Consider the following 41230-nt stretch of genomic DNA (forward strand, 5'->3'; position numbering starts at 1 on the left):
AATTATTGGTTTAGATGACTAAACGACATAATTTCAGCCTTGATTAAAACGATTTTATCTCTCAGCTGAATTATTAAACAAAGATAAACAGACCCTAGTAAACAGTATTAAGCTATTTTTATTCTGACAATTTTCATCACTTCAATTTCAAAGCCAGCAACATTTTCAGTTTCTGGATAATAGGTAATATTAACGCGTTGACCATTTAGTGATTTATAGTGTTTTTTACGTTTATATTTAAAAGGCGTGTCAATACCGTCTAACATTATAGTGTTAATATACCAATCGTCTTGTTCTCGCTGTACATGAGAGATCACTTTGATATCTTCGGTATGAGTTAGGTTAGGGTGGTTTTCAAGCAATTTTTTTATTGGAGACTTCGCCATAATTAGTGTTCACCGGTTAAGTATTGTTGGTAACCGTCAATGGCAAAATAACGGATAGATTTTTTTTGTTTGATTCTTTTTGCTATTAGTTGCTCGTTAGCATAAATACGTACAACTTGTTTGTCGCCATTACTATCCGTGTCAAATTGATGGTTTTCATTTAAGCGCAAATCATCAAATTCAGTTTTCATTATCAGTTTCAAAATTATAAACCATTGATTTCTTTTTTAATGCTATAACCTTCATCGGTTACTATTTTTTCTAGTACTTGAATACGAGACTCTAGATTAGTGACCTGCTGTTTTAATTGCTCGTTATCAGCATCTGAAGCTTGATTGTGTTTAAGCATTTTTTCTTTAAAGGCTAAATGTTTTTTATACATATCGAAAAGCGTACCAAAAACAACCGTGATTAATACTATACAAACTACCATGGTTTGACCTGACATCACACTATCTCCTTATTTATCTTGTTATTGAGTATACCAAAAGAATGAAATTTTAATACAAAGCAACCTTGTCAAAATTAATGCGTTTTTAAAAAGCCATTAAAAAAGCAATCAAAGATTGACGTAAAATAAACTTTCACATGCCGGTAGAGATAATACCATAATCTACACTTGCTTTAGCCATAGCTGTAAAACAGCCTGTGGCAGCAGTACAAATAAATAAAAAAGCACGGGGCAGTGTTATTTTCATAACATTTCTTTTTAGCTTCACCTAAATATATAAAGTGTAACTTCAAGAATTGAATAATCAGTAAAGACGTTTGATTCGTATGATCTTGCAATTGTTTTAAAACCCACATAACTGTTATTACCATAACACATAAAAAACCATCTGGTGGTATTACCAATATCTGTTAATTGTTTTTATCGATAGAGAGTTTTTATTGAAAAACCTAGTCTGTCCGTCATTTTTTTATAAATATATTTTTTAACGGAACGATTAAAAAGTTTATTTATTTAATTTGTGGTAAATGTTTACATGTTTTTTTTATATCGTGTTTGTTTGTTTTTAATTGTATGATTTTTAATGTTTTTATTTTTGTTTTTATTTTTTGTTTAAGATTTGTTTGTTTTTGGTAATGATAAGTAGTGGTTTTAAAAATAAATGTTATTACCAATTAAGTGGTTTTTAATTGTGTTTTTTATCGACCAAAGGTTGACCAATTTGTTTTTTTATGGAATATTTTGTTGTGACAAAACAACAGAAGTTTTGCAAAGTTAATAATTATAAATAACTAAGGGAAAGAATATGAGTCATAAATTATCTAAAATATCTTTAGCAGTGCTCTCAGCAACTGCTTTGCATATGACCACATCAGTTCAAGCACAAGAAGCGCCTACTGCCGCGAAACAAGCTGTTGAAGTGATTGAAGTAACCGGTATCCGTAGCTCTCTTACCAGTGCACTAGCTGAAAAGCGTGATGCTAGCAGTTTAGTTGAGGTCATTATTGCTGATGATATTGGTAAGTTACCTGACCAAAACTTAGCGGAAGTGCTTGAAAACGTTACTGGTGTACAAATTACCCGTACAGCTGGTGTTGGTACTGGCGTGCAAATTCGTGGTACTAATGCAAACCGTACCGAAATTAATGGTGTATCTACCGTAGGTTCTGGCGGTGGTCGTAGCGGTATTGATTTTGAAGATGTTTCAGCTTCTATTATTGCTGCTGTTGAAGTAACAAAATCACCTGAAGCTAAAACGACTGAAGGCTCTGTAGGTGGTACTGTTAATTTACGTACAATTCGTCCTTTACAGTTATCAGAAACTTTAGGATCTGTTCGTGTACAAGGCGAAAACAGTAGCTTAAGTACAGAAAGTGTTATGCCAAGATTTTCAGGTACCTATGGTGATAACTGGGAGCTTGACTTTGGTAAAATAGGTTTTGTTATTAGTGGTAGTTACAGCGAGCAAGAAGCAGTTTCTTTCCGTCCTAGAACTGACCGTGATGCCCTTAATGAAGATGGCGTTCTTGGTATTAACTTCTTATTGCAAGAACAAGAAAATGATGATTATGAAACGGTTAATATTGCATCAACCGTTGAATTTGCACCTAACGATGATTTGAAGTTTTATTTTGATACTATCATTAACTCTCAAGAACAAAGTCGTGACCAATACAGACTTCAAGCTTCTGGTGTAGGTGGTATTTTAAACGGTAATAAACCAACAGCTACTGAAACTATTAATTTTGGTTCATTAGGTGGTGTTAATATTCCATCAATGGAAGCTTCATTAATTGGCGACATAAACCCAGACTATACAGGTTCTAAACCGAGTGAGCCAAACTTACGTATGTCTAGTGAAACAGGCTCACGTATTACAGACTCTGAAGTATTTGTATTCGGTGGTGAATATCAACATGAAGACTTTAAGTTAAGTGCTGAAATTTCATCATCATCTTCTGAAAGTACTAAGCCGAAGTTCGATACAACATTGAACTTTATGAACCCTAACTCTCCTGATGTAGCTAAAGTTTCTCTTCAAAGTGGTACGACAGAAGTTCCATTAATGGACGGAATTACCTCACTTCAAGAGGCTATTGATAGCGTAAATGGTACTGGTGGTTATTTACTTAATGATAATGGCGTGCCATTTTCTTATGACTTATCAGGAAAAACCTTATCATTTGGTTTAAACCAAGCTTCATCTGTAGTTCCGACACCAGAGCAACTATTTAACCCTGCTAACTATTATTTAGCGAAAATGGAAAAAAGTGGCGATACTCAAGAAAACTCTGAAACGGGTGTACGTTTTGATCTTGAGGTTTATGTTGATGACAGCATTATCACTTCAGTTGATTTAGGTTACCGTTTTAATGCTTCTTCGAGTGAATTCCACAAATATAAAGATACTTGGAGCACTAGCGACCAAGCAAAATCTATTAGCGGTACGCTAATTTCTGACCTTTTAGTTAAAGGTCCTAATAACTTTGGTGATGGTGATGACCGTGAATTGTTTATCAAAGATTTCTTACTTGTAGATCCTGATAAAGCGTTCTCTGACCCAGAAGGTACATTAGCCACAATTGATAAGGCTTACAATGTAACATTAGGTACTAGTGATTCTGCTACGATGGATGTTAGTGAAGATAGAGGTGCTTTTTACTTAGTTGAAGAAGAAACTCATGCGCTTTACGCACAAGCTAATTTCGAGTGGGAAATGATTCGCGGTAATGTTGGTGGTCGTTATATCAGTACTGAAGTTGATTCAATCAGTAATTATGATGTAGGTGTACAATCAATCCTTTCTGGTGACTATAGCTTCTTCTTACCTCGTTTAAACGTGGTTGCTGATGTTGCTGATGATATGGCTATTCGTTTCGGTGCAAGTAAAGATATCCGACGCCCTAACTTCGATCAGTTAAGTGCAGCGTTTGACTTTGGTACTAATGAAAATACGGCCGTGGCATTAGGTAACCCAGGCTTAGAACCTGAAGAAGTTGTATCGCTTGACCTTTCATGGGAATGGTATTTTGCTGAAGCGTCAATTGTAAGTGTTGGTTACTTTACTAAAGAGCGTACAAACATCTTTGGTATTAAAACATACGAAGCACCACAAACACCAAGTACAGAGACAACAAGTGGTTTCGTGCGTGAAACAGCCTTAGATTGTCCAGGCGGCGGTATATACAACCCTAATGTAGTAGCTAACACGTTAGGTGAGCTAGGCGCAGTAGGTATGTGTGTAGATTATTCTGAACCATCTAATGACTCAGAAACCACAACCGTTTCAGGTTGGGAATTCTCAGCTCAATACGATCTTGCTGGTTTTGAAGATGAATTAGGTTGGGCATCAGGTTTTGGTGTTGCAGCGAATTACACAATACAAGACTTTAAAGGTGGTTCAACAGAAGATTGTACTGGTGGACGTGGTAAAAATGTTCTTGGCGATATTTGTGCTGAGCGTGGTTTAGAAGACTTTTCTGAAAATGCCTATAACTTAACGGCATACTATGAAAGAAATGGTTTATCTGCACGTATGCGTTACACATGGCGTGATGCGTTCAAATCTACCGATTTCGCAGGTGGTTCTAGCACGAATAGTACTTTGAGTTTCCCTGTAGTAACAGCAGCAAGAGGTCAACTTAACGCGAGTGTCAGCTACGATGTTACTGATAAATTAAACATCGGACTTGAAGCAGTAAACCTTACTAATGAAGGTATAAAGCAATATTGTGTTAATGACGATGCACTTTTATGTTTCGTAGGTCTTCCAGACCGTCGTGTAACATTTGGTGCTAGCTACCGTTTCTAATATGTGAGAACAACAGTTCGATTATTTGGTACTTACCAAATAACACATTTAGTTGAATGTTAAATTAACCCCAGCATGTGCTGGGGTTAATATTTTAAGAAAGTAAATGTAAAACGGTTTGTACATATTAAATTGATGAGGTTAGTAAGATTTTGTATAAACAATTAATGCGGCAAGCTTATGAGGTGTCTCGTTAATTTAACAACTCAACAGATGAAAGTTTTCTAATCTAAAACTATAGTTAGAAGATAACCCATTGTAAATATTCTAAATTGGAGAAAGGCGTTGATAAAAATTAAAGTCACAGCCCTATTACTGATAGTAACTATATTGTCTATTCCCTTAAGTGCGCAGTCACGAGAACATCCAAATTTGATTATGACCAAATCTGGGGTAGAAAAAATTAGAAAGAATTTAGGTAAAGTGCCTTTGTTCGATGCCACACTTCAACGTGTGAAACAAGAAGTTGATGCGGAAATTGCGTTTGGTATTGACACCCCAATCCCAAAAGATTTTTCAGGTGGTTATACCCATCAGCGTCATAAAAAGAATTTTCAAGTGGCGCAAAAAGCAGGCGCATTATATCAAATACTTCAAGATGATAAATATGCCAAATACGTTCGGGATATGTTATTCCAGTATGAAGCTATGTATAAAGACTTACCTATTCACCCGCAAGAGCGCTCATATGCTCGTGGTAAATTATTTTGGCAATGCTTAAATGACAGTAACTGGTTGGTTTATATGAGCCAAGCCTATGATGCTATTTATGAAACGTTATCAGCCCAAGAGCACGATAAATTACAAAATAATTTATTTCGTCCATTCGCCGATTATATTTCTATAGTCAATCCACAGTTTTATAATCGTATTCATAACCACAGCACTTGGGGCAATGCGGCTGTTGGTATGATTGCATTGGTAATGGATGACGAAGAATTATTGCAACGTGCCTTATATGGCATTGAAGATGACGGTTTGGAATTAGGCCTTAAAGATAACGATGGCGGCTTTATTAAAGTAGCAGGGCAAAAAGCTGGCTTTTTAGCTAACCTAGAAGACCCATTTTCACCAGAAGGTTATTTTACCGAAGGTCCTTATTATCAACGTTATGCAATGTACCCATTTTTAATTTTTGGCTTAGCTATGCATAACGTTAAACCTGAAATGAAGGTATTTGAACATAAAGACAATGTTTTATTAAAAGGGGTTGATGCGCTGCTCAATTTATCTGATGCTGACGGTGATTTTTTCCCTCTTAATGATGGTCAAAAAGGCATGTCTTATTACACGCCGGCTTTAGTAACAGCGGTTGATATTGCTTATCATTATGGCAAGCAAGCGCCTAAATTACTTGGTATTGCAGAGAAACAAGGTTCGGTATTATTAGATCAATCAGGACTGTCAGTGGCTATTGGCGTTCGTGATGGTAAAGCTGAACCGTTTGTGAAAAAGTCGGTTAATTTTTCAGATGGTCATGATGGCAAGCAAGGTGGTGTTGGAATTCTAAGATACGGCAATGAAGAGTTAACGTTAGTGTTTAAATACGCTGCTCAAGGTTTAAGTCATGGTCATTATGACAAGCTTTCTTATTCACTTTATGCCAATGGTGATGAAGTATTACAAGATTACGGCTTAGCACGTTTTGTTAATATTGAACAAAAAGGTGGTGGTAACTACTTAAAAGAAAATAAAACCTGGGCAAAACAAACCATTGCACATAATACACTAACACAAAATCAAACCTCGCATTTTGGTGGTGATTATGAAACGGGGAGTAAACATCATTCTGAGCTTTATCTTTATGATGATTTAAATGAAAAGGTTCAAGTAGTTAGTGCTACTGAGTCAAATGCGTATCCGGGCACAAAAATGCATAGAACCATGGCGATGATCAAACTCGATGATTTTGAAAAACCGTTTGTTCTCGATATCATGAAAGTGACGTCAGCCGCTAAAAATCAATATGACTTTCCTTTTTATTTTATGGGACAAGTTATCGATATGAACTTTACCTACGACTCACCGGCTAGCTTAAGTCCTTTAGGGGCTAAAAATGGTTATCAGCACTTGTATTTAGAAGGTAAAGGAAAACCCGCTGCTAATAGTACCCAATTTTCATGGTTAGGTGATGGTAAATACTATACTTTGACCACGGCAACGGATGCTAAAGATGAGCTGTTATTTACTCGCATTGGCGCGAATGATCCTCAGTTTAACCTTCGCCGAGATGCCGCGTTAATGATCCGTAGAAATGATAGCAAGGATACTGTTTTTGCTTCTGTTATTGAACCACATGGCGCTTATAGTCCTATTTCTGAATTGTCTGAAAATTCTAAGAGTAGTATTGCAGCATTAAATGTGATCCATGATGATGAAAACTACACGGCGGTTTCAATTACTGATCTAAAAGGCAATAGCAGTGTCTTTATCTTAGCAAACAAACAAACAGCGACGGATAAAGCACATAAATTGAAAATAGCAGGTAAGCAATACCGCTGGACAGGCGCGTACTATTTTACTGGTAGTTAGCAAGTTATTGCATTATGAGTAACCTGAATTCAGGTTAAGTAGGAAGGGGGATTGCAGCGATGTTGCAATCCCTTTTTTTATTTATATCGAAAATAAGTGTTGATAAAAGTGGTAAGTTTAAACTGTTTTATTGGCGTTTTATTTTGTATTAAGCAGTTTTTTTACTGATTTATGATAAAATCCCGTTTACTGAATTAATCTCTATAAGCTATATCTTTGTGCCATACTCCGATTTATTAACCCCAATCACATCCTTTTTAAAATGTGAAACCCCCGATACTTGGATTGAAGAAGCGATAAAAGCTGAAAATTTATCAATGCTTTTATTAGATCATCTAATATGTGAATTAAAAGCGGCACAATCTGCCATGTTTCTTATCCGTAAGTATGCAGTAGACAAAGAAAGCGGTCAGGCATTATTAGAGTGGCTTAAGCCGTTTGAGCAGTTTGTTTATAAAAAAGAAGGGGATTGGCAATCGCTGAACGATAAAAACAGCCTGAAAAAGTCGATGTTACCTAAAGCCAATTCAAAATATGGCCAAGACTTGATTGATAAAATGGTGATGTTAATTAAAGAAGAATTACACCATTTTTACCAAGTTTTAGAAATTATGCATGAATATGGCATTAGCTATAAGCATATAACCCCAGGGCGTTATGCTAAAGGCATGTTAAGCCATGTAAAAACTCACGAGCCAGAAACCTTAGTAGATAAATTAATTTGTGGTGCTTATATCGAAGCCCGTTCATGTGAACGCTTTGCTAAATTAGCACCTCATGTTGATAAACGTCTTGGTGATTTTTATGTATCTTTGCTTCGCTCAGAAGCTCGGCATTATCAAGATTATTTAACATTAGCCGAAGAAATTTCAGGCACTAATATTGATGAAAAAATTGCTTTTTTTGGTGAAAAAGAAGCAGAGCTTATTTTAATGCCTGATACTGACTTTAAGTTTCATAGTGGTGTGCCCGCTTAACTTTATTTGTACGTTAGGCGGCAACCATTGAGCAGTTTCTACCGGCAGATTTTGCTTGATATAAAGCTTCATCAGCGCGTTTAAATAGCTCTAACCAGCATTTTTCTTTTTGCGTTTGTGCAATACCAACCGAAACCGAAATTTGTGGTAAATAACTATCGGAATTACGCTGTTTTAGCTTAAGATTTGAAATGGTTAAACGAATTTTTTCTGCAATCACTTTGGCTTCGCTTAAGGTTTTATTAACCATCACCACGACAAACTCTTCTCCGCCATATCTGACGGCGAGATCAAGATCAGAAATATTAGCTGTGATTGAATTAGCCACACGCTGTAATACTTTGTCGCCAATAAAGTGGCCAAAATTGTCATTAATTTTTTTGAAATGATCAATATCAATAGCTAAAGAGGTATGGGTTTCTTCAATATCAATATTTTGGAGTTTTTCATCACAGCCGCGGCGGTTAAGTAAGCCGGTGAGGGCGTCAGAAATCGCTTCTTTGCGAGCCACTTCAAGTTTTTTCTTTAATTCATTTACTTCGTTGTTAGTTTTATTTAACGCTTCAGATAACGTTTTGTGTTGGTTGGCTGAATTATTTACTGTTGTTAATAAATAGTTTACCACTTTATTGAGGGATTTAGATTGATTGGTTTTTTCTAGCACTTGGTCAATTTTTTGTAAATTACCAATGGCTTCTTCATCTAAACTTAGTTGGGTGTCAATTTTATCTAATAATGTGTTTATTGATTCATTGAGCGGACTCATAACGGCCTGTTGCACTTGTTCAGAATTTGACACAAATTCATTGAATAAGGCTTCTAAAAAAATGCAGTCGAGCGCTTTATTTTGTTTTATTTGTAAATTGATTTGTTGATTAAGCTGAGGATTACTGCCATTAGTATATAAAAATAATACTGAATAATTTACTGGGGTTGGCGGTATTGTGTATTTTGTTAGTAGTTCAAAGGTTAAATCCGCATAGCGTTTTGCAGATTGAAATTTGTTATTGTTGTTATCCATTTTTTCCCTTCAATATTTAGGGCTAATACAAACTTCAGCTTTATTATTATATTTATTTTTGAGTTTAATTTTTTATTAGCATTTGTGATTATGCAAATACAGTTTACCAACAAAAATGTTGAACATTCAATGTAAATTTTTTGTTAATATAGTTTTGTTTTATTGTGTTTTTGTACTAAAACAGTACGAGTTATTTGATGGTTAGTTAATAAGGAAAGGCCGTGACCTAAAGGTTTTTATTAATTTCCTTTTAAATCAGCTTGTTATGATGTTTTTTTTGATGTTGATGGTAAATAAAAAGTAAGTAATAACTATAGATAAGCAGATTATTTTGCTTGAAAAGGTAAGTTGAGTAATTCTTTGTTATTTTTATCAACTTTTAGCCATGCGCCTTGTTCGTACCAATCACCTAAAACAATACGAGTTGCTGGCTTATCATTAGCCGTTAATTGGTGAATAGCGGGTCTATGAGTATGACCATGGATCATCAACTGGCATTGATAGGTTTCTAAATCTTTTACCACTTCAGATAAAGTAACATCCATGATATCGAGCGATTTAGCCTGTTGTGCTTTTTTACTTTTTTCTCGGTAATTATGCGCGATTTTCTTACGAATAAAAAAGGGTAGGTTGGTCATAAAACCTAACCACCACCAAGAGCGCGATTTTTTGCGAAACTTCTGATATTCAACATCCATGGTGCATAAAGTATCGCCATGCATTAATAACGTTTTTTCACCGTATAAATCGATAACATACTTTTCAGGTAGCAATGTCATACCTGACATTTCGGCGTATTTTTTACCTAAAATAAAATCACGATTTCCGTGGATATAAAATACATCAGTACCGGAATGCACTAAATCTTTTAACGCTTTTGCAACACTGGTATTTAGTTCGGTGTTGTAATCATCACCAAACCATACTTCGAATAAGTCGCCTAAAATATAAAGCTGTTCAGCGTTGCTAGCATCATTTTTTAAAAACGATAAAAAACAGGCCGTAATATCGGGCCTGTTTTCTGCAAGATGTAAATCAGCAATAAAATAGGTAACTTGCTCTTTTACTTTTTTTATCATTAAAAAGTATTCAATTATTCAACGATAGTTTCAGTAATAATAATTTCTTCTTTTGGTACATCATCATGGAAACCAAAACGACCTGTTTCGGCTGTGGTCATTTTATCAACCACGTCCATACCTTCAACAACTTCACCAAATACACAATAACCCCAACCTTGAACAGTTTCGCTTTTAAAATCTAAGAAGTTGTTATCAACTAAATTGATGAAAAACTGCGCTGATGCTGAATGAGGATCTTGTGTACGTGCCATAGCTAATGTACCACGAGCATTACTTAAACCATTATTGGCTTCGTTTTTAATGCTAGCATTAGTGTCTTTTTCTTCCATGCCAGATGAAAAGCCACCACCTTGCGCCATAAAGCCTTTGATCACGCGATGAAAAATAGTGCCGTTATAAAATCCATCTTGTGCATATTTTTTAAAGTTTTCAGCGGTAATTGGTGCTTTATCGAAATCTAGGTTAATTTTGATATCGCCTAAAGTTGTTTTAAATGTGATCATTTTTTAGTTTCCATAATAAAATATGGGAGAATTGTAACCTAACGAGAATTTCTGTAAAGGGAAGTGATGACCCTTTGTCGATGATAATGTACAATCTGCGCTAATTTTTCAGGTAAATCTAGGAAGCAATTACGTAATGCTGCAAATATACAATACATTATCTCGCCAAAAAGAAACGTTCACACCAATAGAACAAGGTAAAGTTGGCCTATATGTTTGTGGTGTCACGGTTTATGACCTCTGTCATATTGGCCATGCGCGTACTTATATTGGTTTTGATAATATGGTGCGTTACTTACGTTTTTCTGGCTATGATGTCACCTATGTTAGAAATGTTACTGATGTTGATGACAAAATAATCAAGCGCGCCATTGAAAACAATGAAACCTGTGAAGCGTTAACTGCACGTACTATGGCAGATATGCATCAAGATTTTGACGCTTTAAATTTATTACGTCCTGATATTGAACCGCGTGTTACAACGCATATGCAAGAAATCATTACTATGGTTGAGCAATTAGTAACAAAAAATCATGCTTACGTTGCTAGCTCTGGCGATGTTTTATTTGATGTATCGAGCTTTGCTAAATATGGTGAATTAAGTGGTCAAAACCTAGAGCAGTTACAATCTGGCTCTCGAGTTGAGGTAGACGATAGCAAACGTAACCCGCTTGATTTTGTGCTATGGAAAATGGCTAAAGCAGGTGAGCCGAGTTGGTCATCACCTTGGGGGGAAGGTCGCCCAGGTTGGCACATTGAATGTTCGGCAATGAATGCTAAAGAATTAGGTCATCATTTTGACATTCACGGCGGCGGCTCTGATTTATCGTTCCCACATCATGAAAATGAAATCGCGCAAAGTTGTTGTGCGCTTGATACGCCTTATGTGAATTATTGGATCCACACAGGCATGGTGCAAGTCGACCAAACTAAAATGTCAAAATCATTAGGTAACTTTTTTACCATACGTGAAGTGTTGGCCAATTATGACGCCGAAACCACACGATATTTTTTAACATCAGGTCAATACCGTAGCCAACTAAACTACTCTACCGACAATTTAGATCAAGCAAGAGCATCAGTGGAACGTATTTATACGGCATTACGTGATGTTGAAACGTTAGCTAATTATCAATTAGATAAATCTCAGCCTTATGTTGAACGCTTTTGTAAAGCGATGGATGATGACTTTAACACACCAGAAGCGCTCTCAGTGTTATTTGAAGTAGCCAAAGAGCTGAATGTTGCTAAACAACAAGGAAGTGAAAATAGCAAAGCAGTAGAACTTGCTTCAATATTAAAAGGGTTAGGTAATTTATTAGGCCTGTTACAGCAAGATCCGGCTGATTTTTTACAAGGTCAGGGTGATGATGATGAGGTTGCCGCAATTGAAGCGTTAATTGCTCAGCGTAATCAGGCGCGAGCAGATAAAAACTGGGCATTAGCCGATGACGCCAGAGACAAATTAAATGCCATGAACATTATTTTGGAAGACAGTGCTGGTAAAACTACTTGGCGTAAAAAATAATCAGTTAATCAATTGATTCAGTTATAAGTAATTAAAGGGGAAGTTGTATTCCCCTTTTTCATGTCTTCATTTTAGTATTCTTAATTCTATTAATTATATAAGCTATTTTTTGCGCTAGCGGCATTAGAATTTCACTCATTTGGAATTCACGCATTTGGAATAAGCAAACAACCTCCATTCTACTTTGCTATTACTTAAAATAGCCTATTGCTGAAAATATAAACAAAGATCAACAGACTCTAGTGCCAAGATTATCCAATTATACTTTTGCAAGCTATAGTGAAAAAGCGGCTGTTTTTTGTTCATAAGGTAGCGTTAAATTATTATTGACCAATGAATAAGAAGCCATTAAGGTAAAAAATAAGCATAATAATTATTAAAAGGAAGGCGGTATGGCAGAAATGGTGGCGGAAAAAACACATCTTGATATCAAAGCTTCATATTTAGCAGCTGAAGATTTAAAAATTGCCGCGTCTTTATTGTATCAGTCTTATCATGATGATCCCGTTTTTCTTGATATCTTTGATGCTAAAAAAGCTGATTATGAACAGCGCTTAAGGGCCTCTATTCGAGAAGAATTAAATGCTTTTTGGCAGGCTCAACAACCAATGGTTGGTCTTTATTTAGGTGAGTCAATGGTTGGCGTTGCTTGCTTAAATGGTCCTGATGAGCGAGTAAATTCAAACCGCTTTTGGCACTGGCGTTTAAAAATGCTGTTAAGTGCCGGTTATTTCAGTACTAAGCAAATGATTGAAAAAGAAGAAGCGATTATCAATGCCGTACCGCTGACTACCTTTCATATGCTGTCTTTTATTGCAATTCATCCATTACATCAACATCACGGCTTTGGCCATTATTTAATGGCGGCAGTTAATACCGTATTAGAAGAACATCCTAATAGTGAAGGTGTTGCTGTGTTTGCAACCAATAAAAAGTATCAAGAATTTTTTAATGATGTTGATTACAAAAAAATAAAACAATTAACTGTTGGTAAGGTGTCTGGTAGTTTGATGATCCATTACCGACAAAATAACTAACACATTTTTCTTCACAATAATTATTTACTTTATAACTGCTGTATTGCTTAGCTCTATTGCTTAAATACAGCGTTAAATTAATTACCTGAAAACAGAACTAGTAGAATAAAAAATATGTTCATGATGTTATTTCTTATCTCTATGTCCTGTTAATCTTTATTTATAATATGAGTAATGAGTACAGAAAATATGATCCGTCATACCGTGGTTTTTAAATTAAAGCACGAGCCCAATTCAGCAGCAGAACATCAATTTTTAGAACAAGCTCGTAAACTTAAAAGTTTACCCACGGTACTAAATTTTGAGTGTTTACAACAAATTAGTAGAAAAAATCATTTTACTCATGGTTTATCAATGGAATTTGCAAACGACGAGGCTTATCAAGCTTACAACGAAAACCCATTGCATATTGCTTTTGTTAAAAATTATTGGCTATTGGAAGTAGAAGATTTTTTAGAAATTGATTATTTGATCAGCGATAAAAAAGGTGAAATTTAATTAACTTATGCATAAAGTTATTATCTAAATAATAATTGTTTAGGTTATCTTTATTAGCTACTACCTTATTGGCTACCTTTAATGTAAGACATATCTCACAAAGGTGTGCGATATATTGTAAAAAATTATTGATTTTTATTATTGATTAAATGCTAAGCTTTTGAAAAATAAAATTTAATTAAAATTTGTTTTTTTTTACAATTAGATGAACAGCAAAGTTTTTTTCTTAGCGACTTTGTTAATTTCGTTTTTACTCTAATATTAACCATGTCAGGACGACACAGGGCAGGGAGCTCATTAGCTAGGATAGCAACGGAAAATCTCATGATGAGATTGTGTAATAAGGACGTTACTTAGGAATATTAACATAGGATGTGTTAACAAGGGACAATGTAACCAGGATGGTTAATAAGGATAGGAAATTTAATTTTTACTTCAGGATGAAGTGATGCTTAGGATGGCATAAAGGATAGGCTAGGAGCCTTAGGATACACTATGGATAGTTATTATGGATGATGGGAACACTGAATGTATATGCAGGATGCATTAAAAAGCTAATAGGAAAAGCGGCTCATTTGAGCCGCTTTTTTTTATTCTCAATTTGTACTTTTTGTTCATTTATTACTTGAATTAAAAAGTGCTATCCCCATATCTGAGTTAACAAAGATTCCGTTAATACAACGGGCATTTTTATTTTATGTTGAATACAGATAGGAGAAGTTTCAGATGTCTGAGACAGGTCAAAAAGAAGTTCATGGCTTTCAAACCGAAGTAAAACAGTTACTTCAATTAATGATCCATTCATTATATTCAAACAAAGAAATATTCTTACGTGAATTAGTTTCTAATGCCGCCGATGCTGCCGATAAATTACGCTTTAAAGCGTTATCAGACGGTGTTTTATTAGCCGGTGATAGTGATTTACGTGTTCGCATTAGTGCTGATAAAGAAAATAATACCTTAACCATTTCTGATAATGGTATTGGTATGACCCATGACGAAATTATTGCGCATTTAGGTACTATTGCTAAATCAGGCACAGCTGACTTTTTCTCTAAATTATCGGGTGATCAAGCCGCCGACTCGCAACTTATTGGTCAATTTGGTGTTGGTTTTTATTCTGCTTTTATTGTTGCTGATAAAGTAACGGTACGTTCGCGTGCTGCTGGTGCTGCGGCTAATGAAGCGGTTGAATGGTCTTCAGAAGGTGAAGGCGAATTCACCACAGCACAAATAGAAAAAGCTAATCGTGGTACCGATATTATTCTTCACTTAAAAGAAGAAGAAAAAGAATATGCGGATGAATGGCGCTTAAAGTCAATTGTGACTAAATACTCTGATCATATCTCTGTTTCAGTTGAAATGTTAACGCCGGCAGTGGCGGCAGTAGAAGAAGAGAAAGACGAAGAAGGTAATGTAATTCGTCCGGCTGTTGAAGCACAAGAAGCTAAGTGGGAACCTGTTAATAAAGCAACTGCGTTATGGACACGTGAAAAAGCCGATGTTTCAGACGACGAATACAAAGAGTTTTATAAACATGTATCACATGATTTTGGCGACCCATTATTATGGGAACATAATAAAGTAGAAGGTAAAACTGAATATACTTCTTTATTATATATTCCAGCTAAAGCGCCATTTGACTTGTACAATCGTGAAAAACAACACGGTTTAAAATTATTTGTGCAACGTGTATTTATTATGGATGACGCAGAGCAGTTCATGCCAACGTATCTACGTTTTGTTAAAGGTTTATTAGACTCAAATGATTTACCACTAAACGTATCACGTGAAATTCTTCAAGATAATAAAGTTACCCAAGCTATTCGTAAAGGTTGTACTAAGCGTGTATTAAAAATGTTAGAGCGTTTAGGCAATAAAGATGCTGAGCAGTATCAAAGCTTTTGGGATGAATTTGGCCAAGTGCTAAAAGAAGGTCCAGCAGAAGATTCTGCCAATAAAGATGCAATTGCTAAGTTGTTACGTTTTGCGTCAACCAATGAAAATACCGCGGTACAAAATGTTTCTTTTGCTCAATACATTGAGCGCATGAAAGAAGGCCAAGACAAAATTTATTATGTGGTGGCTGACAGCTTCGATGCAGCGAAAAATAGCCCGCATTTAGAAGTATTCCGCAAGAAAGGCATTGAAGTTTTATTACTATCAGATCGTATTGATGAATGGTTAGTGAGCCACTTAACAGAGTTTGACGGCAAACAATTACAGTCAGTAGCTCGTGGTGGTTTAGATCTTGGTGATATGGATGACGAAGAAACAAAACAAGCACAAGAGAAGTTAGAGCAAGAATTTGACTCTGTTGTTAAGCGTTTACAAGAAACCTTGGCTGATAAAGTGAAAGAAGTTCGAATTTCTAATCGTTTAACTGACTCACCAGCATGTATTGTTACTGATGATAACGATATGAGTAGCCAAATGATCAAGTTAATGGAATCTGTTGGTCAAGCCGTTCCTGAAACTAAGCCTATTTTTGAAATCAATGCTGAGCATGATTTAGTTAAACATATGGCGGATGAGCAAGACGATAGCCAGTTTACCCAATGGGCAGAAGTATTATTTGAGCAAGCTTTATTAGCGGAGCGTGGTAGCTTAAAAGACCCTGCTAGCTTTGTAACGCGTTTAAATAAGTTGATGTTAAGTTTAACCAAATAACATTATAAAGCTAAAAATAAAGGCGTGTATTACACGCCTTTTTTATATGTTTATCCAGAATTAAGCTGAATCGCTGAATTTATTTATCATCTAAATATTGGTTAGCATTAAGTGAAAACTGACCAAATAAGTCATTAATTAAACGATTTAGTTCTCCAGCCATTAAAGCAAAGTCAGCATCAATTTTTGCGGCAACATCTGCTTTATCAATATCATCATTTTGCTCTTGTAAGACATCAAAGAACTTAATACGTTTTATTGCCATATCGTCACATAAAATAAAAGAAATCGCTTCATCCCATTCTAAAGCTAGTTTCACTACGTACTTTTCAGCATCTAAGTGAACTTTAATTTCATCGCTACCTAAATCTTGGTTTTTAACACGAACAACGGCACCATCATCGCCTAAAGCGTGTAATTCTGCTTCCATACCTAATACAAATGGGTCGCCTAAATTCTTTTCTACTAACCAGTCGGTCATAACTTCATCAGGGGCAAGTTCAGGGCTTGGGCTAGTTACAGGTAAGGTGCCTAATGACTTTCTTAATAAGGCTAAAAAGTCTTCAGCTTTAGCGCGGCTGCTAGTGTTAATAACAATAATATTTTCATCGGCATTTATATAAGCATGAGTATCAGTAACACGTGAAAATGCGCGTGGTAATAATTCAAAAATAATATCTTCTTTAAATTGTTCTTTTTCTTTCTTGGTGGCGCCGCGGCTATGCTCAGCTTCAAGTTGATTAACTTTTTCATCAATCATATCTTTGATAACAGGAGCAGGAAGGATTTTTTCTTCTTTTCGGGCACATAATAAAAAGTTTTTATTAGCACAATGCACCGTACTACTGCCATGTTTACCCAGTGCGTTTACCCAACCAAAGTGAGCCATTTCAGTTGAACCACATGGCGTAAATAAATTTTCACTAAGTTGTTTTTCAAGATCTTGCTCTTGCCATTCAAATTTTTTGGTAAAAGCAAAAACGTAAAGATTTTTAAACCACATGAAGAGTTTCCTAATAAATTTGGTGAGAGATGGATAAAAAGAGCCGACATAATAGCGTAAATAAAAGCAACAAGTAACGCTTTTGTCAGGTTAATTATAAAATGATTTTTTACACCATGTTGGCAAATTCAATCTCATAGCTCAGGCCTGAATCTGGCTGACAATGAGCTGAAATTTTACCATTAAGGGTATCGGTAACCAAGGTTTGAATAATGTGTGTGCCAAGCCCGCTACCACCTTCAGAACCTTTAGTTGTATAAAAAGGTTCAAATAAGTTGTGCAGCTGTTCTTCACTAACGCCATTACCATTATCACGATAATTTAATTGTAAAGTGTTGTTGTACATTTTCACATCCATGGTGATTTCACCATGCTCAATACCGTCAAAACCATGGATAATGGAGTTGATCACTAAATTGGTGATGATTTGTGATACCGCACCAGCATGAACACAAATTTCAAGATCGTCGGGACAATTGATAATAATTTTGTGCTTGGTATTTTTTAATTTAGGCTGTAATGATTGAATAACACCATCAATATAATTGGCAACATTAATCTTTCTTACCTTATTGCTGGTTTGATCAACCGCAACCTGTTTATAGCTTGAGATGAGATCTGAGGCACGATCTAAGTTACTGGTCAACAAATTGATACTTTGAGTGGCATTGCTGACAAACTCTGATAATGATTTTTTGCTCAGTTTTTGCTCATCAACCTCTTTCTGTAATTGAGTTAACAAATCAGCAAGGTAACTAGTTGAGGTGATACTAACGCCGATAGGAGTATTAACTTCATGGGTTACTTCGGCAGATAAACTCCCTAGAGCAGCCATTTTCTCTGCTTCTAATAAACGTTCTTGTGCTTTATTTAATTCTAATATTGAATCTTTTAAATTCTGATTAGTGCTTAATAAGGTTTGTTCTGTTTTTTGACGGCGGTGGTTTTCATCTTCTAATTTTTTTTGTTGAACAAGCATTTCTTGTTTTTGTCGTTCCATTTTAAGCATAGAAGTACTTAATGAGGATGTTTTGCGAGCAACTTCCTGCTCAAGCTGTAAATTATGTTCATCTAGTTTACTGTTAGCCGCAATAATTTCACTTTGAGCGCTGTGAAGCTTGTCTTTATATGTGATCAACTCGTCAATTAAATTATTGTAGGCATCTTCTAAAACATTGAGTTCATTTTCGTCATAATTCATTGAATGAAGTTTTGAAGCTTCTGGGTCGTCAATATCAAATTGCTGTATTTGTTGCGTTAACTCGCTTAATGGTGTGGTTAAAAGTTTTGAAAACGCTAATGAAAAAAGTAACACTAAAACCGCGGTTTTTACCATGGCATTACCAATTAAGAAATAAATACCTACTTCAATGCGGTTAAAAATAACTTCATTACTTGAAAGTAGGGTAACACTACCAACTTTACTGGTACGGCCTGAAAACTCAAAAATTAACGGGAAGGTATGACCAAATAGGCCTTCTGAAAAAGAAGATAAATTAAGGTGATCGCCTTCGGTATTATCTTCATATTTCATGGTATCAATATTCGCTAATTGACCAAGTTGAGCAATAATTTGGTTATTTTCATCCTTTACTGAAATACCTTTTATCATTGGGATAGCAACTAAACCGTCAGCAATATCAATTGCTTGCTGTGTATTTAGCTCCCATACGGCGCGGGTTAAACTGCCACTGAAGGTTTTTTCTAAAGTTAATAGCTCATTATTGATATGAGCTTTGGTATTGATGTATTCGGCGACAATTTGAATGCCGGTAACAATAAACGTTAGAACAAAGTAAAAAGACAATACTCTGGTTAGTAGTTTTTTCGAAATACTTTTTACTTTCATTTAGCTACCGCTTTTATTTTCCATAGTTATGATTGTAATCATTTTTAATTAAGTAGAAAGCCTTTTTAGAAATTTTCCTGTTTTGACAAAAAGAAAAAGGAATAAATAGTAATAGGCTAAATTTATTCTATAGTTTAATCATATTATTAACCTAATATAAAAGATGTATTTTTCATCAAACTGTCTTTTTATATTCATTTTTTTTTAATATAAATGTCAAAAAAAAGACACATTGTCACAAAAGTGTCATAAGCGGATGGCAAAATGCAGCCAATTAAAAATTAATTACTATAACTAAGGTAATAACATGAAATTTACTAAAACAACTTTAGCCGCGGCTTTATTAACAGCGTTACCTATCTCAGCTTTTGCTGCCGAAGAGTTAACTTTTTATGGTAAAGCTAATGTAACAATTCAATCTTCAGATGATGGTTCAGAGTCAGTTACTGACATTAAAAGTAACGCTTCACGCTTGGGTGTTAAAGGTTCTCATGCTATTGAAGGTGGTTTAGAAGTTGTTTATCAAGCGGAATTCGAAGTACAAATTGACGATGGTGATAAAGATGGTCAAGCCATCTCACAACGTAATATTTATGTTGGTTTAAAAGGTGATTTTGGTACCGTTTTTGTAGGTAAACATGATACCGCCCTTAAAAAGTCACAAGGTAAAATTGATTTATTTAGTGATTTAGAAGGTGATATTAAAAACTTATGGAAAGGTGAAAACCGATTAAGTAATTCATTAATGTATAAATCACCAAAATTCAACGGTTTTGCTGTTAACTTAGGCTATATTGCTAGCGAATCCGAAACGGTTGATGACGGTATTTCTTTAGCGGTATCTTACGGTGATGAAGCACTTAAAAAGTCTGATTTTTATGCAGCTGTTGCGGTTGATTCAGAAGTAAGTGGTTATGATATTACCCGTTTTTCTGCTCAAGGTAAGTTAGGCGCTGTAGTTTTAGGTGCTATGGTACAAACTCAAGAAAAACTTTCTAATGGCGAAGAGTTAGACGGCGTTATGGTGTCGGCTAAGTACCCTGTAGGTAAAGTAACATTAAAAGGCCAAGTGCAAACGGCTGAAGTTGATGGCGGCGATGATCTAAGTGGTTACACAGTAGGTGCTGATTATAAACTATCTAAACAAGCCAAAGTTTTTGCTTTTTATACAACTTTTGATATGGATAGTTCAGCTGACGAAGACTATTTAGCTGTAGGTCTTGAATACAAATTCTAATTCAGCTTTAAAAGCTTTTAGTTATAAAGCCGCTTTAATTTAAGTTAAAGCGGCTTTTTTCTTGATTAAGTTTATAAGCTAGTCAATGATGACAACAGTTTAGGGCTATACCTTCTAACTATGATCATAATCATGAGCTTTAATGTTATTAATCTTAATGTCTTTAAGCTTGTATGTGTTAGCTTAGCGGAAAATATTTATTCAACTTGCTATAAATTATTTTGTGTAATCAAATTGTCATAAAAGTGTATCAAAATGATCTTATTAAAAAATGAGTATTCCCGTTTTAGGAAATGTAAATGAACAGACAAATATTGATAGTTGAAGACGAAGCACCAATTCGAGAAATGATTTCTTTTGTGTTAGATCAAAATGGATTTAACTCGTTAGAAGCTGCCGATATAGATAGTGCAAAAGAGCTAATTAAAGAGCCTTACCCTGATTTAATTTTATTAGATTGGATGTTACCTGGTGGTACAGGGGTAAAATTAGCAAAAGCATTAAAACAAAATGAATATACCCGAAATATTCCTATTATTATGTTAACAGCACGAGCTGATGAAGAAGATAAAGTAAAAGGGTTTGATGCTGGTGTTGATGACTATGTAACCAAACCATTTTCACCAAAAGAATTAATTGCTCGTATAAAAGCGGTAATTCGCCGAGTGTCACCAACTTCATTAGAAGAAGTTATTGAATTTCACGGACTTTCATTAGACCCTGTCGCTCACCGTGTTGCTATTAATGAAAAAAGTCTTGATTTAGGACCAACTGAATTTAGATTATTACATTTTTTCATGACCCACACCGAACGGGTATACAGCCGAGAGCAATTATTAGATAATGTTTGGGGTACCAACGTTTACGTTGAAGACCGCACAGTTGATGTTCACATCAGACGCTTACGAAAAGCAATTACTGGTGATGGCCATGAAAATTTCATTCAAACGGTACGTGGTTCAGGTTATCGTTTCTCAGGAAAATTAAGTCACTAATCTATGTATTTACGCTTAACGGCTTTTTCGCTTTATTCTCGTTTAGCTTTAGGGCTTTTAGCTTGCTTGGTGATCGGATACTTTATTGGGTATTTGTGGACGTTAGCCTTTTTCTTTGTTGTTGCCTTATTAATTTGGAATTATCAACAAATTCTCAAGTTAGTTGATTGGTTATGGGAAAGTAAATCGTTAACTCCGCCGGTTGCTGAAGGACTTTGGGGGCGTATTTATGATGGTTTATATCGCCAAGTTAGACGCTCCAGAGTAAAACAAAAAAGACTAAACGAGCGCATCAGACAGTTTCGTGATGGTGCTGAGGCATTGCCAGATGCAGCCTTGGTTTTATCAAACGAATACATTATTGAGTGGGGCAATAAAAAAGCACAGAAGCTATTAGGTATTCGCACACCTGGTGATGTTGGCCAACGCATTGATAATCTGATCCGCTTTCCGAAGTTTGCCTTACAAATTCATGAAGGCAATATTGACTTACCTATTCATATTCCCTCACCGCTTGATAACGAAGTGCAGCTTGAATTGAGATTAATGCCTTATGGTAGTGATCAAATTTTATTTCTTGCTCGCGATGTTAGTAAAGTACACCGTTTAGAAGAAATGCGACGAGACTTTGTTGCCAATGTTTCGCATGAGCTTAAAACACCATTAACTGTGGTTCGTGGTTATGTTGAAATGGTACAGTGTACTGAGCATGCTTTAGATCCTCATTGGAAAAACGCTTTTAATACCATAGAGTCGCAAGTTACTCGAATGGATCGTTTAGTTGAACAATTGCTGACATTATCTCGTGTTGAAATTCACGGGGAGCAAGACGCTAAGCAAGAAATTAACATGCCAAAACTTATTCACCAATTAGTTGAAGATGCTAGTTGGTTAAATCAAGATAAGCAGCATGTAATATCATTAGATATCAGCTCAACCTTAAACATTAAAGGCATTGATACTGAAATAAAAAGCGCTTGCTCTAATTTAATATCTAACGCAATTGCTTATACGCCAGAGAAAGGCGAAATTCATGTTAGTTGGCAAAACTTTGGTGACAAAGTACGCTTTTCTGTACGTGATAACGGCCCTGGTATTAAACCCGAGCACGTTAATCGCTTAACTGAACGTTTTTATCGGGTTGATAAATCACGCTCTAGAAACACCGGTGGTTCGGGCTTAGGCTTAGCAATTGTTAAACATGTATTGCAGCATCACAACGCTGAACTTGTTATCAACAGTCGCTGGGGGCAGGGCAGCGAGTTTTCGATTGTTTTTAACTTAAGTTAAAATTTCATTCACAATTACCTTTTGTGGGGATAACGCCTTTTATCCCCATTTTTACATTCTGTTAAATAAAGAAGAATACAAAAATAGTCCTAGTTATTTTTTAACCCGATAAATTTCACTAATTGTTTGATTTACGGTTTTTTGCTGATTTTCAATTTTGACACTAGGTATCATTCCTTAGTATATCGGAAATTTCTTAATAGAGTCTTAGCGTAGCCAGCACCTGTATTGGACAATCTATACTTCCTAACGGGCCTATTGTTGCCAAATAATTCTACTTCGAACATAGCTCCAACTCTTTTACTAAAAAATCGGCCTATATTATTTACGAATTTTGGTTTTGTTAAACCTAGATCATTTACCATATTGCAAATTTCTGTGGTTGAGTAGAAATTACTTTTTTCTTCATTATGTCTCATACCATAAAGTGCAATAATAATTATGTCTTTTAATCTGAATTGATTTGGGTCGGTGTTTTTCTTATTTTTACTCTTTACTAATGGGGTAATATTTAATTTATCTTTATATGTTGTAAACAGATGCTCAAATGAACTTTCATTTTTTATATTAACATTGTCATTATGAGAGATTAAAGCGCTCATCCCCATTTCCATCTCTCGTTTATCTCTATTTTCTAAGCACTCAGTTGATTTTACATCGCCAACCCTATTTCTTTCAGATTTTCTATCCTCACGTATATTCCTGCTTGCAGAAATCACTATACGTTTAATTTTATGAGTGTTAGATAAAATGTTTTCTATGTATGCAGATTCTTCCGCCAACCTAAAACCAGTAATAACAGTATTTTGAATTTGAAAATCTTTTAAATATTCAAAGATCCGCTCAGCTACTATCGTGGGTTGGCGTTTTAGTAGCTCTTTAGCGAACTTTCCTATTTCTATGTCACTATCAATACCATGATGTTCTCTATATATCTCGTGCATGAAGTCAGAAGCTTCTACATGGAGAAAGTCACATTCATTAATAAGGTAGTTAGCGGTTGTTGTTTTACCTGCACATGTTAGTCCAACCACTATATGACATTGGATATTGTTTTCAAAAAGCTCGGTAATTGAAGGACGAAATTCAGCTGTCTTTCTTTTTATAATATGGTTTTTCTCTAAAAGATCTAACATTTGAGCAAATGCTTTCTCTCTAAAGTCATACAGATCTGCTTTTTCAATTGGAAGTTTGCTGATTACAACAGTTTCACCTTTAGGCTGAAACCACTTATTAAAGGTTTTATTATCAAGCCACGGGTAAACTACGTTTGTATCGAAATCATCATCGTTACTAACGAGTGTCCCATCAGATTTTCCAATAAAGTGAAATTTAAAAGGCTTTAGTGCGGGAAGGTATAGTAATAAATCTGAACGAACTGTCACGCTGCGGTTATTTCCAAGCATATGGAGCTGGTAGTCAACATCAACAAAACTTGTGTCCATCATCCAGTATTTTATATCAACTCCTGGGTACTCTTTTTTATATTGTCGAGTTAATGCATGTATATCAACAGAAGTATCCTCAATGATGAAAGCTCTATTTTTACCATAATTGGAAATATCAATTTGTTTTTTAGCGCTTTCAAAGCTAGCGTTTAGTAGCTCACTCCTATCGTCAATTCTAGGTTCTTCGTAGTTTGCTAACTTTGTTACTTCATTGAAATTAATAATATCAATATCAAAATCTCTGCAAAGGTGCTTTGCATGTTGAGTTTTAACACGGTTAGATGTAAAAAAAATTAATTCAAACAATTTCTATAACCCTACCCCTGTTAGATGGGGACAAAGGAATAAGTTTACATTTTTTTGCTTGTGCTAACTTTTCTATTTCATGTAAATTCTTAATATCTTTTAGTATAAAAAATATTCCGTGACCTAAACTACTCATTCCAATAGAACAACAATTTAGTATTTTTAACTCTGATATCAAGGACGTGACAACATTCCCTGCTCGTTGTATTTCCAATGATTTCCATTCAGTATTTTGAATAGCGTTTATTGCATCTGAAAATTTGTTTAGATCTCTTTCAATAACGCTGGCTAATACACCGAAAATTGATAAATAACATATTTCGTGCGCCTTATTTTCTTTAATAGGTGTGTTGTTATCGAAAAACTCTTTTTCATTTTCTCCGTAAACTAGCGGTGGCTCCAAGGGTAAAATAAAGAATAAGTTTTCAAAATGAAACGGTACTTGGTTTAAAGTGATAGGGAGTTTATGGTTCGCTACAAAGCTTGAAGGTTTGTGTTCTGTGTTATCAGCAACGTGACCTAAGTCGAGAATAAATCCACCGCAGAAGTATGAGTTAACGCCAATGCCTGATGTTCCCCCCCTACAAGATAATGATTTTATATCACTTATTTCGTAATCAATATTATTAATTATAAATGCTGCTTCTATACAAGCTAAGGTAATTGCTGTTCCTGCACCTAGCCCCGAATGAAAGTAAATATCGCCATTAATTGTAATTTCAGCCTTATTTGTAAAATTTCTGTTAATAGATATTTTATTTACTAAAGTTTCAATTTCGGAAAGCTTTCTCGGATTATTTACAAAGCCGTTGCATTTTATACTTGTCGTTAAAGACTTTTTGGCGGTCAGGTTACAGCCTGAATTAACACTTAAACCAATACCACCATTTTTCCTGAATGAACAAGCATGCATGGCTATTAAAGTAATATGTAATCTAAATGGAACGTTAATCCGTATCATTGGCTAAATCCCATTCCTTATCAAAGTACTCTTTGTATTCGGTTACAAAGTTGGCGTTACTTTTGAAATGAATAGAATGTGAATATTTACTTTTTGCGTGTTCAAAATAAGGCCCCAATACAGCATCATTATCGGATAAAAATATGTTGTGAGCAGGAATGTGATTGTAGTATTTAATTTGAAAACGATCTCCAAATTTCGATTTCATTTGATTCAGTATTTTTTGTGCTATTTCATAGCTTGTTTTGTCATCGTCATGTAAAAGACCTCTTGAAAGAATTAACATTTTGACAGTAAGCTTAGGTTTAGCATTCATAATCTCTATTAATAGATTATCTCCCTTGCCTGAAGCACAAAAATCTTCACAAAATCTTTTTGATGTATGAAACAATAATTTTAGTTCTATAGTCGAGTTTTTTATCAAGTTTTGATAATAGCTTTTGTCACCTCTGCTAGCTAAAAATTTGACAACACCACTATCTTTAAGTTTTTCGTTATTTCTATAATCAATAAAAGAGATCAGGTATTGAAATAACGCAGCTATCGAAGAAACGGCAGCACCACCAATAAAAGGTGCCCACTTTGTTTCTATGTCTGAATTTGCATATGAGTAAACTAACCAAATAGAAATGATTACTAAACTAAGAAGAAGAATTATAGAAAGTGGGATTTTAAATTTAGTTTTAAAAGCAAACATGACATCCTAATCATTAATAAAAACTTGCTTTCTTATAATATAAATCGCAATAAAAAGATATAGTTAATGTTGAAAAGTAAACTTAAAAGACTATCAAGTTAGTTACATTAAATGAACTACAATCCGTTGTTACCATTGATTAAACTGGGTTAATGATTATTTAGTACTAAGTTTGAAACTAAGCCCTTATTTTTAGATGTAATTATAGGTGTGATTTCAATAAATACCTTTATTATATTCAAGGTATTAACATGACACATCAAACCGATCAGGCCAACACCACTCAAAAAAACAAAGAAAACGTTAAAACATTCAAGCTCAAGTCATAGTGAACAAACATATTTAATTGATAGGCTATGACGTAAATTGAACTTGAATTGTCTTTTACTTTTAAAACATAGTAATAATTGTTAAAAAGCAATGTGTTGTAACATACATATTAAGGATTCAATTCATGGAAAAGGTGGGGAGTGACGAAGTTAGTAAAAATATTTCAGAGGCAACAGAGTTAGTTAATAAGCTGGGTGAATTACTGCAAAAGCCCGAAGGCGTTTTTGTATTACTGATAATATTTTTAATTTATCTAGCTAACAAAGGATTATTATCTTCGATGTTTAAAGCGTTATTTGATAAAAACAAGGTACGCGGTTTATCTTGATAAAGTCAAAGACTACGCAAAAAAGTCCCAAGTGAATGTTCACGCATTCGTAAATGAACGTCTCTGACCCTATTGCCTTTTCAACATTTCTGTTGAGGCTTCGTTATGAATGGTATCGGTTTCTGAAGTCGAACTGCCAATCTACTTAGTTACTAATTCATCAGTAGGACAGTTCATTATCTTAAAATTAAGACGAAAAAAAACCTTAGCATTGCTGCTAAGGTTTCGTTTCTTCCTTTCGGAATTAATGGTGCCGACTGCCGGAGTCGAACTGGCGACCTACTGATTACAAGTCAGTTGCTCTACCAACTGAGCTAAGTCGGCACACGAAAACGTGTGCGATAAATAATGTCAAAGTATGTTAAAACATATGCACTATCTATCTTGGCACCGAATAAATATTTACTTGTAAGTAGCGTAAACACTTATTCTAAATAAGTACTGAAAGATGGTGCCTCGACCCGGAATCGAACCAGGGACACGGGGATTTTCAATCCCCTGCTCTACCGACTGAGCTATCGAGGCGTGTCTTTCATTTCTTTCGTCTTTTCGGTTCCCCTTGAAGACGGGCGCTATTAAACTGTTTTTCGTTGAAGCCGTCAACTACTTTTTTAAATTAATTTACTGTTTGCTGTTTTTTTCGGCTTATCGTTTATATTGTCAACGAATCGCAGCAGTTATGCATGAAATTAAGCTTTATTTCTGCTCTGGTGTGTAACCTTCAATCTCTGGTTCTTGGCCTTCAAAAAGGTAAGCAACCATAGCTTTTTCTAAAAACGCACGATCATCAGGGTTCATCATGTTCATTTTTTTCTCATTAATTAACATGGTTTGCTTTTTTTGCCAGATCCCCCAAGCTTCCTTACAAATATTATCAAAAATACGTTTACCAATTTCACCCGGGTAAAGTTGGTAATCTAGGCCATCGGCTTCTTTTTTTAAGTTTTGACAAAAAACAGTTCTACTCATAATAAATTCTCTAAACGTTTCTTAATAAATTAATTAGTTTTAATGTTGAAGCGGCTAAGCCAACATTTGCTTCAGTGTTTAAATTATACCACTGTTGTTGATGACTTTGCTGCACTTGATTTGTGGATGTTTTTTCACAATCAATAACTACCGGTGTGATATCCAAATGGTAATGACTAAAGGTGTGTCTAAAGCTTGGTAAATAACAGATTGACGTTTTATCAACGGGTTTTAACTGTAAGCGAGTTAATTCATTATCAATTTCGTTTTTATCGCTGATCTCTCTAAAACACCATAAACCGCCCCAAATACCCGAAGGAGGGCGTTTTTCTAACAATACTTGCCCATTAATTCGTGGGATCACCATAATAGTGGCTTTTTCTGGGATTTTCTTTTTGGGCTTTTTATTTGGGAATTCACTTTGTAATTCGCCAGCATAGGCTAAACATGAAGTATTGACGGGGCACTCAGAACAATTGGGTTTACTACGAGTACAACAAGTTGCACCTAAATCCATCATGGCTTGTGTGTATAAGGCAACATCTTCTTTTGGCGTTAACGTTTCAGCTATAGGCCATAAGGTTTGTTCAAATTTAGCTTGGCCATTATGGCCTTCAACAGTGTAATATCTCGCTAATACGCGTTTAACATTGCCGTCTAAAATGGCATGGTGCTTATTTAGCGCAATACTTAAGATAGCGCCGGCGGTTGAGCGGCCTATACCGGGTAGGTTGATCACGGCTTCAAGGGTTTCTGGAAAGATACCATTATGCTCAGCAACTATTTGCTTAGCGGCTTTATGTAAGTTGCGAGCACGAGCGTAATAGCCTAAACCAGTCCAGTGATGCAGCACCTTGTCTTCATCTGCTTCAGCTAGAGCCGTAATGGTTGGAAAACTCACCATAAATTTTTGATAATAAGGAATAACCGTACTAACTTGGGTTTGCTGTAACATGATCTCGGAAATCCAAACTCGGTATGGCGTTTTATTTTGTTGCCAGGGTAAGTTTTTTCGACCTTGTTGATGAAACCATGAGAGAATACGCTGATTAAAGCTCTTGGCGGATTGCGCAGATATTTTTATAATTTGTGTCATAACCGCGACAGTGTACTCAATCACTTAAATGAGAACAATAGCATAACGAGATTAGAATAATGTCGTTAGCAAAATAAACGAATATCCCGATATCTTTTAAGGAACCTTATGAAAGTTAATGCTAAAAATAGATCACTACGTTTACGAAAGAAATTACGTGTTGATGAGTTTCAAGAACTTGGTTTTGATTTAGCTTGGCAATTACCTGCTGAAATGAATGAAGCACAAGTAGATGCTTTTATTGATAAATTTTTTGCTGAGGTTATTCAACCAAATGGTTTAGGTTTTGGTGGTGAAGGCGATACCTTGTGGCATGGTTTAGTTTGCACACAAAAAATTGGCAAATGTACCGAAGAACATCGAACACTGGTTGAAAAGTGGTTATTAGATAATGGCGCGAAAACGGCAAAAGCGAGTGAGCTTTATGATGTTTGGTGGTCGTAAATTCTAGGTAAAGTTGAATATTATTTGAGTTTATTCGGCCAAGCGTGGATAATACGCGGCTTAATTTTGATGGTGTGATTGTAATGACAGAAAGAGAACATAAAAGTTTAGAAGAAGCGGCACAAGAAGGGAAATATATCCGTAAGGTGCGTAGCTTTGTAAAGCGTGAAGGCCGTATTACACAAGGCCAAGCACGAGCTCTAGAGCTTTTTTGGCAAGATATGGGCTTAAATCATCAAGATGGCTTAATTGATTGTCGTTCAATTTTTGGCAACGATAATCCGGTTACCTTAGAAATTGGCTTTGGCATGGGTAAGTCATTAGTTGAAATGGCTAAAAATGCACCGAATGAAAATTTTATTGGTGTTGAAGTTCATCGTCCTGGTGTTGGTGCTTGTATTGCACTTGCTGAAGAGCAAGGAGTAACTAACTTAAGAGTTTACGAGCATGATGCCATTGAAATTTTAGCCGATTGTATTGCTGAAAATAGTTTAGCAAAAGTGCAATTGTTTTTTCCTGATCCTTGGCATAAAAAGAAACATCATAAACGCCGTATCGTGCAACCTGAATTTGTTGAAGCTATTCGTCAAAAATTAGCGCTAGGTGGTGTTTTCCATATGGCGACTGATTGGGAAAACTATGCTGAATGTATGTTAGAAGATATGAGCTCAGCCCCAGGTTATAAAAATTTGTCAGAAAGTAACGATTACATACCTCGTCCTGACTCTCGCCCTTTAACTAAATTTGAACAACGTGGTCATCGACTAGGGCATGGTGTTTGGGATTTACAATTTGAGCGGATCAGCTAGTTCACTGTTCTAGTTTATCGATTTCAATCGGCTTTATTCTATCAGTCGGTAATAAAAACTCTTTTTCTATAAAAAATAAATGCTGGCAGTTGCGATAATTGCCAGTATTTTTTAACCAAGCCTCGTCAATAATTTCTTGTTCTAATGCTGCTTGAATCACTCTAGCTTTTGAACATGTCCAAAAAAGAATACTTGCTTCAATATGTGCTTGCGTATTAGGTAATAATTGGCAGCGAGATGCGATTAATTGTGCGGTGATATGCTCGCTAAGTTGCGGAGTAATTTCTAATTCAATTCGTTTTTTAAAGCGATTAAATTGTTTCGCACGATATAACTGCCATAATAAAAATAAAATAACGGCAATGGCAATAACAACTATAATTTCCATTGTAATACTTCTGATAAAAATTTCTGTGATAATGGTATCGCCACGTTAAATAAAAGGCTATTACTATTTATGCTTTAGGTTTAATTAACAAGTTATTAACTTTTAGTTGGTTTTTAGCACTTTACTGATTGAAATATAAATACTATTTCAACTTGACTTTAGTACCTCTGGTGCATTTAATGAACAAAACAATATGAACTTTTGATAAGAAGGGAATAGTCATTATCATGAAAAAAGCGCTTAGCCAAAGTAATAAATTAGCAAGACGAGTTTTGCTATATATTATTTTATGTAGTTCTTTTTTATCAATAAGTTCAACAGTTATTCAATTGTATTCTGGCTTTACTGATGAAGTAGCGGCACTTGAACAGCGCTTTTTAAGTATTGAGAGTAGTTATTTAGAAGCAATATCTTCTAGTCTATGGGACTTTAATGAAAGTTTAGTTAAGCAGCAAATTGAGGGGATCGTTAATTTACCTGATATTGAATATGTTGAAATAAAAACCAATTTTGACAATAAGTATGTTGCTGGCAATCCTGACTTGATCATAGAAAAACAGCAAACCTACCCAATATTTTATGGTGAAAATGAAATTGGTGAGTTAATTATTTATGCTAGCTACCAAGATATTTATACCAAAGTAGAACAGCAAGCCTCGGTTATTCTCTTTGGTGAATTTATCAAAATATTCATCGTTGCCTTTTTAATTGTTTGGATTGTTCACCTTGTTGTGACTAGGCACATATACCATATTACCCATTACTCGCAAAACTTAACCAGTAGTAATTTAGACACGCCATTAATCCTTGATGCTCGGCCAAGTCGTAAAGATGAACTTGATGAATTAGCTGACGCTATTAACGAAATGCGGGTGACCTTAAAAGATGAAATTATTAAGCTTGAAACGGCAGAAAATGAATTATTGCAGTTTAGCGGCGAGTTAGAAGTTAAAGTATTTGAGCGCACCGAGGCATTACAAGCAAGTAATGCACAACTACAGCAGTCGTTATCTGATCTCACCTTGGCAAAAGATCAACTAGTACAATCAGAAAAAATGGCGTCATTAGGGCAATTAGTTGCTGGTGTTGCCCACGAAGTTAATACACCGCTTGGTATATGTGTTACCTCTGTTTCTGCATTGAGAGAAAAAGTACATGAGCTGCAAAAAGATGTTGAAAATGGCAAGTTAACAAAAACAAAACTTGAAACCAATCTTAACTTATTCAATGAATATCAAGATATTGTTGAAAAAAGCTTAACCAAAGCGGTGGAGCTTATTCGCAGCTTTAAATCGGTTGCGGTTGAGCAGCATACCGACCCGGAAATTAGTATTAATTTAGCTAAGCATGTTGTTGATGTGGTTAATACGGTTAAAACTTTGTTTAAACGTAAAAATTACACATTAAATATTGATGTCGATGAAAATCTTAATTTAGTGACATTTCCAAGTGCTTGGAACCAAATATTAACTAACTTTTTAATGAATTCTCATATTCATGGTTTTGAAGACAAACATGACGGTGAAATTAGTATTAGCTTTAAATTAAATGACAATGAACTTGTCATGACTTATCAAGATAATGGTAAAGGTATTGATAAGTCATTAGTTAAGCGAATTTTTGATCCTTTCGTGACAACTAAACGAGGCCAAGGTGGTAGTGGATTAGGATTAAATATTGTTTATAACCTTGTGAGTAGCAAGCTTGGAGGGACGATTGAATGCGTACCTACTGAAGTGGGGACACACTTCCAAGTGGTTGTGCCGGTTGCAAAACAAGAAACCAACATCCCATAATTTTTCGAATAAAAACGTGTTTGCTTTGTATACAGTTTGTTGTGCTGTTGATTGACTTTTACAGTGCTTATCTATACCATTTCGCCTGTTTTTAGCCGATGAATTTAATAGCCTTAAATATCTTTGTTTACTGCTGCTATTAAATGGCTCACTTTCTATTTTATTTTCTAAAAAATAACTAATTTTATTCATATAACGCGAGATAAAAATGTTTAACTTACATGCTAGTAAGGTAATGAGTTTAAAAAATGACGTATTGTCAGGTTTTACGGTTGCACTTGCTTTAGTTCCAGAAGCGGTTGCTTTTGCTTTTGTTGCCGGTGTTGAGCCTTTAGTTGGTTTGTATGCGGCCTTTATGGTGGGTTTGATCACTTCTATTTTTGGTGGTCGTCCAGGCATGATTTCTGGTGCAACAGGGGCTATGGCGGTAGTAATGGTAAGCCTTGTGGCTATTCACGGGGTGGAATACTTATTTGCCACTGTGGTGCTGACCGGTCTTATTCAAATACTTGCGGGTATTTTTAAGTTAGGAAAGTTTATTCGCTTAGTTCCTCATCCGGTTATGTTAGGGTTTGTTAACGGTTTAGCTATTGTTATTTTCTTAGCTCAGCTTGGTCAGTTTAAAGTGACTAATGAGCAAGGTTTGATGGTTTGGATGCAGGGCAATCAATTAGCCACTATGGCTGGTTTAATCGCTTTAACAATGGCGATTATTCACTTTTTACCTAAATTAACAAAAGCCGTACCGTCTTCATTAGTAGCGATTGTCGTAGTAACTATTATTGTTCAAAGTTTTGATTTAGACGCGCGTACTGTTGTTGATTATGTTCGTGATATGACAAATAATCCGGCAGCTACCATTGCTGGTGGTTTACCACAATTTTCAATTCCTAATGTGCCATTTAACTTTGAAACCTTATCAATTATTTTTCCTTTTGCTTTAGTACTTGCTGCTATCGGTTTAATTGAATCATTATTAACCTTAACCCTCATTGATGAATTAACAGGTACTCGTGGTCGTGGTAATAAAGAATGTATTGCTCAAGGTGCTTCTAATACTGTAAACGGATTTTTTGGTGGTATGGGTGGCTGTGCCATGATCGGTCAATCTATGATTAATGTTAATTCTGGTGGCCGTGGTCGTGCATCAGGTATTACCGCTGCGGTAGCATTACTTGGTTTTATTTTATTTGCCTCGAGTTTAATCGAAATTATTCCATTAGCCGCCTTAGTTGGCGTAATGTTTATTGTTGTTATCGGTACTTTTGAGTGGTCAAGCTTTAGGATCATGAATAAAGTACCTAAAGCAGATGCCTTTGTTATTGTGCTGGTTTCTGGTGTGACGGTGGCAACTGATTTAGCGATTGCTGTTGTTGTTGGTGTTATTGTGTCAGCGTTAGTGTTTGCTTGGGAGCATGCTAAGCATGTATTAGTAGAGCGCTCTGTTGATGACAATGGTTCAACGGTTTATATGGTAAATGGTCCGTTATTTTTCGGTTCAGTTGCTAGCTTTTTAGAACAGTTTGATATTTCGAACGATAGCAGTGATGTGATTGTAGAATTTAAAAATTCACGAGTGGCCGATCATTCAGCGATTGAAGCAATTGATACCTTAGCAGAGCGTTATATTGCACAAGGTAAAACATTGCATTTAAGGCATTTAAGTCAAGAATGTTTAACCTTATTAGAAAAAGCGGGTAACTTAGTGGAAGTGAATGTGATTGAAGATCCTGATTATCATATTGCCACAGATAAACTAGGTTAATACTTTTCTGTTAGTTTAAATCGACGCCGGTAAAGCATATAATGTTCTATCGGCGTTTTTTATGCGTGTAATGTAGTGTGAGTATGCAACTCGAATTTTTTGATGTACCTAGCCCTTGTATTGGCGTATGCCAAACCAATGAAAAAGGTTTATGCCTTGGCTGTATGCGTTCACGTGAAGAAAGATCGCAATGGATCAGCTTATCTTCTGATGACAAACAAAAAGTCATCAAGCGTTGCCAACAACGTAAAAAGCGTCAAGACGGGAAACTCAAAGAAAAGGTTAAAGAGGTGAATAACAGTGAAGAAATTCAACAGCCATCTTTACTCGACCCGCCAGCTAAAAAAGAATTAATTGATAATTCGACCAACATCGACTTTGGTGATTTTGAATTATAAGCTCAATAGTTAACCTGAATTCGGTTTAAACCATTTTACCCAATAACGCAGATAGGCGCTTAAATTTCATCATTGAGTCTAAGATAAACTAGGTGAAACAAAATAAGTATGTGATTTTGAATTTTTTATTATAAATCATGCTATTACAAAACCCATTAAACCGATATCAGGTTAGTTAACTTGAGAGTTGAGCAATAAAAAAGCAGCTACAAAGCTGCTTTTTTATTGCTGATAACGACAAGATAATATTCGTTACTTTTTGGTTAAACCCATATTAATATCGGTAATATCTTTTTCAGAGATAATGCCAGCGGCACGTCTCAATTGTAATACTGATTGAATATAACCATAACGGGTTGATGATAGATTACGTTTGGCGTTGTATAAATTACGAGTGCTATTTAACACATCAACTATGGTACGAGTACCAACATCAAAACCTGCTTCGGTTGCTTTTAAGGCACTTTCTGCACTAAGCACTGCTTGTTCTAATGATTTAATGGCCGAAACACTCGTAATAACCGTGTTATAAGCGTTACGTGTTGAACGTACAACGGAACGATGGCTTGAAACTAAATCTTGGTTCGCGGCGACATAGTTATGTTGCGCTTGTCTAACGGCACTTGTTGTTGCACCACCTGAATAAATAGGCACGTTAACTTGAATACCAATTGAGTGGCTATCAACTTTTGGGGCATCCCAATCATTAACAAAATTATCACCACCTAAAGTATCGTCATTCGTGTTATAGCTACCTTGTAAGCTAATGGTTGGATAATGGCCTGAACGGGCTATTTTGATATTTTCTTTAGAAATATCAACACCCACTTTCTGAAAAATCAGCTCTAAGTTTTTGGCTTCTGCCGTTTGTTGCCATTCATTGGCACTGTCTGGCGAAGGACGAGAAGCGCTAAAACGTTTAGTGTTTAGCACATGAATGTCACGTGGATAATAATTGGTTATTTCACGTAAGCCTTCTTCAGCATTGTATAAGGTATTTTGTGCGCGAATTTCAGCGGTTACGGCATTGTCATATTCAGCTTGAGCTTCATGAACATCGGTGATTGCGGTTAACCCCACTGAAAATCGTTGTTTGGTTTGCTCAAGTTGACGTTCAATAGCCTTTTTCTCCGCTACGGAAAACTCAACATCATCTTGCGCGCTCAATACGGCAAAATAAGCTTGTGTTACTTTAACAATTAAATCTTGTTTGGCTATTTGGTAAGCAATGTCGCTGCGGTGCGCTAATTTTTTTGCATTATCTAATTGTAACCAAGAGTTGTGATGATACAGCTGCATATTTAAATTTAACCCTAAGCCTGTTCTCTCAACGTCTGATGAGGTAATTGCATTACTTGGGGTTAAACTGTCATAACTTTCGTTACTTGATTGTGAGATACTGCCAAAAGCACTAATTTGCGGTAATAATACGGCACGGCTTTGTTCTATTGCCTCTTCAGTTGCCATAAATTGAGCTTTTGCTTTTAACAACACAGGATCATTTTTTAAGGCTTGTTGATAAGTAGTCAGCAGGTCATCGGCAAATGCATGATGGCTACTTGTTGTTGCAGCAATGGCAACTAAAATATAACGAAGAGAGGTTTTCATTAGTAAACAAATCCTTTAATTTAGCATTACGTATTTTATCTTGGCTCTATACCTTGACTTTGTACCTTTGGTCTATACCTTAGTACCTTAGCTATATCGCCTTTGATTCTATCTTGTTTTGATAATATCGTATCGCGCTTTTCCATAAAACAAAATAAAATTAATTATTTCCTTAGCATTCTAATGTATCAAATTATTATTGCTATCAATAAATTGTAATAAGTTGGCTCAATATGAAAAAAATTATGTCAAATAGCAAAATACTGCAATACGACAGTAATGATGTCACCGTTGAAAGGGTCGAAACCCTCTTTCAAGGTTTTTTTAAAGTAGAAGAATATTCACTTAAACATAAGTTATATCAAGGTGGAGAAAGTGACACCATGACCCGTGAAATTTTTGAACGGGGCGATGCCGTGGTGTTAATGCCTTATGACCCAGTAACAGACTGCGTGGTATTACAAGAGCAATTTCGGCCTGGAGCGCTGCATAAAGCTAAGTCGCCTTGGATGTTAGAATTTGTAGCAGGCATGTTTGGCAAAGATGAAAGTCCAATTGACGTTGCTATCCGTGAGGCGGAAGAAGAAGCGGGTTTAGTGATTGCTGAGCAAGATATTTTACCTGTGTGTGAATACTTATCGAGCCCAGGCGGCACCAGTGAGTATTTACATTTATTTGTTGCTCGTGTTGATGCTACCCAAGCTGGCGGTGTTTTTGGCTTACCAGAAGAAGGTGAAGATATTCTAGTGCATGTTGTTAGCCGTGAATATGCATTAAAGTTATTAGCTGAAGGTAAAATATTCAATGCTGCCACCATAATTGGGTTACAATGGTTGGCATTAAACTATCAGAATTTACAGCAGCAATGGCAAGATAAATGAGTAAAACTAGCGCCCAATATCGTCCTAACCTAGTTCAGTTAATGAACTTATGCGAAACCAATTATATGTTGGTATTGCGTTTATTAGCAGATAAAGAAATAGCCGGTGAAGTGCGTGAGTTTTTTATTAATGAAAATTTATCGTATACCATAGTTGTTGACGAAGTTACCCGTTATACCTCGTTAGTTAGTATTGCCCAAGAAGCCAATCATCAGTGTGAAAAATTAGCCAAAATTATGCGTCCGGTAATGCAATTAAGGTTATATCATGACGCACGTATGGTCGAAGTGATCAGCAGCCAACATATTGCGCGAGTGAAACCACGTTATGATTATCCAAACGATGAGATGCATCAACCAGATGAAAAACAGCAAATATTACTGTTTTTAAAAGAATGGCTGCAACTGTGTTTAAAACAAGGGCAGGTGCCAGTTAAGTTAATACACAATAGCTAGGTTTTATGAACACTTCTTTGAAAATAGCGCAACTAAGTGATTGCCATTTATTTGCTGAGCAACAAGGTTTACATTTTGGTGCCAATGTCTATCGCAACTTAGTTACAGTACTTACTGCCATTGCTAATAATGTTGAAATAGACCTAGTTATTTTTACTGGCGACTTATCACAAGATCATTCGGTAGCGTCTTATCAATTATTTGTGCAAGCGGTAAAAGACAGCCAATTGCGTCAGCCGCTATATTTTCTTGCTGGTAATCATGATGAACCAGAACAATTAACCCAATATCTAAATAGTCCGCCAATTTCTCCGCAAAAATTGATTGAAAGCGATTATTGGCAATTATTATTATTAAATAGTAAAAGTGACTCACCGGCAGGTGTGGTCGAGCAAGCATCACTTAATCAAATTGCCGAATTAAAAACAGATAAACACAGTTTATTATTTATGCATCACCATCCAATAGATGTTGGTTTTGGTATTGATCAACATGGCTTAATTAACAAAACCGAATTTTGGCAACAGATTGCCGATAAAAATGCAAAAGGCGCGGTAATAAAAGCCGTTGCTTGTGGTCATGTTCATCGGGCTTTTCAATTTGATAAACCAATTCATGATCACAGCGTGAAATTATTTACTTGTCCTGCTACTTCGGTTGAGTTTGATAATGGCAGCGATGACTTTAGTGTTACCGAACAGGGCGCGGGTTATCAAATATTAACGTTAGAAAATACGGGAGCGATAAGTTGTGAACTTATTTATTTTTCCGCTAATTTTGCCGATCAAATGAGTGATATTGTTAATGATTAATTTACTTTATATTCATGGTTTTAATTCTTCACCACAGTCTTATAAAGCAGAGCTAACAAAAGCTTTTTTAGTAACAGAGCAAGCGGAAATAAATTATATTTGCCCACAGTTAGCTATTCGACCAGCAACTGCTATTGCCCAGTTAGATAGTTTGATTCAGGCTAAAAGTGACGAGACTTGGTATCTTATAGGCTCATCATTAGGTGGTTATTATGCCAGCTACTTAGCCGAAAAATATCAACTTAAAGCTGTGTTAGTTAATCCAGCGGTGAAACCTTATGAACTATTAATGGATCATTTAGGTGAGCAAGAAAATTACCATACTGGCGAGCGCGTAAATATTGAAGCGAGCTTTATGGATGAGTTAAAAGTGATTGAGCAAACTCACTTAACAAAAAAAAATTATCGCGTTATGTTACAAACCGATGATGAAGTGTTAGATTATCAACAAGCAGAAAAAAAATACCAAGATTGCCAATTAGTCATTGAACAAGGTGGTGATCACAGTTTTATTAATTTTCAGGCACATTTACCTGATATAATGCGTTTTTTTATTGCTGGTTAAGTTGTTAATCGTCATTATTAGCAAACTAAATAGCAAAAAATTTATTCCACCCTATAAAGATTATTAGAAAAATAACATGAGTGAACAATACAATTCAGATTCCATCGAAGTACTTAGTGGTTTAGATCCAGTACGTCACCGTCCGGGTATGTATACCGACACCGCTCGTCCTAACCATTTAGGGCAAGAGGTTATTGATAACTCGGTTGATGAAGCGTTAGCGGGCCATGCCCAAAATATCACGGTAATACTCGATAAAGATCAATCATTAGAAGTGACAGATGATGGTCGTGGTATGCCGATAGATATTCACCCTGAAGAAGGGGTGAGTGGTGTTGAGCTTATTTTCACCAAACTACATGCCGGTGGTAAGTTTTCTAATAAAAATTATCAATTTTCAGGTGGTTTGCATGGTGTTGGTATTTCGGTAGTAAATGCTTTATCTAAACGTGTTGATGTTTCAGTTCGCCGTGACAGTAAAGTCTACGAAATGGCGTTTGAAAATGGTGAAAAAGTTGAAGAATTACATGAAACAGGCACGGTAGGACGTCGCAATACCGGTACCAGAGTAAAATTTTGGCCTGATGAAAGTTATTTTGATTCACCCAATTTTTCGGTGCGTCGTTTAGTCCATAATTTAAAAGCCAAAGCCGTATTATGCCCAGGCTTAACTATTAAATTTCATGACAAAAACGAAGATAAAAAATATCAGTGGTGTTATGAAGACGGTTTAGTTGATTACTTAAAAGAGTCAGTTAAAGGTTATGTAAGTTTACCTGAGCAGCCATTTGTTGGCACATTTAGCTCGCACCATGAAGCAGCTGACTGGGCAGTTACTTGGTTACCTGAAGGTGGTGAAAGTGTTGGCGAAAGTTACGTAAACTTAATTCCTACCGTGCAAGGCGGTACTCATGTTAATGGTTTGCGTCAAGGCTTGTTAGAGTCGATGCGTGAATTTTGTGAATTTAGAAATTTGATCCCACGTGGTGTGAAATTAACGCCAGATGATATTTGGGATAAATGTTCTTATATTTTGTCTGTTAAAATGCAAGATCCACAATTTGCCGGCCAAACTAAAGAGCGTTTGTCATCTCGTCAGTGTTCAGCGTTTGTTACAGGTGTGGTGAAAGACTCATTCAGTTTATGGTTAAACGAACATACCGCGATTGCAGAAGCTCTAGCTGAATTTTGTATTTCAAATGCTCAGCGCCGTTTACGTGCTAGTAAAAAAATCATTCGTAAAAAAGTCACCTCAGGACCAGCATTACCGGGTAAATTAACCGATTGTGGTAGCCAAGATATTTTACGGACAGAATTATTTTTAGTGGAAGGTGATTCTGCTGGCGGTAGTGCTAAACAAGCGCGTGATCGTGAAATTCAAGCGATCATGCCACTGCGTGGTAAAATACTAAATACTTGGGAAGTTGAATCTGGACAAATTCTCGCCTCCCAAGAAGTACATGATATTTCAGTCGCATTAGGGATAGATCCTGACAGTGATGATTTAACTGAATTACGTTACGGTAAAATTTGTATTTTGGCGGATGCTGACTCGGATGGACTTCACATTGCAACGCTTTTATGCGCGCTATTTATGCAACATTTTAAAAGCTTAGTACGTGAAGGCCATGTTTATGTTGCTATGCCACCGTTATATCGTATTGATGTTGGCAAAGAGGTATTTTACGCCCTTGATGAAGCCGAAAAAGACGGTATTTTAGATCGAATTGAAGCTGAGAAAAAACGTGGCAAAGTCAACGTACAACGCTTTAAAGGCTTGGGTGAAATGAACCCATTACAATTGCGTGAAACCACTATGGATCCAAACACCCGCCGTTTAATTCAATTAACCATTGATGAACACGAAGAAACAATGGAATTAATGGACATGTTGTTGTCTAAAAAGCGCAGTGGTGATCGTAAAGAATGGTTACAAACTCATGGTGATAAAGCCGATATTTAATCGTGTAGGCTAAACCATAAGCTGACATAATTAAACTAAAAAATGTCATAACTAAACTACTTTTTGACATAACAAGCAAGTTGCTCTATAACTTTGATATGCAATCGGAGTTATAGAGTGATGCCCAAATCAGAATCAAGACGAGTTATTAAGCACTTAATGTCTAAAAGCATTAATGTGCAAAATGGTAACAAGTCATTAGATCCCATTACATTGAAGTGGCATAGTTAATTTGGCCACCTACTTAGAGGTGTTATCATGCACCTCAGTAAACGTTAGGTGACACAATGACTAAACCAAGAAAACCCAATTTCAGTCCAGAATTTAGATTAGAAACAGCA

At 35.7% G+C, this 41230-nt stretch carries 36 protein-coding genes and 2 tRNA genes; 21 read left to right on the plus strand and 17 right to left on the minus strand.

The window, feature by feature from the left end:
- Positions 1–107: 107 nt before the first annotated feature.
- From ACSLUO_RS16605 to ACSLUO_RS16615, 3 genes are read right to left on the minus strand one after another with little or no spacing between them, the layout of a single operon-like run.
- Positions 108–386 (minus strand): hypothetical protein, encoded by a 279-nt coding sequence (locus tag ACSLUO_RS16605; protein ID WP_448250242.1) that lies wholly within the window; start codon positions 384–386, stop codon positions 108–110.
- Between the two features lie 2 nt (positions 387–388).
- The gene (locus tag ACSLUO_RS16610; protein WP_448250244.1) at positions 389–577 is read right to left on the minus strand and encodes a hypothetical protein; all 189 of its coding nucleotides are present in this window, start codon (positions 575–577) and stop codon (positions 389–391) included.
- Positions 578–591: 14 nt separating this feature from the next.
- On the minus strand, positions 592–834 hold the full coding sequence (locus ACSLUO_RS16615; RefSeq protein WP_448250309.1) for a hypothetical protein: 243 nt from the start codon (positions 832–834) through the stop codon (positions 592–594).
- Positions 835–1642: 808 nt separating this feature from the next.
- Between ACSLUO_RS16615 and ACSLUO_RS16620 the strand changes: the two genes are divergently transcribed.
- The 3 genes from ACSLUO_RS16620 (at position 1643) to miaE (ending at position 8157) form a co-directional block, all read left to right on the plus strand.
- The gene (locus ACSLUO_RS16620) at positions 1643–4648 is read left to right on the plus strand and encodes a TonB-dependent receptor (protein WP_448250246.1); all 3006 of its coding nucleotides are present in this window, start codon (positions 1643–1645) and stop codon (positions 4646–4648) included.
- 285 nt (positions 4649–4933) lie between these two features.
- Complete coding sequence (locus ACSLUO_RS16625; RefSeq protein WP_448250247.1) at positions 4934–7180, plus strand: alginate lyase family protein; 2247 nt, start codon at positions 4934–4936, stop codon at positions 7178–7180.
- Positions 7181–7398: 218 nt separating this feature from the next.
- Entirely contained in the window at positions 7399–8157 is a 759-nt protein-coding gene (gene miaE, locus ACSLUO_RS16630) for a tRNA isopentenyl-2-thiomethyl-A-37 hydroxylase MiaE (protein ID WP_448250249.1), read from the plus strand.
- A gap of 13 nt (positions 8158–8170) precedes the next feature.
- Here miaE and ACSLUO_RS16635 read toward each other — a convergent pair whose 3' ends face one another.
- The 3 genes from ACSLUO_RS16635 to ACSLUO_RS16645 form a co-directional block, all read right to left on the minus strand.
- Complete coding sequence (locus ACSLUO_RS16635; protein ID WP_448250251.1) at positions 8171–9178, minus strand: GGDEF domain-containing protein; 1008 nt, start codon at positions 9176–9178, stop codon at positions 8171–8173.
- A gap of 326 nt (positions 9179–9504) precedes the next feature.
- A complete protein-coding gene (lpxH, locus tag ACSLUO_RS16640) occupies positions 9505–10257 on the minus strand; it encodes a UDP-2,3-diacylglucosamine diphosphatase (RefSeq protein WP_448250253.1) in 753 nt (250 codons plus the stop codon).
- A 14-nt stretch (positions 10258–10271) separates the two neighbouring features.
- Positions 10272–10763: a peptidylprolyl isomerase gene (locus tag ACSLUO_RS16645; RefSeq protein WP_448250255.1), complete on the minus strand. Its 492-nt coding sequence runs from the start codon at positions 10761–10763 to the stop codon at positions 10272–10274.
- A 136-nt stretch (positions 10764–10899) separates the two neighbouring features.
- On the opposite strand from ACSLUO_RS16645, the gene cysS reads away from it, so the two are divergent.
- From cysS to htpG, 4 genes are all read left to right on the plus strand, one after another.
- Positions 10900–12291 (plus strand): cysteine--tRNA ligase, encoded by a 1392-nt coding sequence (cysS, locus tag ACSLUO_RS16650; protein ID WP_448250257.1) that lies wholly within the window; start codon positions 10900–10902, stop codon positions 12289–12291.
- A 401-nt stretch (positions 12292–12692) separates the two neighbouring features.
- Entirely contained in the window at positions 12693–13328 is a 636-nt protein-coding gene (locus ACSLUO_RS16655; protein ID WP_448250310.1) for a GNAT family N-acetyltransferase, read from the plus strand.
- A 174-nt stretch (positions 13329–13502) separates the two neighbouring features.
- On the plus strand, positions 13503–13826 hold the full coding sequence (locus tag ACSLUO_RS16660) for a Dabb family protein (protein ID WP_448250259.1): 324 nt from the start codon (positions 13503–13505) through the stop codon (positions 13824–13826).
- Between the two features lie 726 nt (positions 13827–14552).
- On the plus strand, positions 14553–16496 hold the full coding sequence (htpG, locus tag ACSLUO_RS16665) for a molecular chaperone HtpG (protein ID WP_448250261.1): 1944 nt from the start codon (positions 14553–14555) through the stop codon (positions 16494–16496).
- Positions 16497–16575: 79 nt separating this feature from the next.
- Here htpG and rdgC read toward each other — a convergent pair whose 3' ends face one another.
- Complete coding sequence (gene rdgC, locus ACSLUO_RS16670; protein ID WP_448250263.1) at positions 16576–17499, minus strand: recombination-associated protein RdgC; 924 nt, start codon at positions 17497–17499, stop codon at positions 16576–16578.
- 109 nt (positions 17500–17608) lie between these two features.
- Positions 17609–19348: an ATP-binding protein gene (locus ACSLUO_RS16675; protein WP_448250265.1), complete on the minus strand. Its 1740-nt coding sequence runs from the start codon at positions 19346–19348 to the stop codon at positions 17609–17611.
- A gap of 307 nt (positions 19349–19655) precedes the next feature.
- On the opposite strand from ACSLUO_RS16675, the gene ACSLUO_RS16680 reads away from it, so the two are divergent.
- The 3 genes from ACSLUO_RS16680 (at position 19656) to phoR (ending at position 22870) form a co-directional block, all read left to right on the plus strand.
- Positions 19656–20585, plus strand: a complete 930-nt coding sequence (locus ACSLUO_RS16680; protein WP_448250267.1) for a porin — start codon at positions 19656–19658, stop codon at positions 20583–20585.
- Positions 20586–20884: 299 nt separating this feature from the next.
- Positions 20885–21580, plus strand: coding sequence for a phosphate regulon transcriptional regulator PhoB (gene phoB, locus ACSLUO_RS16685; protein ID WP_448250270.1), 696 nt, complete (start codon positions 20885–20887; stop codon positions 21578–21580).
- A gap of 3 nt (positions 21581–21583) precedes the next feature.
- The gene (gene phoR / locus ACSLUO_RS16690; RefSeq protein ID WP_448250272.1) at positions 21584–22870 is read left to right on the plus strand and encodes a phosphate regulon sensor histidine kinase PhoR; all 1287 of its coding nucleotides are present in this window, start codon (positions 21584–21586) and stop codon (positions 22868–22870) included.
- Between the two features lie 170 nt (positions 22871–23040).
- Here the strand turns inward: phoR and ACSLUO_RS16695 are convergent, their stop codons facing one another.
- The 3 genes from ACSLUO_RS16695 to ACSLUO_RS16705 are packed head-to-tail and all read right to left on the minus strand — an operon-like array spanning position 23041 to position 26282.
- On the minus strand, positions 23041–24624 hold the full coding sequence (locus ACSLUO_RS16695; protein WP_448250274.1) for a non-canonical purine NTP pyrophosphatase: 1584 nt from the start codon (positions 24622–24624) through the stop codon (positions 23041–23043).
- Complete coding sequence (locus ACSLUO_RS16700) at positions 24617–25585, minus strand: beta-ribofuranosylaminobenzene 5'-phosphate synthase family protein (protein WP_448250276.1); 969 nt, start codon at positions 25583–25585, stop codon at positions 24617–24619. Before ACSLUO_RS16700 ends, ACSLUO_RS16695 begins: the two co-directional genes overlap by 8 nt.
- Positions 25572–26282, minus strand: a complete 711-nt coding sequence (locus tag ACSLUO_RS16705) for a hypothetical protein (RefSeq protein ID WP_448250278.1) — start codon at positions 26280–26282, stop codon at positions 25572–25574. The genes ACSLUO_RS16700 and ACSLUO_RS16705 overlap by 14 nt, the downstream gene beginning before the upstream one ends.
- 454 nt (positions 26283–26736) lie before the next feature.
- On the opposite strand from ACSLUO_RS16705, the gene ACSLUO_RS16710 reads away from it, so the two are divergent.
- Positions 26737–26940 carry a hypothetical protein gene (locus tag ACSLUO_RS16710; protein WP_448250280.1) on the plus strand — a complete coding sequence of 68 codons (204 nt, stop codon included), beginning with the start codon at positions 26737–26739 and terminating at the stop codon, positions 26938–26940.
- A gap of 248 nt (positions 26941–27188) precedes the next feature.
- Here ACSLUO_RS16710 and ACSLUO_RS16715 read toward each other — a convergent pair.
- From ACSLUO_RS16715 to mutY, 4 genes are all read right to left on the minus strand, one after another.
- A tRNA-Thr gene (locus ACSLUO_RS16715) sits at positions 27189–27264 on the minus strand.
- Positions 27265–27389: 125 nt separating this feature from the next.
- Positions 27390–27465 (minus strand) — tRNA-Phe (locus ACSLUO_RS16720).
- A gap of 171 nt (positions 27466–27636) precedes the next feature.
- Positions 27637–27909, minus strand: a complete 273-nt coding sequence (locus tag ACSLUO_RS16725; protein WP_448250282.1) for an oxidative damage protection protein — start codon at positions 27907–27909, stop codon at positions 27637–27639.
- A gap of 10 nt (positions 27910–27919) precedes the next feature.
- The gene (gene mutY / locus ACSLUO_RS16730; protein ID WP_448250284.1) at positions 27920–29005 is read right to left on the minus strand and encodes an A/G-specific adenine glycosylase; all 1086 of its coding nucleotides are present in this window, start codon (positions 29003–29005) and stop codon (positions 27920–27922) included.
- Positions 29006–29113: 108 nt separating this feature from the next.
- Between mutY and ACSLUO_RS16735 the strand changes: the two genes are divergently transcribed.
- Together ACSLUO_RS16735 and trmB are read left to right on the plus strand one after the other, a co-directional pair.
- Positions 29114–29449, plus strand: a complete 336-nt coding sequence (locus ACSLUO_RS16735; protein WP_448250285.1) for a YggL family protein — start codon at positions 29114–29116, stop codon at positions 29447–29449.
- Between the two features lie 83 nt (positions 29450–29532).
- Positions 29533–30258, plus strand: a complete 726-nt coding sequence (trmB, locus tag ACSLUO_RS16740; RefSeq protein WP_448250287.1) for a tRNA (guanosine(46)-N7)-methyltransferase TrmB — start codon at positions 29533–29535, stop codon at positions 30256–30258.
- A 1-nt stretch (position 30259) separates the two neighbouring features.
- Here the strand turns inward: trmB and ACSLUO_RS16745 are convergent, their stop codons facing one another.
- Entirely contained in the window at positions 30260–30646 is a 387-nt protein-coding gene (locus ACSLUO_RS16745; RefSeq protein ID WP_448250289.1) for a hypothetical protein, read from the minus strand.
- 227 nt (positions 30647–30873) lie between these two features.
- On the opposite strand from ACSLUO_RS16745, the gene ACSLUO_RS16750 reads away from it, so the two are divergent.
- The 3 genes from ACSLUO_RS16750 (at position 30874) to ACSLUO_RS16760 (ending at position 34605) form a co-directional block, all read left to right on the plus strand.
- Complete coding sequence (locus ACSLUO_RS16750; protein WP_448250291.1) at positions 30874–32442, plus strand: ATP-binding protein; 1569 nt, start codon at positions 30874–30876, stop codon at positions 32440–32442.
- Positions 32443–32650: 208 nt separating this feature from the next.
- Positions 32651–34207, plus strand: coding sequence for a SulP family inorganic anion transporter (locus ACSLUO_RS16755; RefSeq protein WP_448250293.1), 1557 nt, complete (start codon positions 32651–32653; stop codon positions 34205–34207).
- Positions 34208–34290: 83 nt separating this feature from the next.
- Positions 34291–34605 carry a DUF1289 domain-containing protein gene (locus ACSLUO_RS16760; protein ID WP_448250295.1) on the plus strand — a complete coding sequence of 105 codons (315 nt, stop codon included), beginning with the start codon at positions 34291–34293 and terminating at the stop codon, positions 34603–34605.
- A gap of 252 nt (positions 34606–34857) precedes the next feature.
- Here the strand turns inward: ACSLUO_RS16760 and tolC are convergent, their stop codons facing one another.
- Positions 34858–36213, minus strand: coding sequence for an outer membrane channel protein TolC (gene tolC / locus ACSLUO_RS16765; RefSeq protein ID WP_448250297.1), 1356 nt, complete (start codon positions 36211–36213; stop codon positions 34858–34860).
- Positions 36214–36446: 233 nt separating this feature from the next.
- Here tolC and ACSLUO_RS16770 point away from each other — a divergent pair, with 233 nt between their 5' ends.
- The 5 genes from ACSLUO_RS16770 (at position 36447) to parE (ending at position 40889) form a co-directional block, all read left to right on the plus strand.
- Positions 36447–37094 carry an NUDIX domain-containing protein gene (locus ACSLUO_RS16770; protein WP_448250299.1) on the plus strand — a complete coding sequence of 216 codons (648 nt, stop codon included), beginning with the start codon at positions 36447–36449 and terminating at the stop codon, positions 37092–37094.
- Positions 37091–37549, plus strand: a complete 459-nt coding sequence (locus tag ACSLUO_RS16775) for a DUF1249 domain-containing protein (RefSeq protein WP_448250301.1) — start codon at positions 37091–37093, stop codon at positions 37547–37549. Before ACSLUO_RS16770 ends, ACSLUO_RS16775 begins: the two co-directional genes overlap by 4 nt.
- A gap of 5 nt (positions 37550–37554) precedes the next feature.
- Positions 37555–38361 carry a metallophosphoesterase gene (locus ACSLUO_RS16780; RefSeq protein WP_448250303.1) on the plus strand — a complete coding sequence of 269 codons (807 nt, stop codon included), beginning with the start codon at positions 37555–37557 and terminating at the stop codon, positions 38359–38361.
- Positions 38354–38926 (plus strand): YqiA/YcfP family alpha/beta fold hydrolase, encoded by a 573-nt coding sequence (locus ACSLUO_RS16785; RefSeq protein ID WP_448250305.1) that lies wholly within the window; start codon positions 38354–38356, stop codon positions 38924–38926. Before ACSLUO_RS16780 ends, ACSLUO_RS16785 begins: the two co-directional genes overlap by 8 nt.
- A 76-nt stretch (positions 38927–39002) precedes the next feature.
- Positions 39003–40889, plus strand: coding sequence for a DNA topoisomerase IV subunit B (gene parE, locus ACSLUO_RS16790; protein ID WP_448250307.1), 1887 nt, complete (start codon positions 39003–39005; stop codon positions 40887–40889).
- Positions 40890–41230 lie beyond the last annotated feature (341 nt).

The sequence above is a fragment of the Thalassotalea agariperforans genome, from assembly GCF_053470345.1.

Bases quoted from the DNA above. Each gene is read 5' to 3' on its own strand.
- phoR (WP_448250272.1), top strand. From the start codon at position 21,584: ATGTATTTACGCTTAACGGCTTTTTCGCTTTATTCTCGTTTAGCTTTA.
- ACSLUO_RS16755 (WP_448250293.1), top strand. From the start codon at position 32,651: ATGTTTAACTTACATGCTAGTAAGGTAATGAGTTTAAAAAATGACGTA.
- ACSLUO_RS16645 (WP_448250255.1), bottom strand. From the start codon at position 10,763: ATGATCACATTTAAAACAACTTTAGGCGATATCAAAATTAACCTAGAT.
- mutY (WP_448250284.1), bottom strand. From the start codon at position 29,005: ATGACACAAATTATAAAAATATCTGCGCAATCCGCCAAGAGCTTTAAT.
- ACSLUO_RS16660 (WP_448250259.1), top strand. From the start codon at position 13,503: ATGAGTACAGAAAATATGATCCGTCATACCGTGGTTTTTAAATTAAAG.
- ACSLUO_RS16675 (WP_448250265.1), bottom strand. From the start codon at position 19,348: ATGAAAGTAAAAAGTATTTCGAAAAAACTACTAACCAGAGTATTGTCT.
- ACSLUO_RS16760 (WP_448250295.1), top strand. From the start codon at position 34,291: ATGCAACTCGAATTTTTTGATGTACCTAGCCCTTGTATTGGCGTATGC.
- ACSLUO_RS16750 (WP_448250291.1), top strand. From the start codon at position 30,874: ATGAAAAAAGCGCTTAGCCAAAGTAATAAATTAGCAAGACGAGTTTTG.
- ACSLUO_RS16615 (WP_448250309.1), bottom strand. From the start codon at position 834: ATGTCAGGTCAAACCATGGTAGTTTGTATAGTATTAATCACGGTTGTT.
- ACSLUO_RS16770 (WP_448250299.1), top strand. From the start codon at position 36,447: ATGAAAAAAATTATGTCAAATAGCAAAATACTGCAATACGACAGTAAT.
- lpxH (WP_448250253.1), bottom strand. From the start codon at position 10,257: ATGATAAAAAAAGTAAAAGAGCAAGTTACCTATTTTATTGCTGATTTA.
- ACSLUO_RS16705 (WP_448250278.1), bottom strand. From the start codon at position 26,282: ATGTTTGCTTTTAAAACTAAATTTAAAATCCCACTTTCTATAATTCTT.
- ACSLUO_RS16725 (WP_448250282.1), bottom strand. From the start codon at position 27,909: ATGAGTAGAACTGTTTTTTGTCAAAACTTAAAAAAAGAAGCCGATGGC.
- htpG (WP_448250261.1), top strand. From the start codon at position 14,553: ATGTCTGAGACAGGTCAAAAAGAAGTTCATGGCTTTCAAACCGAAGTA.
- trmB (WP_448250287.1), top strand. From the start codon at position 29,533: ATGACAGAAAGAGAACATAAAAGTTTAGAAGAAGCGGCACAAGAAGGG.
- ACSLUO_RS16655 (WP_448250310.1), top strand. From the start codon at position 12,693: ATGGTGGCGGAAAAAACACATCTTGATATCAAAGCTTCATATTTAGCA.
- ACSLUO_RS16780 (WP_448250303.1), top strand. From the start codon at position 37,555: ATGAACACTTCTTTGAAAATAGCGCAACTAAGTGATTGCCATTTATTT.
- ACSLUO_RS16620 (WP_448250246.1), top strand. From the start codon at position 1,643: ATGAGTCATAAATTATCTAAAATATCTTTAGCAGTGCTCTCAGCAACT.
- parE (WP_448250307.1), top strand. From the start codon at position 39,003: ATGAGTGAACAATACAATTCAGATTCCATCGAAGTACTTAGTGGTTTA.
- ACSLUO_RS16610 (WP_448250244.1), bottom strand. From the start codon at position 577: ATGAAAACTGAATTTGATGATTTGCGCTTAAATGAAAACCATCAATTT.
- ACSLUO_RS16735 (WP_448250285.1), top strand. From the start codon at position 29,114: ATGAAAGTTAATGCTAAAAATAGATCACTACGTTTACGAAAGAAATTA.
- ACSLUO_RS16710 (WP_448250280.1), top strand. From the start codon at position 26,737: ATGGAAAAGGTGGGGAGTGACGAAGTTAGTAAAAATATTTCAGAGGCA.
- cysS (WP_448250257.1), top strand. From the start codon at position 10,900: ATGCTGCAAATATACAATACATTATCTCGCCAAAAAGAAACGTTCACA.
- ACSLUO_RS16635 (WP_448250251.1), bottom strand. From the start codon at position 9,178: ATGGATAACAACAATAACAAATTTCAATCTGCAAAACGCTATGCGGAT.
- phoB (WP_448250270.1), top strand. From the start codon at position 20,885: ATGAACAGACAAATATTGATAGTTGAAGACGAAGCACCAATTCGAGAA.
- ACSLUO_RS16700 (WP_448250276.1), bottom strand. From the start codon at position 25,585: ATGATACGGATTAACGTTCCATTTAGATTACATATTACTTTAATAGCC.
- rdgC (WP_448250263.1), bottom strand. From the start codon at position 17,499: ATGTGGTTTAAAAATCTTTACGTTTTTGCTTTTACCAAAAAATTTGAA.
- ACSLUO_RS16745 (WP_448250289.1), bottom strand. From the start codon at position 30,646: ATGGAAATTATAGTTGTTATTGCCATTGCCGTTATTTTATTTTTATTA.
- ACSLUO_RS16605 (WP_448250242.1), bottom strand. From the start codon at position 386: ATGGCGAAGTCTCCAATAAAAAAATTGCTTGAAAACCACCCTAACCTA.
- ACSLUO_RS16785 (WP_448250305.1), top strand. From the start codon at position 38,354: ATGATTAATTTACTTTATATTCATGGTTTTAATTCTTCACCACAGTCT.
- tolC (WP_448250297.1), bottom strand. From the start codon at position 36,213: ATGAAAACCTCTCTTCGTTATATTTTAGTTGCCATTGCTGCAACAACA.
- ACSLUO_RS16775 (WP_448250301.1), top strand. From the start codon at position 37,091: ATGAGTAAAACTAGCGCCCAATATCGTCCTAACCTAGTTCAGTTAATG.
- ACSLUO_RS16680 (WP_448250267.1), top strand. From the start codon at position 19,656: ATGAAATTTACTAAAACAACTTTAGCCGCGGCTTTATTAACAGCGTTA.